General features: G+C 38.0%; 61 protein-coding genes and 3 pseudogenes (1 of these 64 running past the window's edge). 36 read left to right on the top strand and 28 right to left on the bottom strand.

The genetic code is table 11. From position 1 onward, the window contains the following. A protein-coding gene (gene gcvT, locus H6F39_RS11895; protein ID WP_190396765.1) for a glycine cleavage system aminomethyltransferase GcvT crosses the window boundary here: on the bottom strand, nt 1-621 show its 5' portion. 516 nt of this gene lie to the left of the window's left edge; only the first 621 of its 1,137 coding nucleotides appear in the window; its start codon is at nt 619-621; its stop codon lies off the left edge, out of view. Nucleotides 622-895: 274 nt separating this feature from the next. Here gcvT and H6F39_RS11890 point away from each other — a divergent pair, with 274 nt between their 5' ends. After that, nucleotides 896-1,393: a pentapeptide repeat-containing protein gene (locus H6F39_RS11890; RefSeq protein WP_137907860.1), complete on the top strand. Its 498-nt coding sequence runs from the start codon at nt 896-898 to the stop codon at nt 1,391-1,393. Nucleotides 1,394-1,478: 85 nt separating this feature from the next. Here the strand turns inward: H6F39_RS11890 and H6F39_RS11885 are convergent, their stop codons facing one another. From H6F39_RS11885 to trmD, 9 genes are all read right to left on the bottom strand, one after another. Continuing rightward, nucleotides 1,479-2,297, bottom strand: coding sequence for an alpha/beta fold hydrolase (locus H6F39_RS11885; RefSeq protein ID WP_190372146.1), 819 nt, complete (start codon nt 2,295-2,297; stop codon nt 1,479-1,481). 88 nt (nt 2,298-2,385) lie between these two features. Next, entirely contained in the window at nt 2,386-2,853 is a 468-nt protein-coding gene (locus H6F39_RS11880) for an NUDIX domain-containing protein (RefSeq protein ID WP_370539384.1), read from the bottom strand. A gap of 598 nt (nt 2,854-3,451) precedes the next feature. Continuing rightward, on the bottom strand, nt 3,452-4,840 hold the full coding sequence (argH, locus tag H6F39_RS11875) for an argininosuccinate lyase (protein WP_137907844.1): 1,389 nt from the start codon (nt 4,838-4,840) through the stop codon (nt 3,452-3,454). A 250-nt stretch (nt 4,841-5,090) separates the two neighbouring features. Then, entirely contained in the window at nt 5,091-5,876 is a 786-nt protein-coding gene (gene larB, locus H6F39_RS11870; protein WP_137907845.1) for a nickel pincer cofactor biosynthesis protein LarB, read from the bottom strand. Nucleotides 5,877-5,933: 57 nt separating this feature from the next. Further along, nucleotides 5,934-7,718 carry an ABC transporter substrate-binding protein gene (locus tag H6F39_RS11865; RefSeq protein WP_137907846.1) on the bottom strand — a complete coding sequence of 595 codons (1,785 nt, stop codon included), beginning with the start codon at nt 7,716-7,718 and terminating at the stop codon, nt 5,934-5,936. A 25-nt stretch (nt 7,719-7,743) separates the two neighbouring features. Continuing rightward, nucleotides 7,744-8,379: a PIN domain-containing protein gene (locus H6F39_RS11860; RefSeq protein WP_190396764.1), complete on the bottom strand. Its 636-nt coding sequence runs from the start codon at nt 8,377-8,379 to the stop codon at nt 7,744-7,746. 35 nt (nt 8,380-8,414) lie between these two features. Next, nucleotides 8,415-8,951, bottom strand: a complete 537-nt coding sequence (locus H6F39_RS11855; RefSeq protein ID WP_137907848.1) for a hypothetical protein — start codon at nt 8,949-8,951, stop codon at nt 8,415-8,417. A 26-nt stretch (nt 8,952-8,977) separates the two neighbouring features. Next, nucleotides 8,978-9,460, bottom strand: a complete 483-nt coding sequence (gene ispF / locus H6F39_RS11850) for a 2-C-methyl-D-erythritol 2,4-cyclodiphosphate synthase (RefSeq protein ID WP_190396763.1) — start codon at nt 9,458-9,460, stop codon at nt 8,978-8,980. Nucleotides 9,461-9,569: 109 nt separating this feature from the next. After that, complete coding sequence (gene trmD / locus H6F39_RS11845; protein WP_137907851.1) at nt 9,570-10,280, bottom strand: tRNA (guanosine(37)-N1)-methyltransferase TrmD; 711 nt, start codon at nt 10,278-10,280, stop codon at nt 9,570-9,572. Between the two features lie 551 nt (nt 10,281-10,831). Between trmD and H6F39_RS11840 the strand changes: the two genes are divergently transcribed. Then, nucleotides 10,832-11,695, top strand: coding sequence for a cyanophycinase (locus tag H6F39_RS11840; RefSeq protein WP_028090521.1), 864 nt, complete (start codon nt 10,832-10,834; stop codon nt 11,693-11,695). 173 nt (nt 11,696-11,868) lie between these two features. Next, nucleotides 11,869-14,580 carry a cyanophycin synthetase gene (gene cphA, locus H6F39_RS11835; protein WP_137907852.1) on the top strand — a complete coding sequence of 904 codons (2,712 nt, stop codon included), beginning with the start codon at nt 11,869-11,871 and terminating at the stop codon, nt 14,578-14,580. Nucleotides 14,581-14,759: 179 nt separating this feature from the next. On the opposite strand, the gene H6F39_RS11830 is transcribed toward cphA, so the two are convergent. Further along, nucleotides 14,760-16,154, bottom strand: a complete 1,395-nt coding sequence (locus H6F39_RS11830) for a serine/threonine-protein kinase (RefSeq protein WP_190372177.1) — start codon at nt 16,152-16,154, stop codon at nt 14,760-14,762. Between the two features lie 114 nt (nt 16,155-16,268). On the opposite strand from H6F39_RS11830, the gene cbiT reads away from it, so the two are divergent. Further along, on the top strand, nt 16,269-16,871 hold the full coding sequence (gene cbiT, locus H6F39_RS11825) for a precorrin-6Y C5,15-methyltransferase subunit CbiT (RefSeq protein WP_137907853.1): 603 nt from the start codon (nt 16,269-16,271) through the stop codon (nt 16,869-16,871). Nucleotides 16,872-16,951: 80 nt separating this feature from the next. Then, nucleotides 16,952-17,842, top strand: a complete 891-nt coding sequence (locus H6F39_RS11820) for a phosphatidate cytidylyltransferase (RefSeq protein ID WP_137907854.1) — start codon at nt 16,952-16,954, stop codon at nt 17,840-17,842. 84 nt (nt 17,843-17,926) lie between these two features. Here the strand turns inward: H6F39_RS11820 and H6F39_RS11815 are convergent, their stop codons facing one another. After that, complete coding sequence (locus H6F39_RS11815; protein WP_306420211.1) at nt 17,927-18,580, bottom strand: DUF2993 domain-containing protein; 654 nt, start codon at nt 18,578-18,580, stop codon at nt 17,927-17,929. 292 nt (nt 18,581-18,872) lie between these two features. Here H6F39_RS11815 and H6F39_RS11810 point away from each other — a divergent pair, with 292 nt between their 5' ends. Further along, nucleotides 18,873-19,646: a pseudouridine synthase gene (locus H6F39_RS11810; protein ID WP_190396762.1), complete on the top strand. Its 774-nt coding sequence runs from the start codon at nt 18,873-18,875 to the stop codon at nt 19,644-19,646. Between the two features lie 16 nt (nt 19,647-19,662). Next, a complete protein-coding gene (locus H6F39_RS11805) occupies nt 19,663-20,436 on the top strand; it encodes a RodZ domain-containing protein (protein ID WP_190396761.1) in 774 nt (257 codons plus the stop codon). A gap of 173 nt (nt 20,437-20,609) precedes the next feature. Here the strand turns inward: H6F39_RS11805 and malQ are convergent, their stop codons facing one another. Further along, nucleotides 20,610-22,118, bottom strand: a complete 1,509-nt coding sequence (malQ, locus tag H6F39_RS11800; protein ID WP_190396760.1) for a 4-alpha-glucanotransferase — start codon at nt 22,116-22,118, stop codon at nt 20,610-20,612. Nucleotides 22,119-22,307: 189 nt separating this feature from the next. Here malQ and H6F39_RS11795 point away from each other — a divergent pair, with 189 nt between their 5' ends. Continuing rightward, nucleotides 22,308-22,739, top strand: a complete 432-nt coding sequence (locus H6F39_RS11795; protein WP_190396759.1) for an NUDIX hydrolase — start codon at nt 22,308-22,310, stop codon at nt 22,737-22,739. Nucleotides 22,740-22,957: 218 nt separating this feature from the next. On the opposite strand, the pseudogene rimM (H6F39_RS11790) reads toward H6F39_RS11795, so the two are convergent. Then, nucleotides 22,958-23,302 (bottom strand): annotated as a pseudogene (rimM, locus tag H6F39_RS11790) (ribosome maturation factor RimM); the annotation flags it as partial. Here rimM (H6F39_RS11790) and H6F39_RS11785 point away from each other — a divergent pair. Beyond that, nucleotides 23,295-23,519: pseudogene (locus H6F39_RS11785) on the top strand (NUDIX hydrolase); the annotation flags it as partial. The pseudogenes rimM (H6F39_RS11790) and H6F39_RS11785 overlap by 8 nt on opposite strands. A gap of 218 nt (nt 23,520-23,737) precedes the next feature. Here H6F39_RS11785 and rimM (H6F39_RS11780) read toward each other — a convergent pair. The 3 genes from rimM (H6F39_RS11780) to H6F39_RS11770 are packed head-to-tail and all read right to left on the bottom strand — an operon-like array spanning nt 23,738 to nt 25,877. After that, a complete protein-coding gene (gene rimM / locus H6F39_RS11780) occupies nt 23,738-24,427 on the bottom strand; it encodes a ribosome maturation factor RimM (RefSeq protein WP_137908894.1) in 690 nt (229 codons plus the stop codon). Between the two features lie 5 nt (nt 24,428-24,432). Beyond that, a complete protein-coding gene (locus tag H6F39_RS11775) occupies nt 24,433-25,716 on the bottom strand; it encodes a valine--pyruvate transaminase (protein WP_190396767.1) in 1,284 nt (427 codons plus the stop codon). A 20-nt stretch (nt 25,717-25,736) separates the two neighbouring features. Then, a complete protein-coding gene (locus H6F39_RS11770; RefSeq protein ID WP_162501204.1) occupies nt 25,737-25,877 on the bottom strand; it encodes a hypothetical protein in 141 nt (46 codons plus the stop codon). 102 nt (nt 25,878-25,979) lie between these two features. Between H6F39_RS11770 and H6F39_RS11765 the strand changes: the two genes are divergently transcribed. The 6 genes from H6F39_RS11765 (at nt 25,980) to H6F39_RS11740 (ending at nt 32,064) form a co-directional block, all read left to right on the top strand. Then, nucleotides 25,980-27,089 (top strand): S-(hydroxymethyl)glutathione dehydrogenase/class III alcohol dehydrogenase, encoded by a 1,110-nt coding sequence (locus tag H6F39_RS11765; RefSeq protein WP_190396758.1) that lies wholly within the window; start codon nt 25,980-25,982, stop codon nt 27,087-27,089. A 477-nt stretch (nt 27,090-27,566) separates the two neighbouring features. After that, complete coding sequence (gene pgl, locus H6F39_RS11760) at nt 27,567-28,289, top strand: 6-phosphogluconolactonase (RefSeq protein ID WP_137908896.1); 723 nt, start codon at nt 27,567-27,569, stop codon at nt 28,287-28,289. Nucleotides 28,290-28,387: 98 nt separating this feature from the next. Beyond that, a complete protein-coding gene (locus tag H6F39_RS11755) occupies nt 28,388-29,491 on the top strand; it encodes an FHA domain-containing protein (RefSeq protein WP_137908897.1) in 1,104 nt (367 codons plus the stop codon). A gap of 164 nt (nt 29,492-29,655) precedes the next feature. Continuing rightward, nucleotides 29,656-30,549, top strand: a complete 894-nt coding sequence (gene argB / locus H6F39_RS11750; RefSeq protein WP_028090507.1) for an acetylglutamate kinase — start codon at nt 29,656-29,658, stop codon at nt 30,547-30,549. 173 nt (nt 30,550-30,722) lie between these two features. After that, nucleotides 30,723-31,244: a tetratricopeptide repeat protein gene (locus tag H6F39_RS11745; protein ID WP_137908898.1), complete on the top strand. Its 522-nt coding sequence runs from the start codon at nt 30,723-30,725 to the stop codon at nt 31,242-31,244. 19 nt (nt 31,245-31,263) lie between these two features. Then, a complete protein-coding gene (locus H6F39_RS11740) occupies nt 31,264-32,064 on the top strand; it encodes a DUF3153 domain-containing protein (protein WP_137908899.1) in 801 nt (266 codons plus the stop codon). A 401-nt stretch (nt 32,065-32,465) separates the two neighbouring features. On the opposite strand, the gene H6F39_RS11735 is transcribed toward H6F39_RS11740, so the two are convergent. After that, the gene (locus H6F39_RS11735) at nt 32,466-32,714 is read right to left on the bottom strand and encodes a hypothetical protein (RefSeq protein WP_236097163.1); all 249 of its coding nucleotides are present in this window, start codon (nt 32,712-32,714) and stop codon (nt 32,466-32,468) included. Nucleotides 32,715-33,107: 393 nt separating this feature from the next. Between H6F39_RS11735 and H6F39_RS11730 the strand changes: the two genes are divergently transcribed. From H6F39_RS11730 to H6F39_RS11720, 3 genes are read left to right on the top strand one after another with little or no spacing between them, the layout of a single operon-like run. Beyond that, nucleotides 33,108-33,449, top strand: a complete 342-nt coding sequence (locus H6F39_RS11730) for an HNH endonuclease (protein WP_190396757.1) — start codon at nt 33,108-33,110, stop codon at nt 33,447-33,449. An 18-nt stretch (nt 33,450-33,467) separates the two neighbouring features. Next, entirely contained in the window at nt 33,468-33,725 is a 258-nt protein-coding gene (locus tag H6F39_RS11725; RefSeq protein ID WP_190396756.1) for a hypothetical protein, read from the top strand. A 17-nt stretch (nt 33,726-33,742) separates the two neighbouring features. Further along, nucleotides 33,743-34,129: a hypothetical protein gene (locus tag H6F39_RS11720; RefSeq protein ID WP_190396755.1), complete on the top strand. Its 387-nt coding sequence runs from the start codon at nt 33,743-33,745 to the stop codon at nt 34,127-34,129. A gap of 57 nt (nt 34,130-34,186) precedes the next feature. On the opposite strand, the gene H6F39_RS11715 is transcribed toward H6F39_RS11720, so the two are convergent. The 3 genes from H6F39_RS11715 to H6F39_RS11705 all read right to left on the bottom strand — a co-directional run bounded on the left by H6F39_RS11715 (nt 34,187) and on the right by H6F39_RS11705 (nt 35,334). Continuing rightward, entirely contained in the window at nt 34,187-34,420 is a 234-nt protein-coding gene (locus H6F39_RS11715; RefSeq protein WP_190396754.1) for a hypothetical protein, read from the bottom strand. Nucleotides 34,421-34,560: 140 nt separating this feature from the next. Continuing rightward, nucleotides 34,561-34,725 (bottom strand): hypothetical protein, encoded by a 165-nt coding sequence (locus H6F39_RS21165; RefSeq protein ID WP_370539383.1) that lies wholly within the window; start codon nt 34,723-34,725, stop codon nt 34,561-34,563. Nucleotides 34,726-35,127: 402 nt separating this feature from the next. Continuing rightward, nucleotides 35,128-35,334 carry a hypothetical protein gene (locus H6F39_RS11705; protein ID WP_190396753.1) on the bottom strand — a complete coding sequence of 69 codons (207 nt, stop codon included), beginning with the start codon at nt 35,332-35,334 and terminating at the stop codon, nt 35,128-35,130. Nucleotides 35,335-35,480: 146 nt separating this feature from the next. Between H6F39_RS11705 and acnB the strand changes: the two genes are divergently transcribed. The 8 genes from acnB (at nt 35,481) to H6F39_RS11665 (ending at nt 40,847) form a co-directional block, all read left to right on the top strand. Further along, a complete protein-coding gene (gene acnB, locus H6F39_RS11700) occupies nt 35,481-38,048 on the top strand; it encodes a bifunctional aconitate hydratase 2/2-methylisocitrate dehydratase (RefSeq protein ID WP_190396752.1) in 2,568 nt (855 codons plus the stop codon). A 68-nt stretch (nt 38,049-38,116) separates the two neighbouring features. After that, nucleotides 38,117-38,533 (top strand): element excision factor XisH family protein, encoded by a 417-nt coding sequence (locus H6F39_RS11695; RefSeq protein ID WP_137908907.1) that lies wholly within the window; start codon nt 38,117-38,119, stop codon nt 38,531-38,533. Further along, nucleotides 38,521-38,865: a XisI protein gene (locus H6F39_RS11690; protein ID WP_137908908.1), complete on the top strand. Its 345-nt coding sequence runs from the start codon at nt 38,521-38,523 to the stop codon at nt 38,863-38,865. The genes H6F39_RS11695 and H6F39_RS11690 overlap by 13 nt, the downstream gene beginning before the upstream one ends. 219 nt (nt 38,866-39,084) lie before the next feature. Next, nucleotides 39,085-39,456: an element excision factor XisH family protein gene (locus H6F39_RS11685; protein ID WP_137908909.1), complete on the top strand. Its 372-nt coding sequence runs from the start codon at nt 39,085-39,087 to the stop codon at nt 39,454-39,456. Beyond that, nucleotides 39,426-39,767, top strand: coding sequence for a XisI protein (locus H6F39_RS11680; protein WP_137908910.1), 342 nt, complete (start codon nt 39,426-39,428; stop codon nt 39,765-39,767). The genes H6F39_RS11685 and H6F39_RS11680 overlap by 31 nt, the downstream gene beginning before the upstream one ends. Before the next feature lie 42 nt (nt 39,768-39,809). Beyond that, nucleotides 39,810-40,076 carry a type II toxin-antitoxin system HicB family antitoxin gene (locus H6F39_RS11675; RefSeq protein ID WP_137908911.1) on the top strand — a complete coding sequence of 89 codons (267 nt, stop codon included), beginning with the start codon at nt 39,810-39,812 and terminating at the stop codon, nt 40,074-40,076. Next, nucleotides 40,069-40,176, top strand: a complete 108-nt coding sequence (locus H6F39_RS11670) for a type II toxin-antitoxin system HicA family toxin (protein ID WP_199290914.1) — start codon at nt 40,069-40,071, stop codon at nt 40,174-40,176. The genes H6F39_RS11675 and H6F39_RS11670 overlap by 8 nt, the downstream gene beginning before the upstream one ends. A 152-nt stretch (nt 40,177-40,328) precedes the next feature. Next, a complete protein-coding gene (locus H6F39_RS11665; RefSeq protein WP_137908912.1) occupies nt 40,329-40,847 on the top strand; it encodes a transposase in 519 nt (172 codons plus the stop codon). A 171-nt stretch (nt 40,848-41,018) separates the two neighbouring features. Here the strand turns inward: H6F39_RS11665 and H6F39_RS11660 are convergent, their stop codons facing one another. The 4 genes from H6F39_RS11660 to tmk form a co-directional block, all read right to left on the bottom strand. Next, nucleotides 41,019-41,435 carry a hypothetical protein gene (locus H6F39_RS11660; RefSeq protein WP_137908913.1) on the bottom strand — a complete coding sequence of 139 codons (417 nt, stop codon included), beginning with the start codon at nt 41,433-41,435 and terminating at the stop codon, nt 41,019-41,021. Nucleotides 41,436-41,440: 5 nt separating this feature from the next. Continuing rightward, entirely contained in the window at nt 41,441-41,656 is a 216-nt protein-coding gene (locus tag H6F39_RS11655) for a hypothetical protein (RefSeq protein WP_137908914.1), read from the bottom strand. Nucleotides 41,657-41,926: 270 nt separating this feature from the next. Beyond that, nucleotides 41,927-42,880, bottom strand: coding sequence for a DNA polymerase III subunit delta' (locus H6F39_RS11650; RefSeq protein WP_137908915.1), 954 nt, complete (start codon nt 42,878-42,880; stop codon nt 41,927-41,929). A gap of 2 nt (nt 42,881-42,882) precedes the next feature. Then, nucleotides 42,883-43,509: a dTMP kinase gene (gene tmk / locus H6F39_RS11645; protein WP_190396751.1), complete on the bottom strand. Its 627-nt coding sequence runs from the start codon at nt 43,507-43,509 to the stop codon at nt 42,883-42,885. Nucleotides 43,510-43,818: 309 nt separating this feature from the next. Between tmk and H6F39_RS11640 the strand changes: the two genes are divergently transcribed. Further along, on the top strand, nt 43,819-44,151 hold the full coding sequence (locus H6F39_RS11640) for a thioredoxin family protein (RefSeq protein WP_190372168.1): 333 nt from the start codon (nt 43,819-43,821) through the stop codon (nt 44,149-44,151). Nucleotides 44,152-44,831: 680 nt separating this feature from the next. Further along, on the top strand, nt 44,832-46,112 hold the full coding sequence (gene purD / locus H6F39_RS11635) for a phosphoribosylamine--glycine ligase (protein WP_190396750.1): 1,281 nt from the start codon (nt 44,832-44,834) through the stop codon (nt 46,110-46,112). Between the two features lie 15 nt (nt 46,113-46,127). Here the strand turns inward: purD and H6F39_RS20725 are convergent. Next, a pseudogene (locus tag H6F39_RS20725) lies at nt 46,128-46,343 on the bottom strand (zinc ribbon domain-containing protein); the annotation flags it as partial. A gap of 366 nt (nt 46,344-46,709) precedes the next feature. Between H6F39_RS20725 and H6F39_RS11625 the strand changes: the two are divergent. Together H6F39_RS11625 and dapF are read left to right on the top strand one after the other, a co-directional pair. Further along, entirely contained in the window at nt 46,710-48,722 is a 2,013-nt protein-coding gene (locus H6F39_RS11625; RefSeq protein WP_137908919.1) for a cation:proton antiporter, read from the top strand. A gap of 145 nt (nt 48,723-48,867) precedes the next feature. Then, a complete protein-coding gene (gene dapF / locus H6F39_RS11620) occupies nt 48,868-49,707 on the top strand; it encodes a diaminopimelate epimerase (RefSeq protein ID WP_137908920.1) in 840 nt (279 codons plus the stop codon). An 81-nt stretch (nt 49,708-49,788) separates the two neighbouring features. Here the strand turns inward: dapF and H6F39_RS11615 are convergent, their stop codons facing one another. Then, nucleotides 49,789-50,388 (bottom strand): Uma2 family endonuclease, encoded by a 600-nt coding sequence (locus H6F39_RS11615; protein WP_190396749.1) that lies wholly within the window; start codon nt 50,386-50,388, stop codon nt 49,789-49,791. Between the two features lie 143 nt (nt 50,389-50,531). Between H6F39_RS11615 and H6F39_RS11610 the strand changes: the two genes are divergently transcribed. Next, a complete protein-coding gene (locus tag H6F39_RS11610; protein ID WP_190372171.1) occupies nt 50,532-51,875 on the top strand; it encodes a histidine phosphatase family protein in 1,344 nt (447 codons plus the stop codon). A 172-nt stretch (nt 51,876-52,047) separates the two neighbouring features. Here the strand turns inward: H6F39_RS11610 and H6F39_RS11605 are convergent, their stop codons facing one another. Further along, entirely contained in the window at nt 52,048-52,509 is a 462-nt protein-coding gene (locus H6F39_RS11605) for a DUF29 domain-containing protein (protein ID WP_028090960.1), read from the bottom strand. 236 nt (nt 52,510-52,745) lie between these two features. On the opposite strand from H6F39_RS11605, the gene H6F39_RS11600 reads away from it, so the two are divergent. The 5 genes from H6F39_RS11600 to H6F39_RS11580 all read left to right on the top strand — a co-directional run bounded on the left by H6F39_RS11600 (nt 52,746) and on the right by H6F39_RS11580 (nt 57,358). After that, entirely contained in the window at nt 52,746-54,017 is a 1,272-nt protein-coding gene (locus H6F39_RS11600) for a dihydroorotase (RefSeq protein WP_190396748.1), read from the top strand. 70 nt (nt 54,018-54,087) lie between these two features. Beyond that, nucleotides 54,088-55,524 carry an FAD-binding domain-containing protein gene (locus tag H6F39_RS11595; RefSeq protein ID WP_190396747.1) on the top strand — a complete coding sequence of 479 codons (1,437 nt, stop codon included), beginning with the start codon at nt 54,088-54,090 and terminating at the stop codon, nt 55,522-55,524. Nucleotides 55,525-55,736: 212 nt separating this feature from the next. Further along, nucleotides 55,737-56,054 carry a 2Fe-2S iron-sulfur cluster-binding protein gene (locus H6F39_RS11590; RefSeq protein ID WP_190372174.1) on the top strand — a complete coding sequence of 106 codons (318 nt, stop codon included), beginning with the start codon at nt 55,737-55,739 and terminating at the stop codon, nt 56,052-56,054. 66 nt (nt 56,055-56,120) lie between these two features. Beyond that, a complete protein-coding gene (locus tag H6F39_RS11585) occupies nt 56,121-56,291 on the top strand; it encodes a hypothetical protein (RefSeq protein WP_190372175.1) in 171 nt (56 codons plus the stop codon). A 44-nt stretch (nt 56,292-56,335) separates the two neighbouring features. Then, the gene (locus tag H6F39_RS11580; protein ID WP_190396766.1) at nt 56,336-57,358 is read left to right on the top strand and encodes a DUF3326 domain-containing protein; all 1,023 of its coding nucleotides are present in this window, start codon (nt 56,336-56,338) and stop codon (nt 57,356-57,358) included. Nucleotides 57,359-57,671: the final 313 nt, after the last annotated feature.

Genomic DNA, 57,671 nt, shown 5'->3' with positions numbered 1-57,671 from the left:
ATCTTCTCCTGTATAACCTGTCCGAGCGAGAAATGCGTATTTTCCGAAAATGGTTGTTTCTAAATGTCCAAAAGCCTTAATTGCTGATAAATCGTCTGTGACTAAAGATTGAAGATGATTAGTAGCTGTTGGACCTTGAACAGCAATTAAAATTTTATCCCGTGAAAGGTCTTGAAATTCAACTGTATTTGGATCAAGATGCGCTAATATCCATGTTTTATCTTTATCAGTGGTTGCAGCGTTGACGATAATTACAACCTTTTGCGTATCAAAACTGTCTGCACCTTGGTAGTAAATAATGATGTCGTCAATAATTCCACCTTGATGGTTTAGTAAAACGGTATATTGTGCTTGTCCAGGTTGTAAACGAGTTAAATCTGAAGGAACTAAATACTCAAGTTGGGAAATCAGGTTCTGACCTTGGAGGATAAATTTACCCATGTGAGAAATATCGAACATTCCCGCCGTATTTCTAACACTGTGGTGTTCTTCTATGATACTACTATATTGTATGGGCATTTCCCAGCCACCAAAGCTGGTAAATTTGGCTTTAAGTTCTACACCCATTTGATATAAAGGGGTTCGCGCTAGAGATTGGTTTGTATTTTCTGGATTAGCCACAGGTAGGTAGTTATATTTACGTGGAATAGGAATTCAAAAATTTATACATGAAAGACCTGAAAACTTGACTCCTTTATTAAACCTCTCCCCGTGGAGAGGAGAGACTCAGAACCTTTCAAACCCAGTTTTTAGTCAAAAGCAAGTAGAGTTTCTCACTATTTTGAGTATATCTATCCTAGTGGACAGCTTCTAATTTAGCAGAGAATTACTTCTGACTCCTTCCTGCGGTTTAATGATTAATAGTGGAATTGTTGAGATTTATTAAGCAAAGATGATCAAGTATCGCCCAATATTGGCTAGTATGATTTTAGCCTTGGTGTTGTTTGTTTTCCCTTTATCAGCCCAAGCTGCAAGTTCTTCTAATGTTACTAGTTTTAACATGAATCAGGGAGTCGCGGGAAAGGACTATTCTGGTCAAAGTTTAATTAGAACTGAGTTTACAAATGTGAAATTAGGGAATAGTAACTTTAGTAATGCTGATTTGCGGGGTGCTGTTTTTAATGGTTCTTTATTAGAAGGTGCAAATTTACATGGCATTGATTTTACTGAAGGTATTTCCTATTTAACAAGATTTAAAACCGCTGATTTAAGTGATGCTGTGTTGAAAGATGCAATGATGTTGCGTTCTACCTTTGATGATGTTAATATTACTGGTGCTGATTTTACCAATGCAATTTTAGATATGGTACAGGTGAAAAAACTCTGTATTAACGCCAGTGGTGTAAATTCTAAAACAGGTGTAGATACTCGTCAATCTTTAGGATGTAAATAAATATACTTATCCCCTTCACTACGGAGAAGGGGTTTTCAGAAAAACTTAGTAATTCTAAATTTTAGTAATTCTAAATTATGGTTCTTCAGTATTGACTAATACTGATAAAATCCCAAATAGCTTCGGCCACAACATCAGGACAAGATTCTGGTAAATTACTTTCTCCATGGGTAATATTATGTAACTTAATATTGGGAATTAGTCGAGCATAAGTATTACTTCTAGATATAGCAATGGCGGTATCTTCACCACTTTGTAAAATTAAACAGGGAAATTTAATATTAGGCAGGTGTTTTTCTAAAAATTCTGCTTCTATTTCCGGTTTTTTGCGGTTAAAAAGTAAGTGAGAGGCTGTAGGGTAATCTAACAAAGTTTTTCTTAATTCTAAATCCTTAGTGATTTTTTCTTCCCAACCAATCAATTTAATTAAAGGAATAATTAAGCGTAAAAATTTAATTACCCATGGTGGACAATTCAATAAGCACCGTCTTTTTTCCCAATACTGTTTTTGTCCTTCTGCTGCTACACCCTCCGGGGATAACAGTATCAAACCATATATTTGTTCTGGATATTTTACAGCATAACTAGCAGCAATCCAACCTCCTAAAGAATTACCAACTAAATAGACTTTTTCTAATTTTAAAGCCTCTAGAAAATCAGCTAAACACTCCACTTGTAAATCTATAGAATGGTGAATATTAGGATTTGCTGATTCACCAAAACCTAATAAATCTAGTGCAAAACAATGGATACCCTCCGCTATTGATTCCATTGTTGATACCCATTCGCTACCATCATTCCATGCACCATGCAGAAAAACCACGGGTATTCCATTACCAACCTCGCGCCAGAATAATATCCCTTGAGAAAGTTTTCTGCGGGAGTTGCGAAATAAAATATTCATTTTAATACTCATTTACTCATTTTTGTAATTCCTAATTAATAGACTTTGGATTTAATTTTCAAACCCAAAATCTTCAATTTTCCATCTTTTACGCAAGAGTTGTTAAGCCATTTAAATAGTCTTGTAACTGACGAGAATGATCATGAGACATATCTGGTTGTGGTAGAGAACTAAGGGGAAAAGCTTGGATTTCCATAACTTCTAAATTATCTTTTATGGCCATTTTTCCTGCGACTTCGGCTTCCACAACAATACAGATAGAATGAATACGAGGATCACGATCTGGTGACGAGTAAACTCCCACTAAACGGCGAATTTCGACTAATTCTAGCCCCGTTTCCTCCATTAACTCCCGACAGACTGCATGGGGAACATCTTCTCCCCAATCCACCATACCACCCGGTAATGACCAACAACCATCATCCTTTCTTCTAATTAACACAATTTGACCATCAGGTAAAATAGGGATAATGCTTGTACCTGTAATGGGATGGCGAAATATAATACCCAGTATAGTTTGCCCAAAGTGCCATAAGCTACGTGTGGACTGAATCATTGACTTAAAAAAAATAAGAATGTTCAAAGTTCAAATTCCCTCATTATATTTTAGAACAAGAAACCCGTCCAGAACTACCTATTACCTATCACTTACCCAAATTTAGCTTGACATCAGACTTTTTAATAAGATATAATGGTATGCTGTTCAAAGTGTATTGATTGCAGCACTAGGCTAAAAAAGTATATCAATAATATCGGTAGCTAATATGGCCTAAGTCATGCCTAGATGCCATTTTTTTGTTGTTTATTCATGAGGTGAATATGGCAAAGCGCCGTAACCCGAAGAAAGAGAAGGCGCTACGAAACCAGGCCTACGCCAGAAAGTTTCGTAAACGGACTACTACAGGTAGAATGGGCAGAAGATTCCAGCAAAGATCGCCCAAGAGTGAAGAGGACGAAGGCACAGGGGCAGCAGCAATGGACGCTGCTGATTAATGTATCTGGTTAAATTTTACTCTTTCATATTTTGAATTTTTGGGGTGTACACTAGTACACCCTTACTTGTGTGATTAGTCAGTAGTGCGTTGTTCGTTGTCATTTGTCAAAAGTGAATTACCAATTACCAATTACCCATTACCAATTCCCTGAATTGAAAATTATTTTCCGCTGAGTTGAGTCCGGGCATTAATAATAGCCTCTCTAACTTGAACAAACCCTGTGCCTCCATAGCTATTGCGGGCTGCAACAACTTGACGAGGGGCTATAGCTTCATAAATATCCGCTGCAAAGGCAGGATGAATTTCTTGCCACTCTTCTAACTGCAAATCTTTAAGTAGTTTATCGGCAGCAATACTGGTTTTCACGACTTTACCAACAATATTATAAGCTTCTCGGAAGGGTACACCACGGGCAGCGAGATAATCTGCAACATCTGTAGCATTAGCAAAGTCCTCTGTAACCGCTGTTGCTAATCGCTGATGACGAAATTCTAAACCTTCTTGCAGTAAAATTGTCATTGCCTCTAAACAGGCTTTAACTGTGTTCACGCTGTCAAAGATACCTTCTTTGTCTTCCTGTAGGTCTTTGTTATAAGCCAGTGGTAAACCCTTCATAATCACTAACATGGCTTGCAAATGACCAAATACCCGCCCTGTTTTCCCTCTGACTAATTCTGGTACGTCGGGGTTTTTCTTTTGGGGCATAATGCTAGAACCTGTAGCACAGCTATCTTTAAGGGTGACAAAACGAAATTCTTCTGAAGCCCACAAAATCACTTCCTCGGAAAGACGGCTGAGGTGAACCATGATTATACTAGCAGCACAGAGAAATTCTATGGCAAAATCCCGATCGCTCACCCCGTCCAAGCTATTAGCATAAACGTGATCAAAATGCAATAAATTGGCTGTATAGTGGCGGTCAATAGGAAAAGTTGTTCCCGCTAAAGCCCCACAACCCAAAGGGGAGATATTCACTCGGCTATAAACGTCTGCTAACCGTTCCCAGTCCCGTTGTGCCATCTGAAAGTATGCTAGTAAATGATGTGCTAAACTCACGGGTTGGGCTCGTTGCAGGTGGGTATAACCAGGAATCAGCGTTTCTACATTTTTTTCGGCTATATCTAGTATAACCCCTTGAAACTCCCGCAATTGCTGGCGAATTTGTTGAATTTGATCACGGAGGTACAATCTAGTATCAGTACCTACTTGATCATTGCGAGAACGGGCTGTGTGTAGCTTTTTACCGACATCCCCGACAATTTCCGTTAGTCGCTTTTCTACAGCAAAATGCACATCTTCGGAGTCAATACCGGGCTGAAATTGTCCCTGGTGGTATTCTTGACGAATTTGTTCTAAACCTGTAAATAGTATTTCCCCTTCTTCATGGGAAATTATCCCCGTGTGAGCTAACATTTTAGCATGAGCTTGAGAACCAGTAATATCATATTCGATAAGTTCAATATCAAAACCTATACTGGCATTAAAGCGAGCGATCGCCGGATGTAGCGCGGACTCAAACCGCTGACTCCAAGTTTGTTTTTTGGTCATAAATCTGAAGAGAGGAAGAATGTGCTAATAGATATTAAATAGATATTAGAGGATGTTTCTAAAGTCTAAACTAATACATGATTTGGCCTTTGTAAACCTTGATTTTCCCTTATTTCCACTCAAGGAGGACTTTACTGGTGTAGTAGCGTTCCGCAGGTGAAAACAGGAATTTTATCACCAATTACCACTTACCTATTACCAGTCTCAACTAGATAACTAGCAACTTGGGTTATTTTACCTTGTTATCTGACTATGTTTCTGCTGTCAAGCGTAATTTTTCTGAAGTTCTTAAAATTTGTCCCGCTAAAACCGCTGCACCAAAGCCATTATCTATATTTACCACACCTATACCAGCAGCGCAAGAATTGAGCATTGTCAATAGAGGTGCTAAACCGGAAAAACTTGCACCATAACCAATACTAGTAGGAACAGCAATCACTGGACAATCTGCCAAACCAGCTACTACACTAGGTAAAGCCCCTTCCATACCTGCTACGACAATTAATACTGACGCTGATTCTAATAGGTGACGGTTACTGAGTAAACGGTGTATTCCCGCTACACCTACATCCCAAAGACGCTGTACAGAGAAACCAGAAAGTTCAGCAGTGACAGCCGCTTCTTCAGCAACAGCTAAATCAGCAGTACCAGCGGAAAGAATGCCGATTTTACCACGGAATTTGACTTCAATTACCGAGGGAACAATGGCACAGATTCGGGCTTGTTCATAATATTGTATACTTCTAACTTTTTTTTGAATTGCGGAATATACTTGAGGTTCTATACGAGTAGCCATGACTACAGAAGTCCGATGTCGCATTACCTCCATAATTTGAGCAATTTGTTCCGGTGTTTTACCAGGTCCCCAAATTACCTCCGGGAAACCGGTTCTTAATTGACGGTGGTGGTCTATTTTAGCAAACTCACCTACAGATTGATAGGCTAAATCTTTGAGGGAGTCGAAGGCTATCTCTGGGGTTATTTTACCATTAGCGACGGATTCTAAGAGCGATCGCAAATTTTCGGGTTGAGTCATGGGATTTTGGATTTTGGATTTTAGATTTTAGAGTTCTCTTATTCAGTCAACAGTTAACTATTTCGTAACTTTAATTTCATGAATATTCCAAAAAGCACCACCAAGAGCGGAAAATTGGATACCTTGAAACCGGTTCCGAATTCCTGACATAGCGTAGGAATTAACCAAATAAATAAAAGGTAAATATTCCTGGGTTAATTGCTGACTTTCCCAATAAATTTCTTTAACTTTCTCTTCATCAAATTCCTGCGCCCCTTGAATATAAAGATCATTAATTTTGATTTCCCAAGGTGTAACTTCTCTCCCTTCAATTGGTTTCTGTCCGGCTTGAGGTTTTTGATTAAACATATGTAAACCTCCTTCAGGTGACCACACATTTGCACCATCATTTGGTTCTAAACCCCCTGTTAAGCCTATTAAACAAGCATCCCAATCTAAAGTATTAGAAAGTTTGTCTATAAAGGTATTCCAAGCCAAAGGTGTGAAATCTACTTGAATACCGATTTTACTTAAATCCTGTTTAATTTGTGAACCCATTGATTCTCGAATTTTATTCCCAGCATTTGTTAATAATGCAAATCTCACCTCATTACCTTGATCATCTAGTAAGAGATTTTTGTCATTATATTTGAATCCGGCTTGTAGTAGTAATTGTTTAGCTTTATCGGGATTATATTTGTAAACCTTCAAGCCTTTTTCTGGTGGTAAAAAATAAGGACTTTGGACAGAAATAGGAGAATCTTGAGGTGTACCTAAACCACGAAAAGTATTATTTAACATGGTTTGTCTATCAATAGCATAGGCTACAGCCTGACGAAATTGGACATTATTAAACCATTTAGATTTAATAGGATCAACTAATGGCTTATCATTTCTTGTTCCCTTATTTAAATTAAAAGACATAAAGGAAGTAGTAGAACTAGGACCACCATTATATATTTTAAAGTTACCTTGTTTTTCTTGAACTTTTAATAGAGAAAAATAATCAGGGGAAACCCCAATAGCATCTAAATCTCCAGAGCGAAATTGGAGTAAAGCCGTATCAGTTGATTCGACAATTTGCCAAATTATCCGTTCAATATATGGTTGGGATTTACCTTGAACATCTTTACGCCAATAATAGGGGTTACGACGAAAAATTATCCGTTGACTTGTATCATATCTTTCCAGTTTGTAAGGTCCATTAACAATCAGTTCTTCAGGAGGAGTATCAACACCCCATTTACTTAAAAACTCTAGTTTACCATCTTTATTTTTGGTTTTGACTGATTTTTCTAAGATATGAGCAGGTAAAATAGACGATCCTGTACTCAGCAAAAAAGGTCTAAATGGTTCAGGTACACTAAATTCTACTCTCCTATTATCTATTTTTTTAACTGTTGGTAATTTGCGATCTTTCCCCACTCTTAAAACATCTCTAGTGTCTGTGGGTATGTCTTGATTTAGATAAATATCATTGTAGGTAAAGACGACATCATCAACTGTTAATGGTTCTCCATCTGACCATTTTAAACCTTCGCGCATGGTAAAGGTTATTTTGGTTTTATCTGGTGATATTTCCCAAGATTTGGCTAATGCTCCTTCTATTTTACCGTCAATGGGATTTTGGGTTAATAGTCCCTCATAAGTGTAACCAAAAATATTTGGTGATTCGGAACTCAACGCAGCATTAAATGTTTTTGGATCACTAAGAATACTGGTTACTAATTGGGGTACTTGAGCGGTACTGGTTTTTAATTTGGTTGGGTTACAAGCGGTAATTCCTATTGCTGTAAAAGCAATGATTGTTATTAGTAATAAAAACCGTTTTGTGTGATTGAGTATTATTTTAGTTAATGTCATAGTTTCGGTAATTAAATAATTATTTTTAAGTTAATGAACGAGAGTTAAACCAATCGAGAAAATGCTGTGTCATTGTAAAATATCTGATTCCAGCATTGCGTAAAGCATATTTAACTTCAGGTTTATCAAAGTCTTTAGTATTGTTGCTGATAAAAGCCTTTTCTTGCCTAGGAGATGTAGGTAAAGTAGCATGATGAATAATAGTCCGTAAAATCAAGTTATCCATGAGATCATTGTTAACTAACATTTGTCCTGGTTGAGTTAAAATTGCACTACAAGTATCTTGTAGTATATGATTTTCTAGATATATACACTTGCTCTTAGCTTGTTGTCTATCTATTGCGCTGGAAAGACGAGTATCTAAATCGTTCAATAAATAGTTATTATCAATAATTGCTTGGTCTAAATTAACTGCTAGAGATTGAGCATGATTAGAAGAAAGATCGCGTCTAGCTTCCCGTCTTCTTTCATTCATTATTTTTGTGAAATTTGTTATTGCTTGCTTTTTCTGTTTAAATACTGCCATGGATTCAATATAACAAATATTTGGTATATATATTTGAATAGAAGGTGGAGGATTAAATAATAGTAAATCTGCTTGTGGATCTTGTCCTTCTGCAATGGACATTAAGAAATTAGTTTCTATGTAAAGTATTGTCACCTGGATTCACCTAATAATTAACGTTGATTCTAATTTTATTCATCCTGTGTATAAGTATCTCCATCTTTCATTTTTTCCAATAACCCAATTTTGGATAATTCTTTTGTTCCTGGAGGTATTTCTGATTTCCAATGATATGCTAAATCTCTTAACCAAGCTTCTATAAGTGTTCTCAAGTATAAATACAATATTTTGCTATTGCTAAATTCTGGTTCATAATGGCTAAGAATATCCGCAGAAAACAGAGAAATGACGGGATTTAAAAGGTGTTCACTGTTTGATTTAAAAATAGTTATGTTCTGTAGGTTAGCTGACATGGCAAAGCGAATATCTTTTTCGGCATTCTGTAAATACAATTGTGTAACTTCTGATAACAATTTTTTGGACTGTCTTTCTTGTAACTGAATATCAACTAATAATGCAATTTCTTGATTTTTGTCTACTACAATAATATCTGGTTGAGAAAGGGAAAATAATTTTTCTAATTCCGTAGGTGAATTAGACAAAGTATTTTTGAGACTAGAAATAAGCCTCATTTTAATTAGTTCTTCTGGTTTTTCTAAACTAAACATTCTCTTATTCTCCTATTAGTTATCAATTAATTACCACTTACCAACAAAACCACTGCATAAGCACAAATCCCTTCTTCCCTCCCCGTTGGTCCAAGTTTTTCATTAGTGGTAGCTTTGACACCAATTTGATTTGGTTCTACTGCTAAAACTGCTGCTAATTTATCCCGCATTGAATTAATATGAGGTTTTAATTTGGGACGTTCAGCAACTACAACAGAATCAATATTGCCGATTTTCCAACCTTGATCAAGAATTAGCTGATTGACCTGTTTTAATAATACAAGACTATCAGCCCCAGCCCATTGGGGATCTGTGGGGGGAAAATAATGACCAATATCCCCTAGAGATAATGCTCCCAACATTGCGTCTATAATTGCGTGAGTGAGAACATCAGCGTCACTGTGTCCTAACAAACCGAGTTCATGGGGAATGTGAATACCGCCTAAAATTAAATTGCGATCGCTCACCAATCTGTGTATATCGTAGCCATTACCAATTCTAATGTTCATAGTTAGTTGTTATTTGTTAATGGGGGAATCTTCTCCCTGTTACCTGTTACCCGTCGCCTGTCACCTGTTACCTGTCACCTGTCACCTGTTACCTGTCACCTGTTACCTGTTACCTGTCGCCTGTTCCCTGTTCCCTCTCTTCTTGCCATTTTTTCAGTAAATCGGGACGACGTAAAGCAGTACGTTCAATTTGTTGTTGAAAACGCCAACGGGCTATTTTACCATGATTACCACTTAGTAACACATCTGGAACTTTCCAACCGCGAAAATTAGCAGGACGAGTATACTGGGGAAAATCTAACAAACTTTCTTCAAAACTTTCAGTTTTGAGAGATTCCTCCTTACCTACAGTTCCCGGTAACAGACGCATCACGCCATTAATCAAAGCCATAGAAGGAATTTCGCCCCCAGTCAGGATAAAATCTCCTAAGGACACCTCACGAGTTACTAAATTTAGTACCCTTTCATCTACTCCTTCATAGTGACCACAGATGATAACTAATTGGTCGTAATTCGTGGCTAATTCGCGCAGCAAGGGCTGGTTAATCGTTTGTCCTTGGGGACTCATGAAAATCACATCTCGACGGGCTAGAATGGGCAAAGACTCCACAGCAGCAAAAATAGGTTCTGGCTTCATCAACATTCCCACCCCGCCGCCATAGGGTTCATCATCTACTTTGTGGTGCTTATCGGTGGTAAAATCTCTAGGGTTAGTCAGATGCACCTGAGCAATCTGTTTAGCTAAGGCCTTACCCAATAAACCAGAATGGAGAATTGAAGTAAAACAGTCAGGAAAAAGTGTAACTATATCAAAACGCACAGTAATTCGTATTCGATAGAACTAATCTTAGTGGTAGATACTGAGCAAACACAATAACTAATAGCTTAGACTGGCCTAAGCCATAGAAACGGCTAAAATCAAGAAAAAATCTACCAATAGTATCTAAAAGTACCATAACTTTTAGTTCTTTGGTGAAATCAAAAGTTTTTCTAATCACTGGATTTGTGTTTAAATTGTGTTTAAATATTGTCACCACTAAATTTAAGTTAATAATCCCACTAAAGTTAACAACTTCCGGGATGCATCCAGCCAGCCATGGCTACGCTATCAAAAGTAAGAGTGTCAAAACCTACTAAAGCCTAAATCTAGAAGGGAATTGTAGTTGGACTAAGACTATGAAAGCCCCATAGAAGTCGTAGATAGGTAAAAAACAATGGCACTGGCTATGAGAAAGACGGACATGATGTCATAGTTGAAGCCTCATGTCCGTCAAGCCGTGTCCTCTCACACCAAGCAAAAGGCGAAAATTAACAAGTACCAAACCTTGTTCAATTGACCTGAAGTTGTTGACTCCCTCAAGCACAAACACAATGCCGCAGTTAGAAGTTAAATCGCTGGAAATGAGGACACCCCAAGCAACTAAAACCGCCGTTATGGTTATCGGAGGCGCCGAAGATAAAGTTCATGGACGAGAAATTCTGAGAACTTTTTTTATTCGTGCTGGTGGTAACAAGGCGTATATTACAATAATTCCATCAGCCTCCCGGGAGCCTGCCATTATCGGTGGTAGGTATATCCGCATTTTTGAAGAAATGGGTGCGGAAAAGGTGGAAATTTTAGACATTCGTGAACGGGAACAATGTGAAAATCCTGAGATTAAAGCATCCCTCGAAGCCTGTAGTGGTGTCTTCTTGACAGGAGGAGACCAACTGCGCCTTTGTGGAGTCCTCTCCGATACACCAGCCATGGAAATTATCCGCCAACGGGTGAGAGCCGGACAACTGACTCTAGCAGGTACAAGTGCTGGAGCAGCTGTAATGGGCCATCACATGATCGCTGGCGGTGGGAGTGGTGAAACACCCAATCGTTCCCTGGTGGACATGGCAACCGGCTTAGGATTTATTCCTGAAGTGGTAGTTGACCAACATTTCCATAACCGGAATCGCATGGGACGACTTGTAAGTGCCATCGCCTCTCACCCTGATCGCTTAGGCATTGGTATTGATGAAGATACTTGTGCTGTGTTTGAACGGGATGGTTGGTTGCAAGTTATGGGTAAAGGTAGTGTTACTATTGTTGACCCCACAGAACTAACCCATACCAACGAACCTAATGTCAGTGCAAATGAACCATTGACTGTACATAATTTACGACTACATATCCTCAGTTACGGAGATCGCTTCCATCTTTACCAACGTACTGTTTTACCTGCTGTGCATCGCATCTCTAGCTAACGGGATAGAGTATCTAAAGTGACACTGACTTGACCCCGAATTGATTTCTTGCTGTCCCCAGATCCAGATTTAGATATGATCTCACCAGAAAAACTGTTCAAAATGAACAGTTTAGCGGTCAATTCCAGTCAGAAACTAGAATTTTGGTTCCGAATCTCCATCTACCTATTCCCATGAGAATCCTCAAGATCCAGACCTTACGCGGCCCAAACTACTGGAGCATTAGACGGCACAAGCTGATCGTTACGCGCCTCGACTTAGAGAATATTGCCGAAACTCCCTCCAATGAAATAACTGACTTTTATGAAGGATTAGTAGAGGCTCTGCCAAGTTTAGAGGGTCACTATTGTTCCCCCGGCTGTCGTGGTGGTTTTCTAATGCGGGTGCGAGAAGGCACTATGATGGGTCATATAGTGGAACACGTAGCCTTGGAACTCCAGGAATTGGCGGGAATGCACGTAGGTTTCGGTCGCACCCGTGAAACTGCCACACCTGGGATTTACCAGGTAGTGATTGAGTACCTAAATGAAGAAGCGGGTCGTTACGCAGCACGGGCAGCAGTAAGGCTATGTCAAAGCATTATTGACCGAGGCCGTTATCCGAAAGCCGAATTAGAGCAAGATATCCAAGACTTAAAAGACTTTTGGCGCGATGCAACTCTTGGACCTTCAACAGAAGCCATTATTAAAGAAGCTGAGAAAAAAGGCATTCCCTGGATGCCTTTACCAGCAAGGTTTCTCATTCAGTTGGGCTATGGTATCCATCAAAAACGGATTCAGGCCACAATGACCAACAACACAGGCATTCTCGGTGTAGAATTAGCTTGTGATAAAGAGGCCACTAAACGTATTCTCTATGCCAATGGTATACCAGTTCCTAGAGGTACAGTCATCAATTTCTTTGACGATTTGGAAGAAGCTATTGAATATGTTGGCGGTTATCCAATCGTTATTAAGCCTTTAGATGGCAATCATGGCCGTGGTATCACCATTGATATCAGAAACTGGAAAGACGCAGAAGCAGCCTACGAAATGGCTAGACAAGTTTCTAACTCAATCATTGTCGAGCGATATTATCTTGGCCGCGACCATAGGGTATTAGTAGTAAATGGCAAAGTAGTCGCTGTAGCAGAAAGAATCCCCGCCCATGTCGTGGGTAATGGCAAGTCTACTATTCTAGAACTAATTGAAGAAACTAACCAAGATCCTAAGCGCGGTGAAGGTCATGATAATGTCCTCACTAAGATTGAACTAGACCGTAGTAGCTATCAGCTACTAGAAAGACAAGGTTATACTATCAATAGTGTGCCTCCATCAGGAGCAATTTGTTATCTACGGGCAACGGCAAATCTAAGCACAGGTGGTAGTGCTGTAGACCGTACGGACGAAATTCACCCAGAAAACGTTTGGTTAGCACAACGGGTAGTCAGAATCATCGGTTTAGATGTTGCTGGTATAGATATTGTCACTTCTGATATTAGCCGTCCTTTGAGAGAATTAGATGGTGTGATTGTCGAAGTTAATGCCGCTCCTGGTTTCCGAATGCACGTCGCCCCCAGCGTGGGTATACCCCGCAATGTCGCTGGTGCTGTGATTAATATGCTATTCCCCAATGATCAAGCCAGCCGTGTTCCCATTCTCTCAGTAACCGGGACAAATGGCAAAACCACTACTACCCGCCTATTGGCACACATTTATAAGCAAACAGGTAAGGTGGTTGGTTATACGACCACAGACGGTACTTATATCGGTGATTTCTTGGTAGAATCAGGGGATAATACTGGTCCTCAAAGCGCCCATGTCATCCTCCAAGATCCTACTGTAGAGGTGGCGGTATTAGAATCTGCTCGTGGTGGTATTCTCCGCTCTGGACTCGGTTTTGATAATGCTAATGTGGGTGTAGTATTAAATGTATCTGCGGATCATCTGGGTATCGGTGATATAGATACTATAGAGCAATTAGCCCATCTTAAAAGCGTAGTTGCTGAAGCTGTATTCCCTGATGGTTATACTGTACTCAATGCTGATGATCCACGGGTTGCGGCTATGGCAGAAAAAACTAAGGCCAATGTTGCTTATTTTACCATGAATCCCGATTCAGAACTGGTGCGAAAGCATATCCAAAAGGGAGGAGTAGCCGCAGTCTATGAACATGATTATCTGTCAATTGTTAAAGGTGATTGGACACACCGCATTGAAAGAGCGGAAAATATCCCCTTGACAATGGGCGCAAGAGCGCCATTTATGATTGCTAATGCTTTAGCCGCAAGTTTGGCAGCTTTTGTCCAAGATGTCACAATTGAGCAAATTCGTGCTGGTTTGAGAAGTTTCCGCGCTTCTGTAAGTCAAACCCCAGGACGCATGAATTTGTTTAATTTGGGTAAATACCACGCTTTAGTTGATTATGCCCATAATGCGGCTAGTTATGAGGCTTTGGGTTCATTTGTTCGCAACTGGACAACAGGACAGCGTATTGGTGTGGTTGGAGGTCCTGGAGATCGCCGTGACGAAGATTTTGTTATGCTGGGTAAGTTATCGGCGGATATCTTTGACTATATTATTGTTAAGGAAGATGATGATACCAGAGGACGGCCACGGGGTTCAGCCTCGGATTTGATTACTAAGGGTATTAATGAGGTTAAGCCTAATAGTCGCTTTGAATCAATTCTAGACGAAACTAAAGCCATTAACAAAGCCTTAGATATGGCTGCCGATGGTAGTTTGGTGGTGATTTTACCAGAAAGTGTTAACCGGGCGATCAAGTTAATTAAGTTGCGTGGTGTGATAGATGATGAAATACCACTACAAAACTCAATTAGCAATGATTCCCAGACAAAACTTTCTGGGGGGGTAGCACCTTCCTCTGTGGTCAATACGCCGATTTAGTGAACTTGATCTTGTTTGTAAATTGCCCCCGGACTAATTTATAATTTCGGTCTGGGGGTTAATTTTAGCTATAATTCATGTTATTTACGTTTAATAATTAACCAACCTCAGCCGATAAATACAAAAGTGGCAATAATGCTGAAAATTAATCACGGTAGCATTTAGATGAGGCTTCAATACTATCTTACCTCAGAGAGTCCTATACCCAACCAATCACTTAATTCCATAGCTAACCATTCTAATTCTGCTTCAGATTTCAGAGTATCAAGATTAAACTCAAATTTTTTCACTCCCGCCCAAATTTCTAATTTTGCTGGTTGTAGGGTTCTATCTTCCGAATCTCCAGTAAAATGTTGTGGTGTATAAATCAGTTTATTAATACTTGCTCTAGAAGCTGAACGACGACGGATTTTCCATTTTCCTAACCAAGCATTAAAAGTAATTTGTTCTTTATCTATACGTACTTTCACGCTGCCAAATAAAGGGTATAATATGCCAGCATATATCATCGAAAAACCAGCACCCCAAAAAGGTAATGAAAACAAAGCAAAGGGAATATTGGCGGGAAAAGGAGCAGAAAGAGCGCCAATAGTCCAAACTAATATAAATAAATTCCAAAATGTGGCAAAACACCCTATAAATACCATCGAGGGTTTAAAGCCAGTAGGGGGGATGGTAATTTCTAAAAAATCTTCATTTTTTGTGATTTGAATTTCACTACCTGCTGGTTTACCAACAGCTAAAGCTGTAATTTCGGTATATTTTCCCTCTCCCTGTTCTAAAGCTATTAGCGCTTGAGTTGCAGAAGAGAAACGCTTTTCTAAACTCGGTTCTGTGATTTTTTGCAACCAATTAGTAAAATAGGGACTAATATTAGTAAATTGCTCAAACTCAATGCAAAAATCCTTTTGGGGTAAATCTGCTGGGTGAGTCCCCGTCACCAAATAAATTATTGTGCATCCTAAGCTATAAAGGTCAGAAGCGGGAACTGTGCGGCCTCCAAACTGTTCTTGTGGCATATAACCATAGGTTCCGACAATCGTTCTTGTCCCTCCTTCTGCTGCTAGAACAGTCTGAACTGAACCAAAATCTACTAAATAAACTGAACCGACGCTATTACCAGAACGTTCTCCTAATAAAATATTACTAGGCTTAATATCACGATGGATAACTGGTGGATTTAAGTTATGTAAATATATAAGAATTTCTAAAAGTGCTTTGGCAATTTCTTGGACTTCAACTTCTGTAAATTTTCTCCCAGTTTGTAAATATTGTTCTAGGGTTTGGGCTGGGATATAAGTCTGGACGAGGGCAAATCCTTTATATATAGGGGAATTAACCTCAAAATAGTCTAAGTAAGCTGGAATAAAAGGATGTGATAAAGATTTTAAAGTTTGGGCTTCCCTTTCAAATAATTTCAGATCATCCCATTCAAAATCACCACCAAAAGCAAGTAACTTGACAATTACCGATTTTCCAGTTACTACATCAGTAGCTAGGAAAGTGCTTCTACCAGCTTTTTTGCCTAACTGTTGTTGAATCTCGTAACGATTGGCTAATATTTCCCTATTCATGATCATTACAGTATCCTTGTGTCACTCATGAGCATAAATACCAAAATTATCTTACCCATTCCTGATTTTAATTTAATTGTTAATTTAATTGTTAATTTTAATTTTTAATTGCTTATGCCTTCCCCACTTTGGCCTTATATTACTCCAGGGATTCCCGATGAATTATTTGAGCATTTACCAGGTATTCCCCTCAGTCAGCGAGAATTAAGATTGTTGTTGATTTCTCAACTGCGACTACAAGCAGATTCAATATTGTGGGATATTGGTGCGGGAACGGGTACAATTCCTATAGAGGTGGGTTTATTGTGTCCCCAAGGACGGGTAATTGCAATTGAACGTGATGAGGATGTAGCTAACCTGATTAAACGCAATTGCGATCGCTTTGAAGTGAAAAACGTAGAAGTTATTGAAGGTAACGCCCCGGAATGTTTAAATCAAATCAAGTTACAACCTGATCGTATTTGCATTGAGGGGGGAAAAGCGATAAATGAAATTGTCCAAGCTGCATGGCAATATTTACCCACATCTGGACGAGTAGTGGCAACAGCTGCTAATCTAGAAAGTCTGTATGCTATTTCTCAAAGTTTTTCCCAATTGAGAGTGAGAAATATCGAAGTTGTCCAGTCAGGGGTGAACCGTTTGGAAACACGGGGTTATTCTCAAACTTTTGTAGCTGGAGATCCCATTTTTATTCTCAGTGGTGAGAAATTAGACTAAATTTGAATGAATTAAAACTTCTGCGGTTTTCGGTTTTGGATTCAATCCAAAATCTAAAATCCAAAATCCAAAATACTATTATGCCCTGGTCTCGAATTGTTAGTGGAATTATTGCGATTGTCATGGCGCTGTCTTCAACCCTATTAGGGGGGTGGTATTTCACCATAGCGATCGCTATTGTTGTATTTTTAGGTCAACAAGAATATTTTAACTTAGTGCGTTCTCGCGGCATTACACCAGCAGTAAAAACTACTATGTTTGTCAGTCAAGTTTTATTGGCAATTTGTACTCTTAATGCTAGTTTAGCTGATGCAATTATGCCCATAGCAGGAACACTGATTTGTTTTTATCTACTTTTTCAACCTAAACTAGCCACAATTGCCGATATTTCCGCTTCTATTATGGGTTTGTTTTATGTAGGTTATTTACCAAGTTACTGGGTACGCTTACGGGAAATTAATCATGATCTTACCAGCAATTTGCCTTTAGGTGGTTATTGGCCATCCCATTGGGAGGATATTGGACAAGGCAATTTTAGCGCCCTATCAACAGGTTTAACAACCACTATCCTCGCTTTTTTGTGTATTTGGGCTGCTGATATTGGTGCTTATATTATTGGTAAATTCTTCGGTAAAACTCGTTTATCGGATATTAGTCCCAGGAAAACCGTAGAAGGTGCAGTTTTTGGTATTGCTGCTAGTTTGGCCGTGGCTGTGACAGGTGCTTATTTTCTCCATTTTCCCTACTGGTTAATTACCGGTTTAACATTGGGTTTGATTATTGGTATTGCTAGTTTATTAGGTGATTTAACGGAATCGTTACTTAAACGTGATGCGGGTGTGAAAGATTCTGGACAATTAATCCCCGGACATGGTGGTATTTTAGATCGGACTGATAGTTATATTTTTACCGCTCCTTTAGTTTATTATTTTGTGACGTTGCTTTTGCCGCTTTTACAAACAACTCTGTAATTCGTAATTTGCGGTTTATTGTCACATATCAGTATGAAATCCTGAAAATCCTTAAGTCCTGGATATCCTGATTCAGGCAGATGCCTATGGGTTAATGTTAATGCGTCCATAACAAATCAGTTGTCCCGGTATCAGAGAGATTTCTTTAATATCAACATCTGTCCCCAGATTTATAATATCAGGAGCATATCCTTCTAGAATAACTTCTTCGTCGCTTTTGATCTCAACTTGTGTCAATTGCAGTTCTTGTCCGTTGAGTAGTTTTAAGTATAAATGAATATTAAAGAATGTTTCTTGCTTATCAGAAATAGTTATACCATGCAGGATCAATAACTGATTGTCAAGGGTAATTTTTCGCCAACTAAGGGACTTGAAATTTATTCCAGATTGTGGTATTAAGGTAATCAGTAAATCATTTATAGCCGTCAATAATAATGGAGATGAGAGGGAGTTATTAAGATCCTGTTCCTCAACTATTAGTTTACCAACAACAGGTACTATTTCTAATAATTGCAGCGGCTGTCCTCTCAATATTGATGAGACATTAAGTTGTATTTTTTCGGCATAAAGTTCGATTTCTGTGATATGAATTCCTCGATACACAGCTTTACTAGCAGAAATAGATACCCCAGGAATACAACCAGAAAAAAGTTGGCGATCGCTCGCTTTGATATGTACATCTAAACCCGATACTTGATTTAACTGGGTTCTTATCCATAACTTGATTGCTGAAGTCAAAACTTTTGTAATGAGCTTAAATTTGTTATTATCTGTATTTGGTGAACTTGTTTCTATCATTTTCCAGTAATTATATGTAAATATGTTTAGCTATTAAGTCAGGACTTACGCAACTGGCACATTAGCAAGGTGCATGACTACCGTCTACAATAGAATTTTAGTGTGACACTTGCGCAAGTGCTATAAGTATCTTAAATAGTTCTTAACTGTAATATAGGAGTTTTTTCACAAAAAAGTCAAAAAATCAGTAATATAATAGTATTCAATGAGAAATAAAAGTGACAATTAAAACATGGAGGAACGATTACAAAAAATTTTAGCTCAATGGGGCATTGCCTCCCGTCGTGAAAGTGAAGAAATGATTAGACAATCAAGGGTGCGTGTTAATGGCATATTGGCACATTTAGGTCAAAAAGTCGATCCCCAACGAGACAAAATCTTGATTGATGATCTACCAGTCCTGACGGGACAACGTCCATCTTTGATCTATTTATTGCTGCATAAACCAGCAGGATTTGTATCTACTTGCCATGACCCCCAAGGAAGACCAACTGTCCTGGATCTGCTACCCTCAGAATTAAGAGAGGGATTGGGTATTCACCCCGTTGGTCGTTTGGATGTAGACTCTACAGGAGCGTTAATCCTGACAAATGATGGGGAATTAACTTATGGACTTACCCATCCTAGTCATAGTATTTCTAAGAGCTATCGTGTTACTGTCCAAGGACATCCCCCCGCAGCAGTTATTCAAAGGTGGAGTCAGGGTGTAATTCTGGAAGGAAAAATCACCAGACCAGCCCGGGTGCGTTTAATTGAAACTTATATTAACCAAAGCTGTTTAGAAATTGTTTTACAGGAGGGAAGAAATCGGCAAATTCGTCGTGTAGCCGAACAGTTGGGATATCCAGTTATCAAGCTACATCGGACGGCCATAGGTTCAATTCAATTAAAGACGGCAATAACACCATTTTTGCAAGTTGGTGAATATCGTCATTTAACTCAAGACGAGATGATTTTTTTAAGCAAGCAGATAAATCGCACACCCATAAAGACAAAGCTGAGTTAAGGAGTAAAGGAAAAACATGAAATGGTTCAGAAAGAAGGATGAACAGCCAATCAAACCTTCTATCAAGCAACATCAAAGTGAAAAGTTGATACAGCTTGGCTCTCAACTGGCTTCCCTACGTCAGGAAAAGAATTTAACTCTTGATGAGTTAGTCCTCTTCACCAGAATTCCTCGACGACTTTTGCAAGCCATTGAAGAAGGTAATTTAAGCGACCTACCAGAACCAATTTATATTCAAGGTTTAATTAGGCAGTTTGCAGATGCTTTAGGAATTAAGGGGAGGGAATTTGCCAGTCATTTCCCGATTGGTTATCAACCAGTGGCTTTTAAATCCACTTGGAAAAACCAAAACATTGCTCAATTCCGTCCTATACATCTTTACCTGTTTTACATTGTTTTGATTTTCTGCTCTGTTAACAGTTTATCTCATTTATTAAATAATGCCACATTGCAGTCCAATAATCGCCAAATTCAATCAAAGACAGCACAGCCATTAACAGAACAAGAAACATCTTCTAATAAACAGCCCAGTAGTAAACAGGATCAGTCTGTACAAGTTGGTGTTACCTTAAAAGCCTCCTCATGGATTAGTGTGGTGACAGATGGTAAAACGGCTTTTGAAGGAGTTTTACCACAAGGTTTTAGTCGTACTTGGAAAGCTAGTCAGCAGCTGATAGTAAAAACTAATAATGCTGGTGGGGTGTTAATGAGCGTGAATCGGCAGAAAGCCAAAGAAATGGGGGAAATTGGCAAAACCGAGGAAATCAAGATCGCTGCTGGACCAAACTAACCGGAAATCATCATCATCGTTAAATTTTGGCTTATTTTGGCTTTTGGCTTGATCTCAATCAAGGGTGGTTTGATCAAAAACTTGGGGTTTTCGTCTATTCAGTCAAACCAGGACAAAATAGCGAAAACATCAGTTTTTTTTCGCGTTTATTAGCCCAAATTTATTTAACTAACTTAGGATTGTCTAGGGGCGCGTCCACAACGCAGGGTGAGAGTTTTTAAGCGATCGCTTAATTCTTGGGTTAATACACCCGCTTGATAACGCCATTGCCAATTTCCCTCCGCTGTACTTGGAAAATTCATTCTTGCATCAGTTCCCAAACCTAATACATCCTGTAAAGGTATAATCGCCTGATTAGCGATAGAACTCAAAGCTAATCTAATTAAATCCCAGTTTATGCCGTCAGGACTAATACAACCTAAATACAACAATAAATTTTGCTTTTCGTAATCATTTGCAACATTAAACCAGCCCACAGTTGTATCATTGTCATGAGTGCCAGTATAAACTACAGCATTACGATTGTAGTTAAAGGGTAAAAAGGGATTTCCGGGATCAGAACCAAAAGCAAACTGTAATACCTTCATTCCTGGAAACTCAAATTGATCTCGTAGTGCTTCCACTTCTGGGGTGATAATCCCCAAATCCTCCGCGAGCACAGGTAACTTACCTAACTGCTTTCTAATAGTTTCAAATAAAGCCACACCGGGTGCTTTAATCCATTCACCATTCATAGCAGTTGTTTCACCTTGGGGTACAGCCCAATAAGCCTCAAAACCCCGGAAATGATCAATGCGAATGATATCTACATAATCCAGCATGGCCTCAAAACGCAGCACCCACCATTTAAAGTCTTGTTTTTGTAATTCTTCCCAATTATACACCGGATTTCCCCATAATTGACCAGTGGCACTAAAATAGTCTGGTGGGACTCCGGCCATTAAAGCCGCTGCTCCTGTTTCCTCGTCTAGAGCAAATATCTCAGGATTAGCCCAGACATCAGCGCTATCATGGGCTACGTAAATAGGGATATCACCAATAATTTCTACACCATTTTCATTAGCATAGTTTTTCAGTTCTGACCATTGACGGAAAAACTCATATTGGACAAACTTATAATAAAAAATTTCTGCCGCTAACTCTTGTTCCATCGCAGCTAAAGCCGCTGGTTCACGCTTTGCCAATTCCGGCTCCCAATTATGCCAGCCTGCACCATTTTGGGCATCTTTAAGAGCCATAAACAGAGCGTAATTATTTAACCAATAGCCTTTATCAGTACAAAACTTAGTAAAAGCTTGTTTTTGAGTTAAAGTTGCCTTAGTTTTAAAATCTTCACAAGCTTTAATCAGTAAATTAACCTTAACCGGGATAACTTCCTGAAAATCTACATAATCTGCCGGAAAATCTGGTAAATCAGCCAAATCTGATTCAATTAACAAACCCTCCTCTAGCAACTTGTCGGGACTAATTAAAAAGTAATTTCCCGCCATTGCAGAATAGCACATATAGGGAGAATTACCGTAACCAGTCGGACCTAGAGGTAAAACTTGCCAATATTGCTGGTGACTATTTTTAAGAAAATCAATAAAATCATAGGCTTCCAGTCCTAAATCCCCAATACCAAAACGACTGGGGAAAGAACTGGGATGTAGTAGAATACCACTGGATCTAGGAAAAGGCATATTTAACCTGAAATATAGGAAAGGGTAATCGTTTATCAGTTACGCATCGAATTTATCATGGCATGGTTAGTCTTGACTGTTGTGATTTGTGAAGAAATAAGAAGATGAATCACAATAATCTATTGTACTCACTCAGATCCCCATTGAACAAGTCGAGGATCTATAAACCTACATATTAACAAATGAACAATGACTTATAGAAATCCTGCACCCACTGTTGATATCATTATTGAGTTAATTGATAGACCTCATCGCCCTATTATTCTCATTGAAAGACATAATGAACCTTTAGGGTGGGCGCTACCTGGTGGTTTTGTGGATTATGGTGAAACTGTGGAAAAAGCTGCAATTAGGGAAGCAGAGGAAGAAATAGGGTTAAAGGTAGAGTTAATTCAACAATTATTAGTTTATTCTGATCCCTGTCGTGATTCCCGTCAGCATACAATTAGTATTGTGTTTTTAGCAACAGCTACAGGTCAACCTTTAGCGGGTGATGATGCTAAGGGTGTGGGTATTTTCGAGCCTTGGTGTGTTCCTAGTGATTTGTGTTTTGATCACGACCGGATTTTGCGAGATTATTGGCAATATAGAAATTATGGGATAGGTCCTAGATTGGGGTGAGGGATTTTAATATCATGTCCGGTTGAACACTTATTATATCTGTTGAGGCTGGTAATGGGTAATTGGTAATTGGGAAAAGGCAATACAATGACGAACTATATCGTCAGTGATTAGGCAGACACGATATAACAGTAAATTCATCTGAACCTAAGTAAATATAGGCAGCTATTAATTCCAAATAGAAAGAGTTATTAAACCACTTATGTGACATAGTTTAACTAATCATTAATTGATAACAAACCAGGGGGAGGGGTAATTTCGACGCGACGATTTTCCAAATCCACAACAGGGACAATTTCCATCACAAAGGGAATTAAAACTGTTTTTCCGGCTTTATCTTCAGCAAAAGCAGAATCTAATTTTACTTCTAATAAATCATGACCTGAAGGTAATATATCTACCAGTGTTCCCACCAACTCCCCAGAAGATTGCATAAAAACCTGCAATCCTAACAAGTCTATCACATGAAACTCACCCGCTGCCAATTTAGGGCGATCGCTTATAGGCACAAAGAACCGACAATCACGCATATTTTCAGCTTGAGAGCGATCGCTTAAATTTTTAGTTTATTCTGATCCCCGTCGTGATTCTCGTCAGCATACAATTAGTATTGTGTTTTTAGCAACAGCTACAGGTCAACCTTTAGCGGGTGATGATGCTAAGGGTGTGGGTATTTTCGAGCCTTGGTGTGTTCCTAGTGATTTGTGTTTTGATCACGACCGGATTTTGCGAGATTATTGGCAATATAGAAATTATGGGATAGGTCCTAGATTGGGGTGAGGGATTTTAATATCATGTCCGGTTGAACACTTATTATATCTGTTGAGGCTGGTAATGGGTAATTGGTAATTGGGAAAAGGCAATACAATGACGAACTATATCGTCAGTGATTAGGCAGACACGATATAACAGTAAATTCATCTGAACCTAAGTAAATATAGGCAGCTATTAATTCCAAATAGAAAGAGTTATTAAACCACTTATGTGACATAGTTTAACTAATCATTAATTGATAACAAACCAGGGGGAGGGGTAATTTCAACGCGACGATTTTCCAAATCCACAACAGGGACAATTTCCATCACAAAGGGAATTAAAACTGTTTTTCCGGCTTTATCTTCAGCAAAAGCAGAATCTAATTTTACTTCTAATAAATCATGACCTGAAGGTAATATATCTACCAGTGTTCCCACCAACTCCCCAGAAGATTGCATAAAAACCTGCAATCCTAACAAGTCTATCACATGAAACTCACCCGCTGCCAATTTAGGGCGATCGCTTATAGGCACAAAGAACCGACAATCACGCATATTTTCAGCTTGAGAGCGATCGCTTACTCCTTTTAATCTAATCACATAGAGATTTTTACCCTCAATATAGCGTCCACTTAATAATTCTACAGGTTGAAGTTCCGTTTCCCCTGGACGTAATAACCAGCGTCTTCCTGGTTCTTCAAAGCGTTCGGGAAAATCAGTATCAGGATAAACCCGCAACTCCCCATTTAAACCTTGAGGTGCGACAATTTTACCAATTTCTAACCAATCATCAAGATTAGGAATTGGTTGAGAATGGGGTTTCTCAGCCCTTACCGCACCAGGAAGAGGTGATTTTTGAGCTTTTACCGCTGCTGGCTGCTTCCTGCTTCCCTGCAATATTTTCTTCGTGTTCTTTGCGTCTTCGTGGTTCATTTCTCTTACACACTTATAGCCGCAACTTGATAAACCCGTTCAGCAACCTTAGCTAAACGCTGCATACCGATAATAATCTCCTCATCACTACCAGTCAAACTAATTCTGAGACATTGGTGTTTGTGTTCCCATTCCTCTTGTAAACCGGGGAAGAAACTACTACCAGGAACAACAATCACACCAACTTTCTTTAATTCCTGGTAAAATTCCCAATCAGTCATGGGTAAATCTTGCAACCACAACCAGCCAAAAATCGCTCCTTCACCACGATGTAAGAACCAGGGTAAATTTTTTGGCATTGCCAATGCTAATGTACTTTCTAACACATCAAACTTTTTCTGGTAGAAAGGACGAATCACATTTTCAGCGATATTTGCTAATATACCTGATTCTATGGCGCGAGCGGCGATCGCTTGACCATATCGAGAAGAATGAATTCCCACATTAGTTTGGAAACATTCTAAGACCTGAATTAGCTTTTCATCACCAATAGCCACCCCAATGCGTTCTCCAGGCAATCCCGCCTTTGATAAACTCATACAGTGGAGGATATTCTCCCCAAATACGGGAGTCATGTCTGTAAAATTCAAAGCTGGGAACGGAGGCGCGTAAGCAGAATCAATTAATACAGGAACATGATGAGGTTCAGCTAAGTTAGTGATTTTATTCACTTCATCATTAGTTAAAACATTACCAGTAGGATTACAAGGACGAGAAAATATCACACAACCAGTATTTTCTGTAATGGAAAGTTGGTTAAAATCAGGACGATATTTAAAACGGTGTGCGTCCCTATCAATATCCAAAGTAGGCTTATAAGCGACTAAAGCTTCTGGGAACAAACAAACACCACCATAACCAGTATAATCTGGACTTAAAGGCAGGACAATTTCCTTTAAATTACCATCTTGAGTATAACCACCGAAAGCATTAGCGGCATAAAAATAGATAGTTTGACTACCCGCAGTAATTAAAATATTCCGGTCAGTTAAACTTAACCCATAACGCTGGTTAAAGTCCTTGACAATTGCGTCAATTAATGGTGAATAACCTTGACTTGAACCGTAACGACAAACAACCTCACCATATTCAGAACTAGCTAATAAATCTGCCGTACAATCCCGCCATAACTGTTCCACCTCTGGTAAAATCAGGGGATTCCCGGCACTCAAATTATATAATTCCTTTCCCTTACTAGCTCTGAGGGTTTCGTTAATATCTTTCATAATCGCTCTTACGCCAGTTAAGTTAGACATTTGAGCGCCAATTTTAGTAAGGGCAGGTTTGATCATGTTTATTACAGATTTCATTAATCGCCAAAGTGGGTAGTTGCAGCCAAGATCAAGTTTGTGGTCATAATCGCTAAAATAGCTGCTGCCTTCAACCAATCTAAACCGTAGTTAATCAGATAGGATATTTTTCTGGCAATGCCCACCACTTTAGCATACATAGAACAATTTGACAAGTAATCATGAAAAATATTCCTCTTCGCGCCTGGAGTGCCTCTGGGTGAGATAAAATTACGTAAATCCTCACCAATAAAGAGTGTCAAATGGAAATCAAAGCAGCAGTAGCATACAGTCCAGGAAAACCCTTAACAATTGAAACCGTCCAATTACAAGGACCACAAGCAGAGGAAGTATTAATTGAGATTAAAGCTAGTGGAGTATGTCATACAGATGCCTTTACCCTTTCTGGTGATGATCCTGAAGGTTTATTTCCGGCAATTTTAGGCCATGAAGGTGCTGGTATAGTTGTGGAAGTAGGGGCTGATGTCAAAAGTCTTAAACCTGGAGATCATGTAATTCCTTTATACACCCCTGAATGTCGTCAATGTGATTATTGTCTCAGCTTCAAAACTAATCTTTGTCAAGCAATTCGCGGCACACAAGGACGGGGTTTAATGCCAGATGGTACTAGTCGTTTTAGTATGGGTGGCGATATTATTCACCATTATATGGGTACATCCACCTTCGCTAATTATACGGTATTGCCAGAAATTGCTGTCGCCAAAATTCGAGAGGATGCCCCTTTTGATAAAGTTTGTTATATTGGTTGTGGCGTAACAACAGGTATTGGCGCGGTAATTTATACAGCTAAAGTAGAACCAGGTGCAAATGTAGTAGTTTTTGGTTTAGGGGGGATTGGTTTAAACGTCATCCAAGGAGCGCGAATGGTGGGCGCAAATAAAATTATTGGTGTAGATATTAATCCTAAAAAGCGGGCTTTAGCTGAAAAATTTGGTATGACAGATTTTGTCAATCCTCAAGAAATTGCGGGTGATTTAGTTCCTTATTTAGTAGACCTAACAAAAGGTGGTGCTGACTATTCTTTTGAATGTATTGGCAATGTTAATACCATGCGTCAAGCTTTAGAATGTTGTCATAAAGGTTGGGGTGTAAGTGTGATCATTGGTGTTGCTGGTGCGGGACAAGAAATCAGCACTCGTCCATTTCAATTAGTAACTGGAAGAGTTTGGAAAGGTTCGGCTTTTGGTGGTGCTAGAGGAAGAACTGATGTGCCAAAAATTGTAGATTGGTATATGGATGGTAAGATTAATATTGATGATTTAATTACTCATGTTATGCCGATAGAAAAAATTAATGATGCTTTTGATTTAATGCACAGGGGTGACTCTATTCGCAGTGTTGTGACTTTTTAGGTTTTTGTTTCGCGCTAAGACGCTAAGGAGCAAGGGCACAAAGTAAGAAAAGCTTTGTAATTAGGTTTAAGTTGACAAAAAAGATGTAGATTTTGATCCAGATGGATATTTGGTATATTTTACTTGCCAATCTACTTTCTATTATGTGATGTTAATGTGATCAGTAATAATCTCTAATTTGTCAATTTTCACAACTGGTAAACTGGTAAACTGGTAAACTGGTAAGAATTTTTATTTTTGGCTTATTTACCGATGTATCTTTATTCAGCCAACAGTCTTCTGGAGTGATTATGAGCGATTAGTACAACTGAATACTGACAAGCAGTCAAGAATAATGATAAAGAAGGTAAAGGACAATAGAAGACCATAATTTATGGTTTAACTTGATGATGTTAAAAGTTTCCACAGTTAAACCGGAAAATGGTCAGAAGTTCGCTATGGTATTGCAAAGAAACAGCATCATGTAATGATAATGCCATGAACAAAACTGTTGAAGTTCACACCAGCGTGTCCGAACTAGTCCAACGGGCGCTAGAATTGATCCTGTCAAAAGTGGAAACTGCTATTAAGGAACGGGGACAATTTACAATTGCTTTATCAGGTGGCAGCACACCAAAACCTTTGTATGAAGCCATGGCCATGCAGGAGTTGCCCTGGGATAAAATTCATGTATTCTGGGGAGATGAGCGTTATGTGCCACCAGATCACCCTGATAGCAACGAATTAATGGCGCGACGTGCATGGTTAGATCAGGTTGCTATACCAGCAGCTAATATTCATGCTATCCCCACTTTGTCCGCTGATCCAGAAGTGGACGCAGCTAAGTATAACCAGCATCTGCAAACATTTTTTAATTCCGTATCTGGAGAGTTCCCGGCATTAGATGTAGTTTTATTGGGAATGGGTGATGATGCCCATACTGCATCTTTGTTTCCCCACACAGAGGCTCTCAATGTGTGCGATCGCTTAATTACTGTTGGTAACAAAGGGGACAGTCTCCGCATCACCTTTACTTACCCATTGATTAACGCGGCTCGCAGTGTGATTTTTATGGTTGCTGGTGCTAACAAAAGGCCAGCGCTGGCGCAAATTTTCGCACCAGTAGCAGATGATTTTGCTTATCCATCTCGCTTGATTAAACCCCAGGGAGAACTTTACTGGTTGCTAGATACAGCTGCTGGTTTAGAACTCAAAAGCTAAATGTTTTCACTCTAAGTAATTATTAGCATCAAAAGCTAAAGTTACTTCTGTGCTTGTCAGTAATATTTTTACAACGACCTTGACTAAGGCTTAAATCCATGATAGTTTGCCCTAATTGCAATCACCCTAATCCAGATGGGGCTGTTCAATGTGAAGCTTGCTACAGCCCGTTGCCAGCTACAGCTAAATGTCCTAATTGTGGAGCAACAGTACAGTCAGATGCAGCATTCTGCGGTCAGTGCGGTTATAACCTACATTTTCACGCCGCTGCGACAGCAGCAACCACAGTCGCGCCAAGTGCTGCTGCTAATATCCCTGTACAAGTACCGCCGGTTGCTCCTGATCCAATCATGGAACTATTAAAGCCCGATGCCTTGGGAATTGCGAATACCGCCAACCCTCCTGTTAGTGTTAATATACCGCCCATAGCACCCCCACCTGTAGCTGTAGTTCAGGAACAAGCCGTTTATGTTCCCCCCATAGCACCAAAACCAGAAGTTTATATTCCCCCTGTACTGACACCCCCACCCGTAGCTGTAGTTCAGGAACAAGCTGTTTATATTCCTGCTGTACCTGCACCTGTAGCACCAGAACCGGAAGTATATATTCCCGCTGTACTTACCCCACCACCGGCACCTGTAGCACCAGAACCGGAAGTATATATTCCTCCTGTACTTACCCCACCACCGGCACCCGTAGCACCAGAACCGGAAGTATATATTCCTCCTGTACTTACCCCACCACCGGCACCTGTAGCACCAGAACCGGAGGCTTATATTCCCCCTGCTTATGTACCCCAGATAGATCCGCTGACAATTCCTGAAGTAGCCCCAGCCGCACCACCTGCCAAGGTGTCCAACACCCAATTACAACAGGTAGTGGCGCGGTTATTTCATGTTCAAGCTAACCAAGAAATAGAATTACCACAAAATCTCTCGGTTATTCATATTGGTAAGCCTAATGACCGCATTCCTCCAGATATTGATGTTTCAGGATTCGCAAATTCTGAGATTGTTTCCCGGATTCACGCAGATATTCGGATTGAGGGAGATGCTTGTTATATAGAAGATGCTGGTAGTTCCAATGGTACTTACATCAACAATTTACCTCTATTACCAGGAAATAGACATCGCCTCCGTCCCGGCGATCGCATTAGCTTAGGTAAGGGCGATTTAGTGACTTTCTTGTTTCAACTCTCTTAGGAACAGGTAATAGGTAATAGGTAATAAGTAATGGGTAATGGGTAATGGGTAATGGGTAATGAATATCTCTCTGCTCCCTGTCCCACTGCTATCATCACAATAGCTTATTAACTCTAGTTGCTAGTTATCCAATAAACTAGATAATTAGCAACTTGGGTAAAAACATGATTAATGATACAGAGTATATCAGGAAGGCTGAAGCGAATCGCGTCGAAATTCTCAGCGAAGCATTACCTTACATCCAACAATTCGCTGGTCGCACCGTTGTAGTTAAATATGGTGGCGCAGCAATGAAGGATAGCAACCTCAAAGATAAAGTAATTCGGGATGTTGTCTTTTTATCTTGCGTCGGCTTGCGGCCAATTTTAGTTCATGGTGGTGGTCCAGAAATTAATAGTTGGTTAGGTAAATTAGGAATTGAAGCACAATTTAAAAATGGTTTGCGTGTTACCGATGCACCAACCATGGATGTAGTGGAAATGGTGTTAGTTGGGCGTGTAAATAAAGAAATTGTCGCGCTAATTAACCAGGCTGGAGGTATGGCCGTAGGACTTTGTGGTAAAGATGGTAACTTAATTACGGCTCGTCCTCAAGGTGATGAAGGAATTGGTTTTGTTGGGGAAGTTAGCAGTGTCAATATCAAAATTTTAGAAACACTTTCTAGTAATGGCTATATTCCCGTAGTTTCCAGTGTTGCTGCTGATGAAACGGGACAGGCTTATAATATTAATGCTGATACCGTAGCGGGGGAAATAGCCGCAGCTTTGGGAGCAGAAAAATTAATTTTGCTCACCGATACCAGAGGAATTTTAAAAGATTATCATGACCCTTCTACCTTGATTCCGAAAATAGATATTCGGGAAGCGCGACAATTAATTGCTGATGGTATAGTTAGTGGGGGGATGATTCCTAAAGTGAATTGTTGTGTGCGATCTCTAGCTCAAGGGGTGAAAGCTTCACATATCATTGATGGTCGTATTCCTCATGCTTTACTGTTAGAAGTATTTACAGATGTGGGGATTGGGACAATGATTCTTGGTTCTCAGTTGAGACAATAATCAGGATTAATAGTTCTGGTGAATAAAATTCACGGCTACACAAACAAATTCCGCCTCCGCAGACTGCATAAAAACCAGAGATTTCTCACCCACGCAGGTGGGTTTTGTTTGTGTAGATGCGGTTTTTAACCGCCGATTTAACTAATAACTAATAACTAATGACTGAATAACTAATGACTACAGAAAGTTTAGAACTCGCTAGATCTCGTTACCAAATGGGGACAATTGCTTTTGAAAATGGTCAATATCGGGAAGCTGTAGAAAATTTAGAAAAAGCCAGCGCCCTATTAGGAAAAAATACCCGTTTTGCTGGAGAAGTAGAAATTTGGTTGGTGAATGCTTATGAAGCTGCGGGACGTTCAGAAGCAGCAATAAATCTTTGTCAACAACTTGTAGGTCATCCCCATTATGAAATTCGTCAACAAGCAAAGCGCCTAGTCTATATTTTAAAAGCACCCAAACTTAATCGTCCTCAAGAATGGATGACAGAAATTCCTGACTTTGGTATAGTTTCTGATCACAAATCGAAAATAGTTGTCAATTCCCAACCTAAAAAATCTCAATCTCAACCCAAATCTGTAGAACCAGAATATATTGATCTTAGCACGGTCAATACTAAAGATAATCGCTTTGTTTGGGTAGCTTTAATTGCTGTTTCTTTAACAATTTCCTATTTAGTTTGGTTAAGTTTTTAGCAAATAAGGAGAAACTACAATGAATGTATTCACTTTCATTAAGATAAAATCCGGATTTTTTTCAATTAGTAAAATTGGCAAAATTACCAAAATAAAACCTATTGTATTGATGGTAATACTTTCTTCATTGCTCCTATCTGGTTGTGTAAAATATGATTTAGGAGTAAATTTTAATAGCACAAATAATGGGGAATTAATACAGCATATTCAGTTAGCGGAAAAACTCACCATTTTTAGTGGTGATTATCTATCAGAATGGTTAAAAACTTTAGAAAATCAAGCGCGAACCTTAGGAGGTTCAACACAGAGAATTTCACCAGCAGAAATTATTGTTAAAATTCCCTTTACTAGTGCGAAGGAATTACAAGAAAAATTTACTGTATTTTTCAAAAATCGCAGTTCTCAAGATAGCAATAATTCAGAAATATCAGATATTACCTCAAGTTTGGTAGCAGAAGATAGGAATTTTTTCCTATTTTCTAGAAATCATCTAGTTTATGATTTAGATTTGCGTTCTTTGGCCATGCTTACCACAAAGAATAATAATTCAATTGTCAATTTAGATTTTAGTTTACAGACACCTTGGGGAACAAAAAACATTGACAATAATGAAAATGCTATTAAACCAGAAAAGCATGGTAATCAATTGATATGGACACTTAAACCAGGTGCTATCAATCATATAGAGGTGGTGTTTTGGTTACCTAATTTCCTGGGAATTGGAACTTTGTTAATTATTGGATTTGTGTGGTTGGGGTTCTATTTGAGATATACGTTATTACCAAGTCCGAGTATTCAGTTAACGGTGAAAGAGTTGTAAAATATTGGCATCAGGATGTAATTACTTCCTGAAAATGTAAAATGTTGGGTTTTATCAACCCAACCTACAGAATTTAGTAGAATTAAAATAGCGATTGTACTATTGCAAATCAAGGAAAAATTTTATAGATTTCGCTACAATGTGCAACTCTTTGACATAAAATAGTTTGAGTTTCTTGATCAAGAGTTAAACCAATTCTATAATCTCCTGCTCTAATTTTATATTTATCTTTGTCACCTTTCATTTTTCCAAGATAGCCTAACTCAAAAAGATTTTCTATTTCTAATTCAGTAAAAACAATTGCTTCTATCCCAGATTAAATCTCTTTAGGTAAAGATGCTAATTCTTTTAACAATTTCTTTGTATATTCAACTTTCTACATTGTTATTTTTAAGTAATTCTCAATATTTTAAAGCTTCATTTTTAGATAAAACTTCATCAGTTTCTACTTCTTCCATCAGTTTTGCTAATCCATAATTTTCTAAAATTTCCTCTATTTGTTGAAATTCAGTAATAGGAATTTGGACAGCAATTGGTTTTTGATTTTGATCTAAAACATAATTCTTATTGATTTGTAGCATTAATTTAACTCCTAAATCATTAGGTAGATTATAGCATATTGTCTGATAGCGTAGCGTGGCGCAAGCCATATCAGGATATCCAGGATTTTAGGATTTACAGGATTGTAAAAATTGTGTTCCTTCGATATATTCAGCCCAGGCTATATCAGCTTGATCAAATGCTGCTTTTGCTTGTTTGGTAATACAGCGTTTTCCGCTCTGATGAGGTACAAAGTTGAATCATGAAACTCTTGTGGTGCGGGCATCTTGCCCGCTAAATATGTGCCTAATAACACCGGGAAGTGCTGTATGTCAAGTAGTTAAAACTGCAATGACATGACCTTAATAACAATAAGATATGTAAATTTTTGATAAAACTTTTATAAAGTTTTTATGACCGTGTATTTTTATGATAGTTTAAATTAAACAACAAAAACTTGAGTATCTCAACAAATGAGTGATAAGTATAAAAACAGAGAAGAATTGTATCTTGAAAGACTTATACTTCGTCAAGAAGGAGAAGAAATACTTCAAGACGTAAAACAAGTTCTCACAAAAACCGCTACCATAAATAACCCTCGTCAACAGTTTAACAACTGGTTAAAATCCAAGGAAGGTCAAGCATGGAAACAAAAGGAATTTAAAAAGCGTAATGGTATATGTGCTTATTGTGGAGAAAAAATGAGAGAACAAGATATAGATGTACATCATGTTCAACCCATATCACAATATGGACATTCTGCAAACACTATAAGCAACTACAGATTACTTCATCCGAGTTGTAATAGCAAAATTCAAACACAAGTTGTTGATCTTCTATTTTAATTATCAGGAGTTTTTATCATGGATGTATCCCAATTATTAGACAAAGCAAACGAAGAGATTAAGCAGTTAACAGGAAGACTACGTGCTCAGAAAGGAGTCAATACAAAATTAAAAAATGTCATTACTGATTTACATGAAAAATTAGCAGCCATAACAAATCAGTATGAACAAATGTTAAAAAACTCTGATAGAATGATTAGAAATTATGCAGAAGAAAATGAAAAGTTGAAAAGAGAAATTGAACAGTTGCGTTCTCAAATCCGTCAAGTTTCTTGAGTAAAAATGACAAACTCATGTTAAAACTCACAGACAACATTACAAGAAAACACCTAAAAAACTGGGGTTGGACAGATTATCTGATTAAAGAAATTTGTCAAAAACTACAGTTTTCAAATATGGATGGACTAAAAAGCTTCAGAGTGAGTGATATTAAGGAGTCTATTTTAGAAAAAATAGATAGTCCCAGAATTACCGATGCTACTCAAAAGCGTTTACTTTTTGTCTTAGATAAGATTGAAGGTAACGATAATCTTATAGAAGCTGATTTTCTTGGTAAACTAAGTTTTGAAGAAAGAATAAGTTTTCTAAGAAGTCAAAGAGAAAAACTACGTACAGAAGGAGACGAAATTCTTAAAGATGTCAAAAAACTGCTTAGGAAAACTGAGAAAATAATTAACTAAAAATAAACAGCTTTTTCCTGATCTGAGTAGATAAATTTTCCCAAATGAGGTAAATATTTATAAATAAAAACATAAATATTCTGCGTATCTATTTACCTCATTAAGTTTATGTATCATTTGAACGTTATAAATATCCTCTTCTGGATCATTGCACTCTGTAAATCCTGTTTCTGCTAATTTCATAAACTCTCTTATTTCCAAAGCCTTCCTAATTTCTGCAATTAATTCATTAATTTCTTCTACCGTAAATTGGAGAATTATGGCTTTAATTTCCTCTTGTTGAGTATTCATCAATTACAATTCCTTTTTGTCATAAAATACAACTAAATGAGTAAATCATCTAATAATAATCTACCCTCAATCGGTTCATATTTATCTTCTAATAACCATAATTTGGCTGTTTGATAATCATTACTAAAAAATATCACTTCCTAATTTTTAGCAGAATCATAAACTTGACATTTACCTTGTTCATCTGCTAATAATAAAAGTATATAAGGTGGCGTTAACATTGGATCAATCCACACCTCTGTAAATTGCCAATTATTCTGTACTTGGTTTTGTTCTAGGGATAACGTGATATTTGTCGTCTTCATTGATTTTTATTTCTCCATAATAAAAGTTAATCTGTGTGCTATCGGGACTAATTCTATAACCAATTACTTCACTAAAATATAAACCATATCTTTCATATTGTCTTATTTTACCTACAGCAGTTTCCGATATTATGAAGTACAGATATTAATGATAAAAATCTTGTGGTGCGGGCATCTTGCCCGCTAAAAGCCTACCTCATTAGGATGAAATCTGCTGTATATATTCTCCTCTTTCTATAATAGCCTGAGTAACTGATTCTAAGATTTGAGCATTTATAAAAATATGTACTGCAAGTCCTTTCTTTAAAAGTCGCTGCATTTAGGAAGTATTTTGTAAATGCTTGGCTATATGTTTTGTATCTAATTCTATAGGATAATTAATACCTGTCATTGTGTTTGATGTTAATATCCTCTCCCAAAGCTAATCGCAAGTTTAACGGAAAAATCTTCAGGAGCATCAATAGAAATCTTTCTTAATTTAGACATTATACTGGGCTTTTTAACTGGCTTTTCTGCACTACTTAATTGTTCAATTAATCCATAAACTTGATTAAGTTCTTCTTGAGTTAAACCTTCTAATTTCTCTTGAATTATTTGTTTTGTCACCATAGTAACTTACCTAATGTAAACTTTACTTCTTAAATTATAACCTACAAACTGTCTATTTCTGACAAATTCGTTTACCAGTAACTCCTGTAACAATTCCCTTACAATAAAATAAAGAAAACAAGACATAGCAGGAGAAAGGCTAAATCATGTTAGCAGAATACCAACAACACACCCAAGAACGCGCCCAACTCAGTATTCCCCCCTTACCATTAGACGCAGTACAAACTTCAGAATTATGTGAATTACTGAAAAATCCCGCCCCAGGTACGGAAGAGTTATTATTACATTTATTACGCGATCGCATTCCCCCCGGAGTAGATCAAGCAGCTTATGTAAAAGCCGGATTTCTTACTGCTATTGCTAAAGGAGAAATTACCAGTCCCTTAGTCTCTGCTATCCAAGCAGTAGAATTACTGGGAACAATGGTAGGCGGTTATAACGTTCAATCCTTAATTGATTTACTCTCTTCCCCGGTAGCAGAAACCGCAGCAATAGCATTGAGCAAAATCCTGTTAGTTTATGATGCGTTTCATGATGTATTAGAACTATCAAAAACCAACAAATACGCTAAAAAAGTGGTAGACTCCTGGTCCGCAGCGGAATGGTTTACCACTCGTCCCACATTACCAGCATCTATCACCGTCACGGTTTTCAAAGTTCCCGGAGAAACTAACACTGACGACTTATCACCAGCAACCCACGCTACAACCCGTCCAGATATTCCTTTACACGCCTTAGCAATGTTAGAAACCCGACAACCGGGAAGTTTAGAAACCATTGCAGACTTAAAGAAAAAAGGACATCCTGTGGCCTATGTCGGTGACGTGGTGGGTACAGGTTCATCTCGTAAATCTGCAATCAATTCTGTATTATGGCATTTAGGTAATGATATCCCCTTTGTACCAAATAAACGGGCTGGAGGCTATATTTTGGGTAGTGCGATCGCACCTATCTTTTTTAACACCGCCGAAGATGCGGGAGCTTTACCCATACAATGCGATGTTACAAAAATGGCAACTGGTGACGTAATTACCATCTACCCCTACAAAGGTGAAGTTACCAACGCCGCAGGAGAAGTAATTTCCACCTTCAGCCTCAAACCTGACACCATTTTAGACGAAGTTCGCGCAGGTGGCCGCATTCCCCTATTAATTGGCCGTACCCTCACCGACAAAACCCGTCAAGCCTTGGGTTTAGCACCCAGCGATTTATTTATCCGTCCTCAAGCACCAACCGACACCGGAAAAGGCTACACATTGGCGCAGAAAATGGTCGGTAAAGCCTCTGGTTTACCAGGAGTACGTCCGGGGACATCATGCGAACCAATCATGACCACAGTGGGTTCTCAGGACACTACAGGACCAATGACCAGAGACGAATTAAAAGAACTGGCTTGTTTAGGTTTCAGTGCAGATTTAGTCATGCAAAGTTTTTGTCACACAGCCGCTTATCCCAAACCGGTAGATATCAAAACCCATCAAGAACTACCAGACTTCATTTCCTCTCGTGGTGGCGTGGCTTTGCGTCCCGGTGATGGTATCATTCACTCCTGGTTAAACCGGATGTTATTACCCGACACCGTGGGAACAGGAGGAGACTCCCATACCCGCTTTCCCTTGGGTATATCCTTTCCTGCAGGTTCTGGTTTAGTGGCCTTTGCCGGTGCATTGGGTGTAATGCCCTTAGATATGCCAGAATCGGTATTAGTCCGTTTTAAAGGAGAATTGCAACCAGGAATTACCTTGAGAGATATTGTTAACGCCATTCCTTATGTAGCTATGCAGAAAGGATTATTAACAGTGGAAAAACAGAACAAGAAAAATGTTTTTTCCGGGCGAATTTTGGAAATTGAAGGATTACCAAATTTGAAAGTAGAACAAGCATTTGAATTAACAGATGCTTCCGCCGAACGTTCTTGTGCAGGTTGTACAATTAAGTTAAGTGAAGAGACAATAGCGGAATATTTGCGTTCCAATATTGCTCTGTTAAAAAATATGGTAGCACGGGGTTATAGTGATGCCAGAACTATCCTGCGGCGCGTGGCAAAAATGGAGGAATGGTTAGCCAATCCTGTATTATTATCTGCTGATGCAGATGCCGAATATGCAGCAGTAATTGAGATTGATTTAAACGAAATCAAAGAACCAATTGTAGCGGCACCGAATGACCCTGATAATGTTAAGTTATTATCAGAAGTTGCGAATGATCCAGTACAGGAAGTTTTCGTAGGTTCTTGTATGACAAATATCGGACATTATCGAGCAACAGCCAAGGTTTTAGAAGGAGCAGGAGCGGTAAAAGCGCGGTTATGGATTGCACCTCCGACAAGAATGGATGAACATCAATTAAAACTAGAAAAAGTGTATGATGTTTTTGTAAGTGCGAATGCGAGAACGGAGATTCCAGGATGCAGTTTATGTATGGGAAATCAGGCAAGAGTTGATGATAATACAACGGTGTTTTCTACCTCAACTCGTAACTTTAATAATCGCATGGGAAAAGGCGCTCAAGTGTATTTAGGTTCAGCGGAATTGGCTGCGGTTTGTGCGTTGTTGGGGCGTATTCCTACAGTTAAGGAATATATGGAGATTGTGGGGGAGAAAATTAATCCTTTTGCTGATAATTTGTATCGTTATTTGAATTTTGATCAAATTGTTGGTTTTGAGGATGAGGGGAGAGTGATTAGTAAGGAGGAACAGGCGGCTTTGGTATAATTTAGGTGAGGGTGGGTTCTTTGTGGACTCACCTGAAATGTTATAATAGTTTATTATTGGGGTAAACAATGCCAGCAAAAGATATCTACCATGATGGATTTAAAAACGCTTTACTCAAGGATGGTTGGCAGATTATTCGTGATCCTTATACCATTAGATATGAAGGATTAAAACTATTTGCTGATCTTGCCGGAAAAAAGTTGTTTTCTGCACAAAAAGAAGATACTAATATTGTAGTGGAAATTAAAAGTTTCTTGAGTCTGTCCCTAATTCATGAGTTTCAATGTGCTTTAGGACAATATATTTTATACCGTACACTGCTAAGACAATTACATCCTGATTATCGTGTTTACTTAGCAATCGAACAAGAGGCTTATGAAACTTTTTTTCAAACAAAAGGGATTCAACTTGTCATAGAGGAATATAAAATTTTACTGATTGTAATTAATATTGTTCAGGAGGAAATTGTCCAATGGATAAATTAAATAATTATCGTGCAATTGTCAAAAAAATATTAACAGAATATGATCAAATAGCTAGTCAAACTCCTAATATTTCTGGAGTTGATACAGTCTTATCTTTTGATGATGAAAGAGATCAGTATTTATGGTTTGATGTAGGTTGGAATGAAAGAAAACGAGTGAAGGCAATTACTGTTTATGTGAGAATTAAAAATGAAAAGATTTACATTGAGGAAGATTGGACCCAGGAAGGTATTGCAACGGAGTTATTAAGGGAAGCTGTACCGAAAGAGGATATTGTTTTAGCTTTTCATGATCCTGAAACTCGTAAGTTTACAGAGTTTGCTATTGCTTAATAGAGAAAAACTTTGTTAGTATGATTTAGGTTAAGGTGGGTCTGGATGGACTCACCTTAATGTTATAATTTATGTTATGATTAATATTTTATGTGGAAAAGTCAGTTTAAGAAAGCAATATAATCTTTAGAAAGATCGTGTTTCTGTATATTTAGCCGATGTCAAAAAAATGTTACTATAATATCAATGAACTTAAACTAAGGAGGAAAATGGCAAAGGATATCTACCATTTCTTATTTTTTACAATACGAAGATGCCCAACTTTACGCTGATCTACTTGCTGAAAAAACGTTATTAGCTGAACAAAATGATCGTACCATTGTTGTGGAAATAAAAAGTTTTATTAATCCTTCTCTGATGAGGGATTTTGAATTGGCATTAGGACAATATATTGTATATCGTGATATTTTAGATTTATCTGAAAAACATTATGCCATTTATTTAGCTGTTAAAGACACTGTATTTGAGAGCTTTTTTCAAAGAAAATCAGTTAAAGCTATTGTTAAACGTCATCAGGTAGAGTTTATTGTTTTTAATAACGAACAGGAGGAAATTGTATCATGGATAAGCTCACAAGATATGGAGAAATAATCAAAAAAATCTTAACAGAATATTATCAAATTGTTGAAAAAGCTCCTGATTTTCACCCGGAAAATTGTCTAATTTTTGATGACAATAATCATCATTATTTTTGGCGTAGTATTGATTGGGTTAACAAAAAAAGAGTTAATAATACTCATATTTATGTTCGCATTAAAAATGAAAAGATTTACATTGAGGAAGATTGGACCCAGGAGGGAATAGCAACGGAGTTATTAAGGGAAGGTGTACCAAAAGAGGATATTGTTTTAGCTTTTCATGATCCAGAAACTCGGAAGTTTACAGAGTTTGCTATTGCTTAATACTTTCTCTTGATCCTAAATTTAATCTATAGGAAAACAAAAATGAACTTTTACACAGTTGTTCTCAAACAAAGTTCTGATTTTTGGGTGGGTTTGTGTTTAGAAAATGGTATTGTTGGACAGGGAGATACTCAAGAAGATGCAGTTAATAAATTAAAGGACGCAATAGCATCTTTTGAAGATGTTTATGAATCAGAAGATAATATTTATAAATCTCCTATTTCTATAGATGAATTACATGAATTTTTGTTAGTTGAGGAAAAAGAAAAACAATCAGAAATCTATGAATTGAGGAAGGTTTATGCCTAAAAATATACCTTCTTTAAAACCCAAAGAATTAATTAAATTATTAGAAAAAGCAGGTTGTACTTTTCATAGAGAGGGAAAAGGTGATCATTTTACAGGTTGATTTTCACATTTTCACAGGTCTGATTTTTACACTTTTACAAATTTTATTTTCACATTTTCACAGGCTAGAAGCCTGTGCCACTTAATTAGATATAATTCTATGAATTTGGATATACTCTAAATATTAATCATGAACAACATCATACTAACACTATGGAAATAGAACAATCTAAACTTTTATCAGTGGAAACTAATCCACAACTAGACATCAAAAAGAGATGTTTACCCCATTGGGAATTAGCGGGATCTGTTTATTTTATAACTTTTAAAACTTGGGATAAGTTGGAATTAAATAATGAAGCAATGCAAACAGTTTTAAACTGTTGTTTGTTTTTTGATGCTAGTCAAAATAAAAATCAAATTAGATATCGTACTTTTGCTTTAGTAATTATGCCAGATCATCTTCATTGGTTAATGCAGCCTTTACCTAAATCAGAAAATGAATGTTGGTCTTTAAGCAGTATTATACATAGTATTAAAAGTTATAGTTCTAAGCAAATTCCCAAAGTTATGAAGCATATTGGCATTGTGTGGCAAGATGAAAGATATGATCGGATAATGAGAAATCATCAAGAGTTTGTGAATACTTGGAATTATATTAGGGAAAATCCTGTTAAAGCTAATTTAGTGGAAACTCCTGAAGATTATTCTTTTTTATGGGAAGAATTTTAGTTAAAATAATTGTGAATTGTGGAACAGGCATCCTGCCTGTTATCTTATGAAAGTAATTAACACTAATCATTTGATAGAGTTAATTTTAAAAATTTTACAGGTTGATTTTGGAATTTTCACAGTTTGATTTTAACAGTTTCACAGGCTAGAAGCCTGTGCCACTATCTATATTTATGAAGCTTCAAAAACTAACATTTTTTTGTCAAAATATTTTTTAAGTTTTACATATTCTTCTGCTATGTTGAAAAAATCCTCTTTTTTTTCTATTTCTCTAGATTGTTCAAAAATAGCTTCTTTTATAACCTCCCATATTGTTTCATTAACAAAGTAATATCTTGATTTACGGTGTAATAAAATTTCTGATTCACCGATGAGTAATTTTTGTACTTCAGGTATATTAGCGTTGATCATAACATATTCAGTCTCTATATTTTCAGTAAATTTACTGTCTAGTGTTTCATCAATATTTTCACTTTCTTCTTTTGCTAAAATTTTCTTTAACTCTTGTAAAATATCATCATGTTTTTTATCTTTAGTAAATTCTTCAGAAAAATATTTAAGTCTTGCAAAATGAAGAGATGTAGTCATAAATTTTAATTCCTAGCTTGTTTAATATATTCAACTAATTCAGGTAAGCTATTTACTTTTTTCAAGGCTTTTACAAGGCGATCAACTGAATCACAATCATAATATTGTATGTCTATATTAGGAAATTCTGTTTTAAGCTGTTCTAAAATACTCTTATTGTTTTCGTCTAAACGATTAACAGGGAAGATATAACGAAAGCCGCTTGGTTGTCTTCTTTTCAATAGCTTTTTTACGTCATTTATCCATTTTTTAAGACTACCTTGATTAATAGAAGCATCCTAGGATTAAATGTTAAAGGAACTTTGGCAGTGATTCGTAAATTACAGCTAAATGGTAAAATTAATATTTCTGATTTAGATATATTGTACCAACAAATTATGAACGTTAATTTTAGAGTAAAACGAGAAATTTTTGATAGTATTTTTGAGGATTGATAAAGGAATTGTAATTGATGAATATTAAACAAGAACTTAAAGCAATGATTCTACAATTTACTGTATTTGCGATATCTGAAACAAAGCTAAAAATGTACATTCCCAAACTAAACGAGGTTGAGCATAACAAAGTAAATGTTTCCGAGTTTTTTCTAACTGTTGAATAATTTTCGGTTCATGTATTTGTTGCCAATAGTATTGTTGTAAATAATCAATTAACCATAATTGCGCTTCTGTATCTAATTCTTTATCAATTTTCTTCCCTAATTCTAAAGCATGACGATAAGATGTTGGTCTTTTTTTCACCTGTTCCATAAATTCGCTAGGAATATTTTGCAATTGTTGGTAAGATGAAATCGCATTTCCTGGACTACCTGCGGCTATATTTAACACTTCTGGATGTTGCAAAATCTCTGTATTTCCTGTTTGCGTCAATACCTGCTTCATAGCAGCATTATCTAAACGATAAAAAGGAATTTTCTGACAACGAGATACTAAAGTTGGTAATACAGATTCCGGGGAAGGTGCAATTAAAATTAATGTCGCTTTTCCCGGTTCTTCTAAAGTTTTTAATAACGCATTGGCCGCAGATTCTGCCATGGTTTCTGCTTGTTCTAATACTATCACATTTCTCGCCGCTTCCAAGGGTGGACGAGCCAGAAATTGGGTAATTTCTCGAATTTGTTCTAACCGAATTACTGGTGGTGCTTTGCGTTTAACTCCCTTTTGTGCTGCTTCTGCTGGAGTAAATCTTTGTCCTTGATATTGATAAGTTGGTTCTACCCACAATAAAGCTGGATGATTTCTTTGTTTAATTCGATGTTGTAAAATCGGAATTTGATCAGGTTTTACAAAACTAGAAAAAAGTAATTCTATAAAACACTGTGCTGCTAAACTTCTACCCACACCATCTGCACCTACAAACATATAAGCAGGCGCAACTCGGTTCTGTTTAACGGACTGGGTTAGTAATTCTACCGCTTGTTGTTGTCCGATTAATGACGAAAACATAATTATGAAAACAGCCGTTTCTGTAAAATCTTTTGTATATTTTGCTGCACAATTTCTTGACTCCCACTGCTATCTACTCGCACAATTCGGGATGGATAGGATACATATAAATTCTTATATCCCCTTTGTACTCGACGATGAAAAGCAATTGTTTCCTGTTCAATGCGATCTAATGTAGCTTGTCCACGTTTGCGCGATAAACCTACCTCCACATCTACATCTAACCAAATAGTTATATCACTTGTTAAACCTCCAGTAGCAATCTGATTGAGATTATTAATTAGACTCATATCTAAACCCCTGCCATAACCTTGATAAGCAATGGTAGAATCTGTATAGCGATCGCATAAAATATATTTTCCCATAGCTAAATTCGGTTTTAATTCCTCTTCAATATGTTGCGCCCTATCCGCAGCATACAACAAAAGTTCCGTAATATCACTTACTGGCTTATTGGCTGACTTTGACAATAATAACCCCCGTAAATCCTTCCCTAACTCCGTTCCTCCCGGTTCACGAGTCAGCACCACTGAGATATTTAAACTTTCTAGCCACTGAGAACAAAAGTGCATCTGAGTAGTTTTACCACATCCTTCTACCCCTTCAAAGACAATTAATTTACCATTCATGTTGTTAAATTTTGTAGAATTATGATTTTTTAGACATCCCTGTTTGTGTACACTTGATCAAGAAAAACTTGAAAAGAGGCAATTTCATTAATACATATAATGGTAAATCTGTACAGTATATAAATTCAACATTTCTGGTTATATCTGTGTTGTTATGCTATCATGTCTCCTATTACACTGCGGCGTAAGTGAATGAACCATTTTCAAGCTTTGTAATCTATCAAATTTTCGGAGCTTTTAATGGTCATGTTATTTCCGCCAAACTGTACTAGGATTTGTGACTAAAAATTCAAAAATTTACCAAGAGCCATGACTTTAGCTGTGATTAAATTCTCTTCGGAGGATTGTGGGATTTGCCACAAAATGTCTTTTTATGACGAAAAAGTGGCTGGGGAATTAGGTTTGCAGTTTATAGATGTAAAAATGCAGGATACAGCAACTTACCGCCAATACCGTAATATTTTACTGGCTCAGTATCCAGATAAATCAGAAATGGGATGGCCTACTTACATTGTTTGTAATTCACCGGAGGGAGAATTTGAGATTCTGGGTGAGGTAAAAGGGGGACATCCAAAAGGAGAATTTAGAAGTCGTCTTCAAGAAGTGCTAAATAGCATTGATAATGAGGAAGAGACGGGCTAAGTTGCAATCTCCTAACCCCCAAACATCCTGTAATTGATGCGATATGTAAGGGTTTAGCACTGCTAAACCCCTTAACGGGTGACAAGTTATGTATCACTTCTTTGTCAATTTGTCAATAGGGAATTTTTGCGATCGCTCAAATTAGATCATTTCTGAGCAAATTTATGGCTAAAATTGTTGAAGGAATAGCTATTAATTTTGTAAAGTTTTGTATCAGCTTGGGAAATTTATTTCTGAAACCATTGTAAATAAAGGGGTTGGAGACTGACATCTTTTGAAAGATCCAAAATTGACAATAATAACCCAATTATGAAATTCTCTGAAATTATAGCAAATCGCTGAAAGTATAGCAACCTCGTTGATAAATAGAAAAGATTCTCAATTAATTATTAAGGAAATATAAAGGCAAATTGCTAAAAGTTATAAATATCAAAAGTATTATTGATTTTATATAATTTAAGCTTATCATACAGCCATGATGAATAATATATCTGATAAATAGCATCTAGGATAAAACTAAGAGCATAATATTGATATTATAATTGTGCGATAGCGAAGCGCTGCTGCAAGCAGTTCGCTCGTTTGACACACAAACCGTAAATCTAGCCAGATTACCAGCTTGGACAATTGAAAATGGTATCATATATTCTCGTTTTGCTTGATTACGCGCGAGGAAATAAGTGAAAGTTTTAGTTATCGGGAATGGGGGACGGGAACACGCTCTAGCGTGGAAATTGCTACAATCTGATCAAATTGAGGAAGTTGTCTGTGTGCCGGGTAATGGGGGTACAGCAACTATGCAAGGTTGTCAAAACTTGTCCCTAGCGGTAGATGACTTTGCAGGTATCAGTGAATATGCGATCGCTAATAGTATTTCTTTAGTAGTTGTCGGTCCAGAAGTGCCTTTAGCTCAGGGAATTACTGATTATCTGCAAAATCAAGGCTTAATGGTATTTGGTCCAAACAAAGCCGGGGCGCAAATAGAAGCGAGTAAAGCCTGGGCTAAAGCATTAATGGCAGAAGCGGGAGTTCCTACGGCCAAAGCTGCGGTATTTACGGAAGCAGCTTCAGCAAAGGCATACATTCATGACCAAGGAGCGCCCATTGTGATCAAAGCCGATGGTTTAGCTGCTGGTAAAGGTGTCACAGTTGCCGAAAATATTGCCCAAGCGGAACAAGCCATTGAGGCGATTTTTCAAGGACAGTTTGGCATTGCTGGTAATTATGTGGTAATTGAAGAATGTTTACTGGGACAAGAAGTATCAATTTTAGCTCTAACTGATGGTTTAACAATTCGGCCGTTGTTACCTGCTCAGGATCACAAGCGTGTCGGTGAAGGTGATACTGGAGACAATACTGGAGGTATGGGTGCTTATGCTCCCGCGCCCATTGCCACAGCGGAGTTAATGGCAAGAGTGCAAACAGAGGTATTAGAAAGAACTATCTCCGCTTTACAAGCTAGGGGAATTGACTACCGAGGCGTTTTGTATGCTGGGTTAATGATTACACCTGATGGTGATTTTCGGGTTTTAGAATTTAACTGTCGGTTTGGTGATCCTGAAACCCAGGTAATTTTACCGTTACTGGAAACACCTTTAGAATATCTGATCTTGGCTTGTATAGAACAGCGCTTGGCGGATATGCCACCAATTGCTTGGAAACAAGGTGCAGCAGCGACAGTAGTGGCTGCTTCTGGGGGTTATCCGGGAGAATATGTCAAAGGTAAGGTAATTAATGGCTTGGTAGCAGCAGATATGGCCGGGGCGACCGTGTTTCATGCGGGGACAAAATTAAATGCAGACCAGGAAATTATTACGGATGGCGGTAGAGTGTTAAATGTAACTGGAATCGGTGCGGATTTCCAGGAAGCTTTAGCTCAAGCTTATGCAGGTATTAAAGAAATTGAATTTGATCAGATGTATTATCGTCGGGATATTGGTTATCGGGTTTCTAACGGGTAATTGACGCTCCCCGCCCTATAAAGGGACGGGGATTCTTGTTTCAATTGTTACCAAGTCTGGGTAGAGGGTCATCTCTCCACAAGCGTTAGAAGTTCCGGTGCGCCCCACCGTACTTAGATCATAGCCAGTTTGTTTTAGTGCTTTAGTTAGGATGTTAATTGCAGCATTGTGGTCACGGTCAAGTATGCACCCACATTTACAAACATGAGTTCTAACTGATGGGGTATTACGGCGTTTTCTGATAAATTTCGTCTGTGGGGACTTGATCACTTTTGGGTGTTGACATACTCACCGACCTGAAGGTGCGATGATTCTTGACACTTCACTGGAACACGCCACAAGTGGTCTTATCGTCCCTCCATGTCCGTTTAAAGTCTCCCAATGCCATAAGGCGACTATAACCAAATTCTAACATAAAGCCGTCCTAAAAGCGATGCACTGAGCTTGCCGAAGTGGACGGGGCTTGTATCCCAGATTTTTGGTCAGTCCAAATTTTTTTGTGATTGTATCCCAAATTGTATCCCAACTTGCGCCGCAAAGGGACAAAACTTTGTATGCTGAATCTATATAGTTGTTGATAATTATTAATTCAAAAAGGTGCAAGAAGATTTTCGCTTAATTGTTGATTTGGTTTCGGTGTTTGCTGTCGCAGCTTGCGGTGGTCTATTAGCGGCACTTTTAAAGCAACCTGTGTTACTAGGATATATCATCGGTGGTATGGTTGTTGGACCTACTGGACTGGGATTAATTAAGGAAATTGTCCAGGTGGAAACTTTAGCCCAGTTTGGGGTGGCTTTTTTGTTGTTTGCTTTGGGTGTGGAATTTTCTTTGACGGAACTGAAGAAAGTTAAGGCGATCGCCCTGGGAGGTGGTACTTTACAAATTATCCTCACTATTCTCGTCACTGTGTTCGTGTGTGGTGTTACAGGAGCTTGGGGAACTTTACCCGCTAAAGGTGTGTTTCTGGGTTCGATTTTGTCTTTGTCTTCCACTGCTGTAGTCCTCAAATGTCTCATGGAACGCAATGAAACGGAAACACCCCACGGACAGGTAATGTTGGGGATTCTTGTCGTCCAGGATTTGGCTCTAGGATTAATGTTAGCTGTATTACCTGCTCTCCATCAACCAGGAGAAGCTATTGGTGTGGCCGTGGTTATGGCTTTGGTGAAGATTGGTTTATTTGCGGCTGGCGCTTATGCGGCGGGAATTTGGTTAATTCCACGGTTATTAAGGTTATTAGCTGGTACGGAAAGTAAGGAGTTATTTTTATTAGGTGTGGTAACAATCTGTTTGGGAATTGCGCTCTTAACAGAATATTTAGGGTTATCCATTGAAATGGGCGCATTTGTCGCTGGTTTGATGATTTCTGAGGTAGAATATGCTGATGAAACTTTAACTATTGTTGAACCTTTACGCGATATATTTGCTAGTTTGTTTTTTGCAGCCATTGGGATGTTAATTGACCCGGTATTTTTGTGGCAAAATCTGGAGTTAATTCTCGGATTAGTGGCTTTGGTTTTTGTAGGTAAGTTTTTAATTATTACTCCTTTAGTCAGGCTATTTCGCTACCCTTTAAAAACTGCTTTAATTGCTGGTTTGGGACTAGCTCAAATTGGGGAATTTTCCTTTGTTCTCGCTAGTGAAGGACAAGCTTTGGGTTTGGTTTCTCGGCGCATATATTTACTAATTTTGGGAACTACGGCTGTTACTTTAATGTTAACTCCCTTTATCCTGCGATTATTACCTTTTTTATTCGATTTTGCGGAATCTATTCCTTGGCTTAAACCCTATTTAGTCAATGATCAAGCTCTTGATTTATCGGCAGATTTACCACAGAAGAATCATATAGTAGTTTGTGGTTATGGCCGCATTGGTCAGAATTTGGTGAAGTTGTTACAGCAATATCAATTACCTGTGGTGGTTATTGACCAATCGGAAAGTCGTATTCAGCAGTTACGGGAAGCGGGTATACCCTATGTTTATGGTAATTCTGTCAGTCTTCATGTATTAGAAACTGCTGGAGTAAGTCACGCTCAAGGTATGGCCATTGCTCTTCCAGATCCGGCAAGTATTCGACTATGTTTAAAACGGGCTTTAGAACTATGTCCAGAATTAGATACAGTTGTCCGTGCTACTCAAGATAAAAATATTGAAGTTCTTTATCAATTGGGAGCAAAGGAAGTAATACAACCTGAATTTGAAGCTAGTTTAGAAATGGCAAATCATCTATTAATTGCGGTTGGTTTGTTGCCAGATTTGGTACAACAGAAAATCCAGGAAATTCGCCAAAATCATTATTTAGATTTACGTCCTGAACGTTCTGCTGCTGAAGTTTCTCAGTATTTACAAAAGGTGACTCGTGATCTGAATCGTCGTTGGTATGATTTACCAGCAAATTCTCCTTTAATTGGGATGACTTTAGAAGAAGTGAATATGCGTTATTTAACTGGAGTCAGTTTAATGGCTATTCGTCGTGCTGATGGTGAAGAAATCGATTATCCTAATCATCAAACTACATTTCTTTTAGGCGATCGCTTGTTGGTGGTAGGATCAAACCAGGAACTTAATGCTTTAATCGCCTTTGCTGAGGGGAAAATCACTATTAAATAGAAAGGATTTTGACGAATGCTGGGTAGTCCTATATCAAATTGATTGGCTGTCATATATTCGTAATCATTAAAATTATCACATCAACTGACAATTGACAAAATACTGCATAAAATTAATGAATCTTTGACTTATCAAAAAACAACAAATGGCCATCGAATTTACTAAGTATCACGGACTCGGTAATGATTTTATTCTCATTGATAACCGTTCCTCATTAACACCAGTATTGACACCAGAGAAAGCGGTACAGTGGTGCGATCGCCATTTTGGTATCGGTGCAGATGGTGTTATTTTTGCCCTTCCTGGACAAAATGGCACGGACTACACTATGCGGATTTTTAACTCCGATGGTTCAGAACCAGAAATGTGTGGGAATGGGATTCGCTGTTTAGCGGTATTTTTGACAGAATTAGAAGGCATTAACCGTACCAAAGATAAATATAGTATTCATACCTTAGCAGGTGTGATTGTACCCCAACTCACAGATGATGGTCAAGTAAAAGTAGATATGGGTGAACCGCGATTATTAGCAGAGGAAATTCCTACTAATTTAGCATCTAGTGGGCTTCAAGTCATTAATCATCCCTTAGAAGTAGCCGGGAAAACTTGGGATGTTACCTGTGTCAGCATGGGCAACCCTCACTGTATCACATTTGTAGAAGATGTTGCAGCAGTTGATTTAGAAAGCATTGGTTCCCAATTTGAAAATCATCCGGTATTTCCTAAGAAAACCAATACAGAATTTATTGAAGTCGTAAATCGCAACTACTTGAAAATGCGCGTTTGGGAGCGGGGTGCGGGAATTACCCTCGCTTGTGGCACTGGTGCTTGTGCGTCCTTAGTAGCAGGAGTATTGAATGATAAATGCGATCGCACTGCTATGATTGAATTACCCGGTGGGACTTTAGAAATCGAATGGTCAGAAATTGACAACCGGATTTACATGACAGGACCTGCAGAACGGGTATTTACAGGTAAATATTAAATTGAGCCTGTTTTGAGTTCTAAATAATATAAGCGATTGTCTACAGAATTATTGTAGGCGATCTGCTTGCAGCAGCTGTATCTAAAAAGACAATTCTTGAAATAACTCTATCAAAGGAAGATTAAAATTAGGAATAACATTTTCTCCATCAAGACTATCTTCCAATTGCAAAAGCTGTGATGGCTTAGGTTTGCGGTAAATCAATACACATTCTTCGTCTGGCAATATTACCCATGCTAAACGAGTTCCATTTTCAAAATACTCTACTAATTTATGATGAATTTCTTCAAAAGTGTTATTAGGAGAAATAATTTCTACAGCTAAATCAGGAGCGCCATCAAAAAAACCCTTGGGTAATCGCTTTAAACCTTGTAACCTTTCTTTAGAAATAAAGGCCAGATCAGGCGATCTTTTGTTACCAGTTTTCATTTTAAAAGCAGTGCTAGAATCACAAGTTATACCGAGCTTATAATTACGTACAAAACCTGTTAAAAAATATCCCAGAGTAAGAGCTAAGTAGCCATGTTCTACACCTGAATTTGCCACAATAATTAGCTCTCCATTCACATATTCATAAAGATTATCATTTTCCTTCAATAACATAAATTGCTCATCTGTCAAGGTCTGATGATTAGCTGAAGGCTGAATTAATTCTAAATTTGTGGTTGTAGTTTGGGTCATTAGATTTAACTCCACAGATGAAACTAATATCCTAATATCAATGATTATACAAAGTTTTCATCCTTTAATCCTGGATATCCTGATTCTGACTTGCTGGTACATTTTGTAGTAAAATTAGTGCTATTTAAGAGGAAAGTAAAAAAATGACCCGTGTGATCATCGTGCGTCATGGACAAAGTACCTACAATATAGAAAAACGTATTCAAGGGCGTACTGATGCGTCATCTTTAACCCCAAAGGGCTGTGATGATGCCAGTAAAGCAGGTAAAGCCCTCAGTAGTATTTCATTTCAAGCTATTTATAGTAGTCCCCTGCAACGGGCAAAATCAACAGCGGAAATTATCCGCAGTCAATTGGCTACACAAGCTCCCATAATTCAAATTGATGAACAATTGGTGGAAGTTGATTTACCGCTTTGGGCAGGAATGACGACGAGTGAGGTCAAAGAACAGTTAACAGCAGATTACCGCATCTGGAAGGAACTTCCCCATGAATTTCGCATGGTTTTACAGGAAAATTCCGAAACTAAAGAACATTTTCCAGTTTTAGCATTATATGCCCAAGCTAAACAATTTTGGCAAGAGATTCTCCCCCAGCACCAAGGTGAAACTATCCTCATTGTTGGTCATAATGGGATTAATCGCGCCTTAATTAGCACTGCTTTGGGCATTTCCCCCAGTCGTTACCATTGTTTACAACAGTCTAACTGCGGAATTAGTGTTTTAAATTTTGCTGGTGGTTTGGGTGAACCAGTACAGTTAGAATCTATGAATCAAACCCAACATCTGGGTGAAACCTTCCCTTCTTTGCGTCCCGGTCATCAAGGGGTAAGATTATTGTTGGTGCGTCATGGTGAAACTGAATGGAATCGTCAAGGTAAGTTTCAAGGACAAATTGATATTCCCCTCAATGATAATGGCAGAAATCAAGCCGCAAAAGCCGCAGAATTTCTCAAAGATGTGAATATTGATTTTGCGGTTAGTAGCACTATGTCCCGTCCCAAGGAAACGGCGGAAATTATTTTAAAATATCATCCTAGTTTAAACTTGCAACTGTTTGCCGGTTTAAGAGAAATTAGTCATGGACTGTGGGAAGGTAAATTTGAATCGGAAATTGAACGGGAATTTCCCGGGGAATTAGAAAAGTGGCGTACAATACCCGCAGAAGTACAGATGCCAGAAGGAGAAAACCTAGAACAGGTAAGAGAACGCAGTGTTAGTGATTGGAATACGATAATTAAAACCGCCGAATCTCAGCAATTACAACTAGGTTTGGTCGTCGCTCATGATGCGACTAATAAAACTCTATTGTGCCATATTCTCGGTTTATCAGGAGAAAATTTCTGGAATTTCCGTCAAGGTAATGGTGCTGTGAGTGTGATTGATTATCCTGCTGGTAGTCAAGGTTATCCGGTTCTGCAAGCAATGAATATTACTGGACATTTAAGTAATAGTGTACTGGATAAAACTGCCGCTGGGGCGTTATAGTTTGCGCTTGATAATTTGCGCTTGATAATTTGCTAAGTTGTTGGGGTAATTGATGAATTACCCTGACTCGTACTTTTGATTGATCTAGCTGTGCATAGATTTTAGGATTTACACAGGAGTTAGGAAAGAATAAATCATGTATCGCTAAACCGAAAAATGCAGCGTATTTTCACTAACTATAAAAATCTTCATCCAATATTTGCTCAACAGAAAATGGACAAATATCAGGATATTCACTTTCATCAGCAATACGCACTCCAAAAGCAGCAAATTTACTTTCTTTAATTGCTAATTTACGTCCTTGAGAATAGGCTTTATTTATAGCTTCTAAAAGAAAACTTTTGAGAGAAGGAGTATTTTCTAAATTGTTTAAAACTCGTTGACGATGTTCAATAACTGAGTGATACCAACTCATTTTCATACTATCTGGAGCATCTTGGACTTTTAGCTTTAGCAAATGAGCTAACAAGATCATAAGATTACTTGTAAGTGCATTTTTTTCCGATTTACCCAAATCATTTAATTCCTCAATTAGATATTCAATATCAAGGGCCTCAAATTGACGATTTTTAAGGTGTTGAATTGTTGATTCAATCCAACTTTGCAAATCTTGATCATGGAGAGGTTCAAGCATATCAGTGGAAATACAACAATTATTATAATGATAATTTCCATATTAACCTAAGTTATAAAAAATTGTGAATAAATGATGATTTCTGGCTAGAAGTCGGAAATGTGAATTATGAGGATATAGGTTACAAAAAACACCTATATTATATTTTAATACTGAAGTTATGGCTAAAACGTCTAATTTGCATGATCAAACAGTAGAATAGACAACGGTTAAAAGACTGATAAGTAATATTTTTCATGACAAAAGAACTATTAAAACAAGTAAGAGTAATCGATCCTTTCCAAAAAACTGACATAGTAGCCGATGTGTTAATTATTGATGGTTATATTCAAGATGTCGCCCCACAAATTACAAATTTTACTACAGATACGTCTGTCCGCGATTGTCGAGGTTTGGTTATCGGTCCTGGATTGGTTGATTTATATAGTCATTCCGGTGAACCTGGTTTTGAAGAACGAGAAACTTTAAGTTCTCTTTTACAAGCTGCTACTGTTGGTGGTTTTACTAGAATTTGCGTTTTACCTGATACATTACCAGTTATTGATCAACCTGCTTTGGTAACACAGTTACAACAATACCGAAATCGGGAAAAAGTCTCCCTCAGTCTTCACATCTGGGGAGCAATTACTTTAGATTTGGCAGGTAAACAATTAACAGAAGTATCAGATTTAACCGCTGCGGGAATTGTGGGTTTTACTGATGGTAAACCTTGGGAAAATTTGGGGATAGTTAGACGGGTTTTGGAGTATCTTCAACCTTTTGGTAAACCTGTGGCTTTTTGGCCTTGCGATCGCCATTTAGCAGCTAATGGTATGATCCGAGAAGGTGCAGAAGCCTTGCGTTTAGGTTTACCCCCGATGCCAGCTAGTGCGGAAACAACGGCTATTGCAGCTTTATTAGAATTAGTCGCAGATATCGGTACACCAGTCCATATTATGCGTGTTTCTACTGCCCGTAGCGTACAATTAATTGCTGAAGCTAAATCTAAAGGTGTGCCTATTACCGCTAGTACAACCTGGATGCACGTTTTACTTGATACAACGTCCATGAGAAGTTACCACACTGCCTTACATTTAGATCCGCCTTTGGGAAATTACCAAGATATGCTATGCTTACGGGAAGGTTTGCGAACAGGTATAATAGATGCGATCGCAATTGATCACGCAGCCTATACTTACGAGGAAAAAGTTCAAGCTTTTGCGGAATCGCCACCGGGAGCAATTGGGTTAGAATTGGCATTACCCCTATTATGGCAAAATCTTGTGGCCACTGGAGAATTTACACCTTTGGAATTATGGCGGGTTTTGAGTCATCAACCAGCGACTTGTTTACAACAGGAGGTTAAAGCCATTCAACCGGGTGAAAAAGCTGAATTGACATTATTTGATCCTCAGCAAATTTGGAATGTAAATCAGGCAAATCTCCAGACACTTTCTTTTAATACTCCTTGGTTTGGTAAAGAAATTATAGGTCGGGTTGTGCAAGTTTTTTCTGAAAATCTATTTTGATTTTTGGTAATGAATCAGAGCAAAAAAAGATTTTATTGGTTACTTTACAGGAACATATTGTTATTATTCAATGTCTGATTTAATTTTGTTTTGGCATCGTCGAGATTTACGTATTTCTGACCATACAGGACTAGCTGCGGCCAGAAAAAAAACTCCCAAGATTGTAGGTGTATTTTGTCTAGATCCTCAAATTCTTGAAGGTGATGATATTGCACCTGCTAGGGTAAAATATATGATTGGTTGTTTACAATCCCTTCAAGAAAGATACCGACAAGCAGGTAGTCAATTATTAATTTTGCAAAATGATCCCGTTGTGGCAATTCCTCAATTAGCAGTGGCTTTAAATGCTAAAGCAGTATTTTGGAATTGGGATGTTGAACCTTATTCACAAATTCGGGATTTAGCGGTAATTGATGTTTTAAAAACCGCAGGAATTGAGTTTCTTAACTACAATTGGGATCAGTTACTTCACTCTCCCACGGAAATCTTTAGTGGTGCAAAAACTCCCTATACTATTTATACTCCTTTCTGGAAAAATTGGTATAGTAAACCAAAATCTCAACCAGTTAAAACTTTAGAAAATCTGCAAAATCTCACAGCAGAAGAACAAGAAATAGCCGAAAAATCTGGAACAATCAATTTACCTACTGCCGAAGATCTAGGTTTTATTTGGGATAGGGAATTAATCATTAATCCTGGAGAGTTAGCAGCACAAGAAAAATTAGAAAATTTTACCCATGATCCTATTAATGAATATCAAGAACAGCGCAATTTCCCCGCTATTGAGGGAACATCTCAATTAAGTGCTGCTTTGAAGTTCGGTGTTATTGGTATTAGAACTATTTGGCAAAGTACCATAGAAGCGTTAGCAAATAGTAATAGTGAGGAAGTAAATGCTAGTATCCAAACATGGCAAAAAGAACTAGCATGGAGGGAATTTTATCAACACGCTATGTACCATTTCCCCACATTAGCTAATGGTGCATATAGAGATAATTTTAAAACATTTCCCTGGCGCAATAACGAAACTTATTTTCAAGCTTGGTGTGAGGGTAAAACGGGTTATCCTATAGTTGATGCTGCTATGCGTCAATTAAATGAAACTGGTTGGATGCACAATAGATGTAGAATGATAGTTGCCAGTTTTTTGACTAAGGATTTAATAATTAATCCTCAATGGGGAGAAAAATATTTTATGCAGAAACTCATTGATGGTGATTTATCTGCTAATAATGGAGGTTGGCAATGGAGTGCTTCTAGTGGTATGGACCCCCAACCATTACGCATTTTTAATCCAGCTAGTCAAACCCAAAAATTCGACGCGGAAGCAGCTTATGTTCGTCAATGGATACCGGAATTACGTTCTTTAGATACGGCATATTTAGTAACTGGAAAAATTCCGCCTCTAGAATATCATCGCGTCAATTACCCTAAACCAATTGTTGATCATCAAAAACAGCAAGCTTTATTTAAGCAAATATATCAACAACAAAAAGCCGTTACTTAATTTCTTTGTCTGAATCAGGATTTCCATGATTTAAGGATGTACAGGATGTTATTTGTTGATAATATTATGTTCATCTGGATATTTCTGCTAATACTTGGTCTAAGATTTTTCATCTTTTCTAAAAAAAATAAATTTTCCCAAATTGGACAAAATTGCTATATATTGTTAAATACAATTAATTTTTTGTCCGTTCCCAAAAGCTGCTATTGTATATGTCCAAAACTTACACCGTAGAAATCAATCACGAAGGTAAAATATATACCCTGCAAGTTCCAGAAGGTGAAGCAGTCTTATCAGTAGCCGAAGCAGCGGGTTTGGAATTACCTGCTTCCTGTCATGCTGGTGTTTGTACAACCTGTGCTGGATTAATATTAGCAGGGTCTGTAGATCAAAGCGAGGGAATGGGTGTAAGTCCAGAACTGCAAAAACAAGGCTACGCGCTCCTGTGTGTTTCTAAGCCATTATCTGATGTGAAAATTGAAACAGGTAAGGAAGAAATAGTTTATGATAAGCAATTTGGAAAGGGGTAGATATAGTTGCCAATTACCATCAAGTCCTTCTATACTCAAGATTACCAATACAAAGGATTTAGAATAATGACAACTCATTTTATTACCGCTGAAATTGAATTACAAGAAACCCCCACTGAATTAGAAAAAGCTATTACAGCGGAATTACAAAAACAAGGTGAACCCCTACGTTGGGCTATTACCGCTATTGACGAAACCCAACAAACCGCAACTATAGAGGCTGTAGTTACTGTTTAGATTATTCTTCGCGTCTACCGCGAAATAAAGAACCTGTGATACCCATTCAAAAACCATACACGGTCATTTTAATTATACCCACTGGCATTGGGGCAGCAATTGGCGGTTATGCTGGTGACGCATTACCAGTAGCGAGAATTATATCACAGGTATGCGATCGCTTGATTACTCACCCCAATGTCATGAATGGTGCAAGCTTATACTGGAATATTCCCAACGCTTTCTATGTAGAAGGTTATGGTTTAGACAAATTTGCCGCTGGAGAATGGGGTTTACGTCCTGTTCGTAGCAATAGGGTAGGTTTACTCTTAGACCAGGGTATTGATCCGGAATTAATGCTGCGACACTTGCAGGTAGCGGACGCAGCCAGGGCAACTTTAGGGTTAGATATTACAAATCATGTAATTACCGATGCAGATTTAAATGTAGAATTACGGATTTCTTCATCAGGGACAAGTTGGGGAACAATAGGTAATCCTGATAGTTTATTACGGGCTGCTGAAAAGTTAATTATACAGGAAAAAGCCCAAGCGATCGCAGTTGTTACCCGTTTCCCTGAAGACATGGACGAAACCGCGCTGCAAAACTATCGCCAAGGTCAAGGAGTAGACCCTCTAGCCGGTGCTGAAGCCGTCATTAGCCATTTATTAGTCCGTACCTTTAAAATTCCTTGCGCCCATGCTCCTGCCCTTTCTCCTGCCCCTACAGCCTCTAATTTATCACCTCGTGCTGCGGCTGAAGAACTAGGCTATACATTCTTACCTTGCGTTTTAGTTGGTTTAAGTAACGCTCCGCAATTTATAATTAATACAGAATCTTATCAGCCATTATCAACGGATCTGTGGGCAGGCCAGGTTGACGCTTTAATTATTCCTGACACATCCTGTGGAAGTAGTGCTTTATTGAGTTTAAGTCAAAGTCAATGTCAAATAATTACAGTTACGGAAAATAAAACCTTGTTACAGGTTTCTGCTCATAAGTTAAAAATTCCCAGCTTACAGGTAAACTCATATTTGGAAGCTGTAGGCTTATTAGTAGCGCATAAAGCAGGTATTAGGTTTAAATAACAAAAATCTAGTCAGATATAGTCAAATATTAATCATTTTTCGTTAATGATTGTCTAGGTTGGGTTTCGCTGTAGCTCTACCCAACCTACAATTATTCTGATTGAGCTAAAATGAAACTCCATAGAATACTTCTTCTAGAATAATTAACCGCAGATGAACGCAGATGAACGCAGATAAGCATGAATTAATTTAATTTAATTTACAGCACTTCCCGGTGTTATGAGGTACAGTAACAACAATTAGTGAACCAATTTTTTAAATGTTGAGGATTCATCAAATCGAGAGCAACAGAAATAACTTTATCAACTATTTC

It is taken from the genome of Dolichospermum sp. FACHB-1250 (assembly GCF_014696335.1).
GTDB classification, from domain to species: Bacteria; Cyanobacteriota; Cyanobacteriia; order Cyanobacteriales; family Nostocaceae; genus Dolichospermum; species Dolichospermum planctonicum.
This window is presented reverse-complemented; position numbering and strand designations above follow the sequence as displayed.

Excerpts from the sequence above, each read along its gene's own strand:
- H6F39_RS11600 (WP_190396748.1), top strand. The coding sequence starts at position 52,746 with ATGACAAAAGAACTATTAAAACAAGTAAGAGTAATCGATCCTTTCCAA.
- H6F39_RS11665 (WP_137908912.1), top strand. The coding sequence starts at position 40,329 with ATGGAAATAGAACAATCTAAACTTTTATCAGTGGAAACTAATCCACAA.
- H6F39_RS11840 (WP_028090521.1), top strand. The coding sequence starts at position 10,832 with ATGCCGCAGTTAGAAGTTAAATCGCTGGAAATGAGGACACCCCAAGCA.
- H6F39_RS11715 (WP_190396754.1), bottom strand. The coding sequence starts at position 34,420 with ATGAATACTCAACAAGAGGAAATTAAAGCCATAATTCTCCAATTTACG.
- H6F39_RS11820 (WP_137907854.1), top strand. The coding sequence starts at position 16,952 with ATGCCCTGGTCTCGAATTGTTAGTGGAATTATTGCGATTGTCATGGCG.
- H6F39_RS21165 (WP_370539383.1), bottom strand. The coding sequence starts at position 34,725 with ATGAAGACGACAAATATCACGTTATCCCTAGAACAAAACCAAGTACAG.
- H6F39_RS11830 (WP_190372177.1), bottom strand. The coding sequence starts at position 16,154 with ATGAATAGGGAAATATTAGCCAATCGTTACGAGATTCAACAACAGTTA.
- malQ (WP_190396760.1), bottom strand. The coding sequence starts at position 22,118 with ATGCCTTTTCCTAGATCCAGTGGTATTCTACTACATCCCAGTTCTTTC.
- H6F39_RS11755 (WP_137908897.1), top strand. The coding sequence starts at position 28,388 with ATGATAGTTTGCCCTAATTGCAATCACCCTAATCCAGATGGGGCTGTT.
- H6F39_RS11585 (WP_190372175.1), top strand. The coding sequence starts at position 56,121 with ATGACAACTCATTTTATTACCGCTGAAATTGAATTACAAGAAACCCCC.
- H6F39_RS11735 (WP_236097163.1), bottom strand. The coding sequence starts at position 32,714 with ATGGCTTGCGCCACGCTACGCTATCAGACAATATGCTATAATCTACCT.
- argB (WP_028090507.1), top strand. The coding sequence starts at position 29,656 with ATGATTAATGATACAGAGTATATCAGGAAGGCTGAAGCGAATCGCGTC.
- H6F39_RS11810 (WP_190396762.1), top strand. The coding sequence starts at position 18,873 with ATGGAGGAACGATTACAAAAAATTTTAGCTCAATGGGGCATTGCCTCC.
- tmk (WP_190396751.1), bottom strand. The coding sequence starts at position 43,509 with ATGAATGGTAAATTAATTGTCTTTGAAGGGGTAGAAGGATGTGGTAAA.
- H6F39_RS11765 (WP_190396758.1), top strand. The coding sequence starts at position 25,980 with ATGGAAATCAAAGCAGCAGTAGCATACAGTCCAGGAAAACCCTTAACA.
- H6F39_RS11610 (WP_190372171.1), top strand. The coding sequence starts at position 50,532 with ATGACCCGTGTGATCATCGTGCGTCATGGACAAAGTACCTACAATATA.
- H6F39_RS11880 (WP_370539384.1), bottom strand. The coding sequence starts at position 2,853 with ATGATTCAGTCCACACGTAGCTTATGGCACTTTGGGCAAACTATACTG.
- H6F39_RS11705 (WP_190396753.1), bottom strand. The coding sequence starts at position 35,334 with ATGGTGACAAAACAAATAATTCAAGAGAAATTAGAAGGTTTAACTCAA.
- H6F39_RS11855 (WP_137907848.1), bottom strand. The coding sequence starts at position 8,951 with ATGTTTAGTTTAGAAAAACCAGAAGAACTAATTAAAATGAGGCTTATT.
- argH (WP_137907844.1), bottom strand. The coding sequence starts at position 4,840 with ATGACCAAAAAACAAACTTGGAGTCAGCGGTTTGAGTCCGCGCTACAT.
- H6F39_RS11680 (WP_137908910.1), top strand. The coding sequence starts at position 39,426 with ATGGATAAGCTCACAAGATATGGAGAAATAATCAAAAAAATCTTAACA.
- H6F39_RS11595 (WP_190396747.1), top strand. The coding sequence starts at position 54,088 with ATGTCTGATTTAATTTTGTTTTGGCATCGTCGAGATTTACGTATTTCT.
- H6F39_RS11590 (WP_190372174.1), top strand. The coding sequence starts at position 55,737 with ATGTCCAAAACTTACACCGTAGAAATCAATCACGAAGGTAAAATATAT.
- H6F39_RS11740 (WP_137908899.1), top strand. The coding sequence starts at position 31,264 with ATGAATGTATTCACTTTCATTAAGATAAAATCCGGATTTTTTTCAATT.
- H6F39_RS11805 (WP_190396761.1), top strand. The coding sequence starts at position 19,663 with ATGAAATGGTTCAGAAAGAAGGATGAACAGCCAATCAAACCTTCTATC.
- H6F39_RS11690 (WP_137908908.1), top strand. The coding sequence starts at position 38,521 with ATGGATAAATTAAATAATTATCGTGCAATTGTCAAAAAAATATTAACA.
- H6F39_RS11615 (WP_190396749.1), bottom strand. The coding sequence starts at position 50,388 with ATGACCCAAACTACAACCACAAATTTAGAATTAATTCAGCCTTCAGCT.
- H6F39_RS11885 (WP_190372146.1), bottom strand. The coding sequence starts at position 2,297 with ATGAATATTTTATTTCGCAACTCCCGCAGAAAACTTTCTCAAGGGATA.
- H6F39_RS11675 (WP_137908911.1), top strand. The coding sequence starts at position 39,810 with ATGAACTTTTACACAGTTGTTCTCAAACAAAGTTCTGATTTTTGGGTG.
- H6F39_RS11670 (WP_199290914.1), top strand. The coding sequence starts at position 40,069 with ATGCCTAAAAATATACCTTCTTTAAAACCCAAAGAATTAATTAAATTA.
- H6F39_RS11720 (WP_190396755.1), top strand. The coding sequence starts at position 33,743 with ATGTTAAAACTCACAGACAACATTACAAGAAAACACCTAAAAAACTGG.
- H6F39_RS11650 (WP_137908915.1), bottom strand. The coding sequence starts at position 42,880 with ATGTTTTCGTCATTAATCGGACAACAACAAGCGGTAGAATTACTAACC.
- cbiT (WP_137907853.1), top strand. The coding sequence starts at position 16,269 with ATGCCTTCCCCACTTTGGCCTTATATTACTCCAGGGATTCCCGATGAA.
- acnB (WP_190396752.1), top strand. The coding sequence starts at position 35,481 with ATGTTAGCAGAATACCAACAACACACCCAAGAACGCGCCCAACTCAGT.
- H6F39_RS11770 (WP_162501204.1), bottom strand. The coding sequence starts at position 25,877 with ATGTATGCTAAAGTGGTGGGCATTGCCAGAAAAATATCCTATCTGATT.
- pgl (WP_137908896.1), top strand. The coding sequence starts at position 27,567 with ATGAACAAAACTGTTGAAGTTCACACCAGCGTGTCCGAACTAGTCCAA.
- H6F39_RS11865 (WP_137907846.1), bottom strand. The coding sequence starts at position 7,718 with ATGACATTAACTAAAATAATACTCAATCACACAAAACGGTTTTTATTA.
- H6F39_RS11660 (WP_137908913.1), bottom strand. The coding sequence starts at position 41,435 with ATGACTACATCTCTTCATTTTGCAAGACTTAAATATTTTTCTGAAGAA.
- H6F39_RS11725 (WP_190396756.1), top strand. The coding sequence starts at position 33,468 with ATGGATGTATCCCAATTATTAGACAAAGCAAACGAAGAGATTAAGCAG.
- dapF (WP_137908920.1), top strand. The coding sequence starts at position 48,868 with ATGGCCATCGAATTTACTAAGTATCACGGACTCGGTAATGATTTTATT.
- larB (WP_137907845.1), bottom strand. The coding sequence starts at position 5,876 with ATGACTCAACCCGAAAATTTGCGATCGCTCTTAGAATCCGTCGCTAAT.
- rimM (WP_137908894.1), bottom strand. The coding sequence starts at position 24,427 with ATGAACCACGAAGACGCAAAGAACACGAAGAAAATATTGCAGGGAAGC.
- cphA (WP_137907852.1), top strand. The coding sequence starts at position 11,869 with ATGAGAATCCTCAAGATCCAGACCTTACGCGGCCCAAACTACTGGAGC.
- H6F39_RS11745 (WP_137908898.1), top strand. The coding sequence starts at position 30,723 with ATGACTACAGAAAGTTTAGAACTCGCTAGATCTCGTTACCAAATGGGG.
- H6F39_RS11795 (WP_190396759.1), top strand. The coding sequence starts at position 22,308 with ATGACTTATAGAAATCCTGCACCCACTGTTGATATCATTATTGAGTTA.
- H6F39_RS11695 (WP_137908907.1), top strand. The coding sequence starts at position 38,117 with ATGCCAGCAAAAGATATCTACCATGATGGATTTAAAAACGCTTTACTC.
- ispF (WP_190396763.1), bottom strand. The coding sequence starts at position 9,460 with ATGAACATTAGAATTGGTAATGGCTACGATATACACAGATTGGTGAGC.
- H6F39_RS11605 (WP_028090960.1), bottom strand. The coding sequence starts at position 52,509 with ATGCTTGAACCTCTCCATGATCAAGATTTGCAAAGTTGGATTGAATCA.
- H6F39_RS11640 (WP_190372168.1), top strand. The coding sequence starts at position 43,819 with ATGACTTTAGCTGTGATTAAATTCTCTTCGGAGGATTGTGGGATTTGC.